Origin of the sequence: Corynebacterium sp. UMB4614 (genome assembly GCF_030217065.1) — a bacterium.
Taxonomy (GTDB): domain Bacteria; phylum Actinomycetota; class Actinomycetes; order Mycobacteriales; family Mycobacteriaceae; genus Corynebacterium.
Genome location: NZ_JASONC010000008.1, coordinates 1 through 57,671, shown reverse-complemented (window position 1 = coordinate 57,671; position 57,671 = coordinate 1). Strand labels below are relative to the sequence as shown.

41 protein-coding genes, 1 tRNA gene and 1 pseudogene (1 of these 43 running past the window's edge) are annotated in these 57,671 nt (G+C 65.6%); 24 read left to right on the top strand and 19 right to left on the bottom strand.

Annotation, left to right across the window (positions count from 1 at the left end; genetic code table 11):
- Window positions 1-734: the 5' portion of an endonuclease III gene (gene nth / locus QP413_RS05145; RefSeq protein ID WP_284780937.1), read on the bottom strand. Its footprint begins 136 nt before the window's first position; only the first 734 of its 870 coding nucleotides appear in the window; it begins with the start codon at window positions 732-734; its stop codon lies off the left edge, out of view.
- Between nth and glxR the strand changes: the two genes are divergently transcribed.
- A complete protein-coding gene (gene glxR / locus QP413_RS05140; RefSeq protein WP_070760459.1) occupies window positions 721-1,404 on the top strand; it encodes a CRP-like cAMP-activated global transcriptional regulator GlxR in 684 nt (227 codons plus the stop codon). The genes nth and glxR overlap by 14 nt on opposite strands.
- Before the next feature lie 85 nt (window positions 1,405-1,489).
- Here glxR and QP413_RS05135 read toward each other — a convergent pair whose 3' ends face one another.
- From QP413_RS05135 to QP413_RS05120, 4 genes are all read right to left on the bottom strand, one after another.
- Window positions 1,490-2,353 (bottom strand): MBL fold metallo-hydrolase, encoded by an 864-nt coding sequence (locus QP413_RS05135; protein WP_284780936.1) that lies wholly within the window; start codon window positions 2,351-2,353, stop codon window positions 1,490-1,492.
- A gap of 34 nt (window positions 2,354-2,387) precedes the next feature.
- The gene (locus tag QP413_RS05130; RefSeq protein ID WP_284758969.1) at window positions 2,388-2,879 is read right to left on the bottom strand and encodes a RidA family protein; all 492 of its coding nucleotides are present in this window, start codon (window positions 2,877-2,879) and stop codon (window positions 2,388-2,390) included.
- A 2-nt stretch (window positions 2,880-2,881) separates the two neighbouring features.
- Window positions 2,882-3,037, bottom strand: coding sequence for a DUF4177 domain-containing protein (locus tag QP413_RS05125; protein ID WP_095075344.1), 156 nt, complete (start codon window positions 3,035-3,037; stop codon window positions 2,882-2,884).
- Window positions 3,038-3,218: 181 nt separating this feature from the next.
- On the bottom strand, window positions 3,219-3,602 hold the full coding sequence (locus tag QP413_RS05120) for a WhiB family transcriptional regulator (RefSeq protein ID WP_015382026.1): 384 nt from the start codon (window positions 3,600-3,602) through the stop codon (window positions 3,219-3,221).
- Window positions 3,603-4,124: 522 nt separating this feature from the next.
- Here QP413_RS05120 and QP413_RS05115 point away from each other — a divergent pair.
- From QP413_RS05115 to QP413_RS05075, 9 genes are all read left to right on the top strand, one after another.
- Entirely contained in the window at window positions 4,125-6,305 is a 2,181-nt protein-coding gene (locus QP413_RS05115; protein ID WP_284780935.1) for a transglycosylase domain-containing protein, read from the top strand.
- 294 nt (window positions 6,306-6,599) lie between these two features.
- On the top strand, window positions 6,600-7,514 hold the full coding sequence (locus QP413_RS05110) for a metallophosphoesterase (RefSeq protein WP_284780970.1): 915 nt from the start codon (window positions 6,600-6,602) through the stop codon (window positions 7,512-7,514).
- Between the two features lie 135 nt (window positions 7,515-7,649).
- A tRNA-Pro gene (locus QP413_RS05105) sits at window positions 7,650-7,726 on the top strand.
- Window positions 7,727-8,256: 530 nt separating this feature from the next.
- Window positions 8,257-11,628, top strand: coding sequence for a DUF4040 family protein (locus QP413_RS05100; protein ID WP_284780933.1), 3,372 nt, complete (start codon window positions 8,257-8,259; stop codon window positions 11,626-11,628).
- Window positions 11,625-12,143: a cation:proton antiporter subunit C gene (locus tag QP413_RS05095; RefSeq protein ID WP_284758918.1), complete on the top strand. Its 519-nt coding sequence runs from the start codon at window positions 11,625-11,627 to the stop codon at window positions 12,141-12,143. The genes QP413_RS05100 and QP413_RS05095 overlap by 4 nt, the downstream gene beginning before the upstream one ends.
- Entirely contained in the window at window positions 12,143-13,909 is a 1,767-nt protein-coding gene (locus tag QP413_RS05090; protein ID WP_284780932.1) for a monovalent cation/H+ antiporter subunit D family protein, read from the top strand. The genes QP413_RS05095 and QP413_RS05090 overlap by 1 nt, the downstream gene beginning before the upstream one ends.
- On the top strand, window positions 13,909-14,619 hold the full coding sequence (locus tag QP413_RS05085) for a Na+/H+ antiporter subunit E (RefSeq protein WP_284780930.1): 711 nt from the start codon (window positions 13,909-13,911) through the stop codon (window positions 14,617-14,619). The genes QP413_RS05090 and QP413_RS05085 overlap by 1 nt, the downstream gene beginning before the upstream one ends.
- Window positions 14,620-14,898, top strand: coding sequence for a cation:proton antiporter (locus QP413_RS05080; RefSeq protein ID WP_070759227.1), 279 nt, complete (start codon window positions 14,620-14,622; stop codon window positions 14,896-14,898).
- Between the two features lie 3 nt (window positions 14,899-14,901).
- Complete coding sequence (locus QP413_RS05075) at window positions 14,902-15,333, top strand: Na+/H+ antiporter subunit G (protein WP_070759225.1); 432 nt, start codon at window positions 14,902-14,904, stop codon at window positions 15,331-15,333.
- Between the two features lie 90 nt (window positions 15,334-15,423).
- On the opposite strand, the gene QP413_RS05070 is transcribed toward QP413_RS05075, so the two are convergent.
- Window positions 15,424-15,849, bottom strand: a complete 426-nt coding sequence (locus tag QP413_RS05070; protein WP_012361116.1) for an organic hydroperoxide resistance protein — start codon at window positions 15,847-15,849, stop codon at window positions 15,424-15,426.
- A gap of 52 nt (window positions 15,850-15,901) precedes the next feature.
- The gene (locus QP413_RS05065; protein WP_284780969.1) at window positions 15,902-17,461 is read right to left on the bottom strand and encodes a catalase; all 1,560 of its coding nucleotides are present in this window, start codon (window positions 17,459-17,461) and stop codon (window positions 15,902-15,904) included.
- 283 nt (window positions 17,462-17,744) lie between these two features.
- Here QP413_RS05065 and QP413_RS05060 point away from each other — a divergent pair, with 283 nt between their 5' ends.
- The 4 genes from QP413_RS05060 to QP413_RS05045 all read left to right on the top strand — a co-directional run bounded on the left by QP413_RS05060 (window position 17,745) and on the right by QP413_RS05045 (window position 22,776).
- On the top strand, window positions 17,745-18,407 hold the full coding sequence (locus tag QP413_RS05060) for an RNA polymerase sigma factor (RefSeq protein ID WP_284780929.1): 663 nt from the start codon (window positions 17,745-17,747) through the stop codon (window positions 18,405-18,407).
- A gap of 48 nt (window positions 18,408-18,455) precedes the next feature.
- Window positions 18,456-19,940, top strand: coding sequence for a TIGR01777 family oxidoreductase (locus tag QP413_RS05055; RefSeq protein WP_284780927.1), 1,485 nt, complete (start codon window positions 18,456-18,458; stop codon window positions 19,938-19,940).
- Window positions 19,941-19,943: 3 nt separating this feature from the next.
- Window positions 19,944-21,209 (top strand): ferrochelatase, encoded by a 1,266-nt coding sequence (locus QP413_RS05050; RefSeq protein ID WP_284780926.1) that lies wholly within the window; start codon window positions 19,944-19,946, stop codon window positions 21,207-21,209.
- A 133-nt stretch (window positions 21,210-21,342) separates the two neighbouring features.
- Entirely contained in the window at window positions 21,343-22,776 is a 1,434-nt protein-coding gene (locus QP413_RS05045; protein ID WP_284780924.1) for an ABC transporter permease, read from the top strand.
- Window positions 22,777-22,902: 126 nt separating this feature from the next.
- Here the strand turns inward: QP413_RS05045 and QP413_RS05040 are convergent, their stop codons facing one another.
- Window positions 22,903-23,940, bottom strand: a complete 1,038-nt coding sequence (locus QP413_RS05040) for an aspartate-semialdehyde dehydrogenase (RefSeq protein WP_284780922.1) — start codon at window positions 23,938-23,940, stop codon at window positions 22,903-22,905.
- 53 nt (window positions 23,941-23,993) lie between these two features.
- Window positions 23,994-25,259, bottom strand: a complete 1,266-nt coding sequence (locus QP413_RS05035) for an aspartate kinase (RefSeq protein WP_284780921.1) — start codon at window positions 25,257-25,259, stop codon at window positions 23,994-23,996.
- A 169-nt stretch (window positions 25,260-25,428) separates the two neighbouring features.
- Between QP413_RS05035 and QP413_RS05030 the strand changes: the two genes are divergently transcribed.
- The 4 genes from QP413_RS05030 to QP413_RS05015 all read left to right on the top strand — a co-directional run bounded on the left by QP413_RS05030 (window position 25,429) and on the right by QP413_RS05015 (window position 33,192).
- A complete protein-coding gene (locus tag QP413_RS05030) occupies window positions 25,429-26,274 on the top strand; it encodes a DMT family transporter (RefSeq protein ID WP_284780968.1) in 846 nt (281 codons plus the stop codon).
- Window positions 26,275-26,377: 103 nt separating this feature from the next.
- A complete protein-coding gene (locus tag QP413_RS05025; protein ID WP_284780919.1) occupies window positions 26,378-28,153 on the top strand; it encodes a long-chain-fatty-acid--CoA ligase in 1,776 nt (591 codons plus the stop codon).
- Between the two features lie 530 nt (window positions 28,154-28,683).
- Complete coding sequence (locus QP413_RS05020) at window positions 28,684-30,831, top strand: Ig-like domain-containing protein (protein WP_284780918.1); 2,148 nt, start codon at window positions 28,684-28,686, stop codon at window positions 30,829-30,831.
- 36 nt (window positions 30,832-30,867) lie between these two features.
- Complete coding sequence (locus QP413_RS05015) at window positions 30,868-33,192, top strand: Ig-like domain-containing protein (protein ID WP_284780917.1); 2,325 nt, start codon at window positions 30,868-30,870, stop codon at window positions 33,190-33,192.
- A 375-nt stretch (window positions 33,193-33,567) separates the two neighbouring features.
- On the opposite strand, the gene QP413_RS05010 is transcribed toward QP413_RS05015, so the two are convergent.
- The 4 genes from QP413_RS05010 to QP413_RS04995 form a co-directional block, all read right to left on the bottom strand.
- Window positions 33,568-36,417 (bottom strand): SpaA isopeptide-forming pilin-related protein, encoded by a 2,850-nt coding sequence (locus tag QP413_RS05010; RefSeq protein WP_284780916.1) that lies wholly within the window; start codon window positions 36,415-36,417, stop codon window positions 33,568-33,570.
- A 5-nt stretch (window positions 36,418-36,422) separates the two neighbouring features.
- Window positions 36,423-37,268, bottom strand: a complete 846-nt coding sequence (locus QP413_RS05005) for an adhesin (protein ID WP_148820671.1) — start codon at window positions 37,266-37,268, stop codon at window positions 36,423-36,425.
- Window positions 37,261-38,199, bottom strand: coding sequence for a class C sortase (locus QP413_RS05000; protein WP_284780915.1), 939 nt, complete (start codon window positions 38,197-38,199; stop codon window positions 37,261-37,263). The genes QP413_RS05005 and QP413_RS05000 overlap by 8 nt, the downstream gene beginning before the upstream one ends.
- Window positions 38,200-38,297: 98 nt before the next feature.
- Window positions 38,298-39,767, bottom strand: coding sequence for a SpaH/EbpB family LPXTG-anchored major pilin (locus QP413_RS04995; RefSeq protein WP_284780914.1), 1,470 nt, complete (start codon window positions 39,765-39,767; stop codon window positions 38,298-38,300).
- A gap of 533 nt (window positions 39,768-40,300) precedes the next feature.
- Here QP413_RS04995 and QP413_RS04990 point away from each other — a divergent pair.
- The 6 genes and pseudogenes from QP413_RS04990 (at window position 40,301) to QP413_RS04965 (ending at window position 49,645) form a co-directional block, all read left to right on the top strand.
- On the top strand, window positions 40,301-41,290 hold the full coding sequence (locus QP413_RS04990) for a class C sortase (RefSeq protein WP_284780913.1): 990 nt from the start codon (window positions 40,301-40,303) through the stop codon (window positions 41,288-41,290).
- Window positions 41,291-41,686: 396 nt separating this feature from the next.
- Window positions 41,687-43,528, top strand: a complete 1,842-nt coding sequence (gene leuA, locus QP413_RS04985) for a 2-isopropylmalate synthase (RefSeq protein ID WP_284780912.1) — start codon at window positions 41,687-41,689, stop codon at window positions 43,526-43,528.
- A gap of 224 nt (window positions 43,529-43,752) precedes the next feature.
- Entirely contained in the window at window positions 43,753-45,585 is a 1,833-nt protein-coding gene (locus QP413_RS04980; RefSeq protein WP_284780911.1) for a DNA polymerase III subunit epsilon, read from the top strand.
- Between the two features lie 31 nt (window positions 45,586-45,616).
- Window positions 45,617-47,173 (top strand): MurT ligase domain-containing protein, encoded by a 1,557-nt coding sequence (locus tag QP413_RS04975; protein WP_284780967.1) that lies wholly within the window; start codon window positions 45,617-45,619, stop codon window positions 47,171-47,173.
- Window positions 47,173-47,967, top strand: a pseudogene (locus tag QP413_RS04970) (type 1 glutamine amidotransferase); the annotation flags it as partial. The gene QP413_RS04975 and the pseudogene QP413_RS04970, both read left to right, overlap by 1 nt.
- Before the next feature lie 652 nt (window positions 47,968-48,619).
- Window positions 48,620-49,645 (top strand): NAD(P)-binding domain-containing protein, encoded by a 1,026-nt coding sequence (locus QP413_RS04965; RefSeq protein ID WP_284780910.1) that lies wholly within the window; start codon window positions 48,620-48,622, stop codon window positions 49,643-49,645.
- 259 nt (window positions 49,646-49,904) lie between these two features.
- Here QP413_RS04965 and QP413_RS04960 read toward each other — a convergent pair whose 3' ends face one another.
- From QP413_RS04960 to QP413_RS04935, 6 genes are all read right to left on the bottom strand, one after another.
- The gene (locus QP413_RS04960; protein ID WP_284780909.1) at window positions 49,905-50,708 is read right to left on the bottom strand and encodes a recombination mediator RecR; all 804 of its coding nucleotides are present in this window, start codon (window positions 50,706-50,708) and stop codon (window positions 49,905-49,907) included.
- A gap of 87 nt (window positions 50,709-50,795) precedes the next feature.
- Complete coding sequence (locus tag QP413_RS04955) at window positions 50,796-51,113, bottom strand: YbaB/EbfC family nucleoid-associated protein (RefSeq protein WP_015382056.1); 318 nt, start codon at window positions 51,111-51,113, stop codon at window positions 50,796-50,798.
- A 118-nt stretch (window positions 51,114-51,231) separates the two neighbouring features.
- The gene (locus QP413_RS04950; RefSeq protein ID WP_284780908.1) at window positions 51,232-54,510 is read right to left on the bottom strand and encodes a DNA polymerase III subunit gamma and tau; all 3,279 of its coding nucleotides are present in this window, start codon (window positions 54,508-54,510) and stop codon (window positions 51,232-51,234) included.
- Window positions 54,511-54,717: 207 nt separating this feature from the next.
- Window positions 54,718-55,335 (bottom strand): TM2 domain-containing protein, encoded by a 618-nt coding sequence (locus QP413_RS04945; protein WP_284780906.1) that lies wholly within the window; start codon window positions 55,333-55,335, stop codon window positions 54,718-54,720.
- Window positions 55,336-55,444: 109 nt separating this feature from the next.
- Window positions 55,445-56,125 (bottom strand): hypothetical protein, encoded by a 681-nt coding sequence (locus tag QP413_RS04940; RefSeq protein ID WP_070759770.1) that lies wholly within the window; start codon window positions 56,123-56,125, stop codon window positions 55,445-55,447.
- A gap of 32 nt (window positions 56,126-56,157) precedes the next feature.
- Window positions 56,158-57,456, bottom strand: coding sequence for an aminotransferase class I/II-fold pyridoxal phosphate-dependent enzyme (locus QP413_RS04935; RefSeq protein WP_284780904.1), 1,299 nt, complete (start codon window positions 57,454-57,456; stop codon window positions 56,158-56,160).
- Window positions 57,457-57,671: the final 215 nt, after the last annotated feature.

Here is a 57,671-nt window from a genome sequence, read left to right as displayed (position 1 = left end):
CAGGCCGGTTTGCGGGAGTGGCAGACGCGGCGCCCGTGGAAGATGACCCGGTGGCTGAACATGGTCCACTCCTTGGGCTCGATCAGCTCCATGAGTTCCAGCTCGACTTTGACCGGGTCCTCCTGCTCAGTGAGCTTCCAGCGGCGCACGAGGCGGCCCAAATGGGTGTCCACGGTGATGCCTGGCACGCCGAAAGCATTGCCGAGCACAACGTTCGCGGTCTTGCGCCCCACCCCCGGCAGGGCGACGAGCTCCTCGAGGGTGCGGGGAACCTCACCGCCGTGCTTCTCAGCGATGGCGGTGCCGAGACCGATGAGGGAACGGGTCTTGGCCTGGTAAAAACCGGTCGGTCGGATGACCTCGGCGAGCTCCTCGGGATCCGCGGCGGCGTAGTCAGCCGCGGTGGGATATAGCGAAAATAGGATCGGCGTCACACTGTTGACCCGCACATCGGTACACTGTGCAGATAGGACTGTTGCTACGAGAAGCTCCAGTGGCGTCGAAAAGTCGAGTTCCGCATGAGCATCGGGATAGCCGACCGCAAGGGTGCGGTTGAGTTTCCTCGCTCGGCGCTTGAGCGCAAGCGGGGTTTCCACATGCGAAGGATCTGCGGCGCGATGGCTGCCAGGTTTTGGCAAGCGAGGCGCTGAGGTTTTCGGCATGGCTACTACTGTAGTGTGAGTCCGGTTAAACGTCGTCAAGTGGGAGTGTAAGGAACAGATGGCAGAGAACACCGAGATTCTGTCCCGCGCTGGAATCTTTCAAGGGGTAGACCCCGAAGCCGTGCAGGCTCTGGTTGAGCAGCTGGAGACCGTCGACTTCCCGCGCGGAACCACGATCTTCGAGGAGGGCGAGCAGGGCGACACCCTGTACATCATCACCTCCGGCAAGGTGAAGCTGGCGCGCCACTCCGCGGACGGCCGTGAGAACCTGCTGACCGTCATGGGGCCTTCGGACATGTTCGGTGAACTCTCGATCTTCGACCCGGGCCCGCGCACCTCCTCGGCAGTGTGCGTCACCAAGGTCTCCGCTGGCGTGATGACCTCCCAGATGCTGCACGATTGGATCGCCGAGCACCCAGGCATCACGGAGCAGCTGCTGCGCGTGCTGGCTCGCCGCCTGCGCCGGACGAATAACAGCCTGGCCGACATGATCTTCACGGACGTTCCGGGTCGCGTGGCCAAGTCGCTGCTGCAGCTGGCCAACCGCTTCGGCATCCAAGAAAACGGCATGCTGCGCGTGCACCACGACCTGACCCAGGAAGAGATCGCCCAGCTGGTGGGCGCTTCTCGCGAGACTGTGAACAAGGCGCTGGCGGAGTTCGCGCAGCGTGGCTGGATCCGCCTGGAGGGCAAGTCGGTGCTCATCGCGGACACCGAGCGCCTCGCACGTCGCGCGCGCTAACCGGAATATAAAAAAGACCAGCCTCTCGGCTGGTCACCCCGCATGAATGCCTAGCGAGTTTTCCACTCGCTAGGCATTGTCGCTTTTACTGCTGTTTCTTCAGGTAGTCGATCGTCACGCGGGTGGACTGTGCGGCGGCATCGCGCAGCACCGGATCCACATCCGTGTAGATCTCGTCGACAATATCCATGACATCGGCGTCCTCGCCGAGCTTGGCCAGCGCCTCGCGGACCTGCTCCAGGCGGTGCTCACGGCGCTCGATGTAGCGCTCGGCGAGCTCGCTGGTGTCCTCGCGGTCCGGACCGTGGCCCGGCAGCAGCGGCACGCCAGCGCCGCGGCGCTTCAGCTCCTTGAGGGACTCGATGTAGAGGCCGAGGTCGCCGTCGGTCTCGGAAATCATGGTGGTGTGGCGGCCGGCGATCGTATCGCCGGTGATAATCGCCTCCACGTCCGAATCATCGGATCCACCCTTGGAGTGGATGAGGAAGCACACGGAGTCGGAGGTGTGCCCCGGGGTGTGCATGACCTCGATCGTCGGGGTGAGCCCCTCGATGCGGATGATCTCGCCATCCTTCAGCGGCTCAGCGGCGATGCAGTTGTGCTCGTCGAAGGCGCGCACCGGGGCGCCGGAGAGCTGACGGAAGCGCTGGGCACCGTTGGAGTGGTCGTTATGACGGTGCGTGAGGAGCACGAGGCCGATGGTGGCCTGCGGGCCGTCCTCGTCGCTGGTGCCGGCGCCGATGCTCTCCCCCACGGCCTTGCTGTGCAGGACGTTGAGGTGTCCCTCGTCCTGCGGGCCCGGATCGATGACGACCGAGACCAGGTCGCCCGGACCGCGAACTACCCAAGAGTTCGTGCCTTCGAGCGCTGCATAGCTGGGGTTTGGCGCCAACACCACACCGACATTCTCGGTGACCGGGCGAAGCTGACTGTACGCGGGATGTTGCATAACTCTAATTCTACGAAAACTCGCGGCTAAAGGCCTATTGACGTACCTGAACGATAATGTCGACCTCCACTGGGGAGCCCAGTGGCAGCTCTGCGACACCGACGGCGGCGCGGGCGTGCTGGCCAGCGTCGCCGAAAATCTCACCGAGGATGTCGCTCGCTCCGTTAACGACGCCAGGCTGGCCGCCGAAGCCGGTGGCGGAGGCGACGTAGCCCGTGACCTTCACGATGCGTTCGATGTTCTCCAGGCCGACCTCTGCGGCGGCGGCCGCCACGGCGTTGAGCACGGCGATACGAGCCAGCTCGTAGGCCTCTTCCGGGCTGACCTGGGCTCCCTTGTGGGTGCCGATCTCACCGACGAGGCCGAGCTTCGGCAACTCACCGTTGACGAAAGGCAGCTGGCCGGAGGTGTAAACGACGTCGCCGCAACGAACGGCGGGGACATAAGACGCGACGGCGGCCGCGACGGGCGGCAGCTCGATGCCGAGCTCGTCGAGCCGGGCTGGAACCTGAGACTTCTCGGCCATTTTTAGTCCAGCTCCCGCTTCATGTAGGCGACGTGCTGCTCGCCGGTCGGACCTGGCAGGACGGAGACGAGCTCCCAACCATCCTGGCCCCAGTTATCGAGGATCTGCTTGGTCGCGTGGGTGAGCAGTGGCACGGTGACATATTCCCATTTCTTCATGCCCTCGAGCATAGCGATCGCGCGCGAGTTATGGAGTAGATGAGCTGGGGGTTATAGACAGAAAAATCCCCGGCCGGGGAGGTTTGAAAACCTCTCCCGCCGGGGGAGCTGCAGGCACATCGGTTAGCGTCCAGCTACTGCGAAATTATGGACGGGCCGGGTGTGGCCCTATGAGAGGGGCTTAGGCCTGCCCCTCGGCCTCACGCTGCGCGGCAGCAGCCTCGAGCTGGCCAGCGAAGAAGTCGGCCCAGTCGGTGACATCCGGGCGGCGACGCAGCAGGGCGCGACGCTGACGCTCCGTCATGCCACCCCAGACACCGAACTCCACCTTGTTATCGAGGGCATCGGCACGGCACTGCAGAACGACGGGGCAGTGACGGCAGATAGCGACAGCCTTGCGCTGCGCGGCACCCTTCACAAAGAGCTCTTCTGGGTCCACGCTGCGGCAGTGAGCGTGGGTAATCCATTCACCGCGGTTCTTGAAAGACTCGCGGGACGTCAGCTGCTTCACGGTCTGACGCACGGGCTTTGCTGCTGGTCGGGATTGGGAGCGGGATTCAGCCATTCTTCGCCTCCAAGCTGGATCTAACGTTCTTCGTTGCGATGTTCTTTGGGGAACTGATGTGCTTGCTCTTTCCTCAGCGATCAACAGGATGTGTTGCATAGCCTGCTGAAGCATTGCCCAGAATGTTACGGGGGTCACATTTTGGATGTCTAATGCGTCACAACGCCGGGGGTGCTTAAGTGAGGAAAAACTTTTCATAGGCCGCGCACCGTTAGCACAACTCACGCAAACAGCCTCGCCAGGACGTGGAAGCACACTCTGCACATGACATGAAATTAGGTCGCAGCCGGTTTATGCACGTCAGGACAGAGTTTTCTTTAAATACCTTTAAAATGTGATGCGTCCCACATTTTCTGCCGGGCTTGCCCGCACGTGATAAATGTCCCCCGAAAACCTGGCAAATATCGGCGAATATTTGTTTGCTCAAAACTAGTCCTAGCGGGGGTAGTAAGCTCCCCCCGCCACACGAACCCCAGCCGCACCTTGCCATCCCACAGCTCAGCCACGGTCGCTTTAGGCGCAATGAGGGTGTCCGGTACGTCGACTAATGTGTGTCGCGTGGAGAAGAACAACGAGCAAAACACGGCAGCCCCCGACCGCGCCCGGCCCAGGCCGGCCCTTCAGCTGATCGGCGCGACACTGGGTATCGCCATGCTCCTTGCCCTGGGAATGCTCCCCTTCGTCGGCCTCGGCGGAGCGGTAGTGAACTCCTCCGCGAACACGATGAACGCCAACTTCGCGGATATCGAGACCAACAAGTCCCTCCCGCAGGCCAGCACCGTCCTGGACCGCGAGGGCAACACCATCGCCTGGATCTACGACCAACGGCGCTTCGACGTCCCGGCGGACAAGATCTCCACCGCGATGAAGGAATCCATCGTCGCCATCGAGGACCGGCGCTTCTATGAACACAACGGGGTGGACCTGCGTGGCTCGGCCCGCGCGCTAGCCGCCAACCTCTCCAGCGGCGGGGTGGCTGAAGGAGCTTCCACCCTCAATCAGCAGTACATCAAGAACTACCTGTGGTTGATCAGCGCCAAGAACGACAACGAGCGCGCCGCCGCCACCGAGACCAGCCTGGCCCGCAAGCTGCGGGAAATGAAGCTCGCGGGCGATCTCGATGAGCGCTTCTCCAAGGACGAGATCCTCACCCGCTACCTCAACCTCATCTCCTTCGGCCGCGGCGCCTACGGAGTCGAGGCCGCCGCACGCACCTACTTCGACCACTCCGCCGAGAAGCTGACGGACGCCGAGGCCGCGCTCCTGGCTGGGGTCGTCCAGTCCACCTCCGCGTTGGACCCGTGGGATAACCCGGACGCCGCGCTAACCCGCCGCAACCAGGTGCTCCAGGCGCGCGCCGATAACGGTTCCCTCACCCAAGCACAGGCCGATAGCGCGGCCGCCGAGCCGCTGGGAATCGCGGAGAAGCCAGCTGGTGAACCCAATGGCTGCCTCGCGGCCGGGAATGATGGTTTCTTCTGCGACTACGCCCTGAAGTGGCTTGCAGAGAAGGGCTTCGACCACGAAAAGATTGCCCGCGGCGGCTACACCATCACCACCACCCTGGATCCGGCCGCACAGCAGCACGCCGTGCAATCCGCCCAGAGCAATGTGGCCCCCGGCCAGCCCGGGGTGTCTGAAGCCTTGAGCTTCATCGCACCGACTGAGGACTCCCACGAGGTCATCGCCATGGCGTCCTCCCGGAAATACGGGCTGGACCAGGAGAAGCACGAGACTGTCCTGCCGCTGCCGCACTCCCTGCAGGGGCACGGCGCGGGCTCCGTATTCAAGATCTTCGCCGCCGCTGCCGCCATCGAGAAGGGCATGGGGCTGGAGACCAAGCTGGACGTCCCACCGCGGGTGGAGGTCGATGGCCTCGGCAACGGTGGTGCCTCCGGCTGCCCGCCGGGCAAGTACTGCGTCGAAAATGTGGGCCCCTATAAGCCTTCGATGACGTTGAAGGAGGCGCTGGCAACCTCCCCGAACACGCCCTTCATCTCGATGCTGCAGGATGTGGGCCTGGAGCGCACGGTCGACTTGGCCGTGAAACTGGGTCTGCGCAGCTACGCGAAGGAGGGCACCTCCGGGGATAAGTCCATCGCGCAGCGTATTAAGGAGGAGCAGACCGGCTCCTTCGTGCTCGGCCCCACCCCGGTGGACCCACTGGAGCTGACGAATGTCGGCGCCACGCTCGCGGACCAGGGCCGCTGGTGCGAGCCCTCCCCCATCTCCTCGGTGACGGATGCCTCGGGGAAGAAGGTGGACATCCCCCGCAAGGATTGCGAGAAGGTACTCAACCCGGCCGTCGCCAATGCGCTGGCCAATGGCATGGCGGGCGACGTATCGAATGGCACCGCCGCGGATGCCGCCCGCGCCACCGGCTGGAGCGGTCCGATCTCCGCGAAGACCGGCACCACCGAGACCAGCAACTCCGCAGCCTTCTTGGGATTCACCCAGAACGTCGCCGGCAGCAGCTATATCTTCAACGACTCCGGCACCGCCTCGAGCCTGTGCACCTCGCCGGTTCGCCAGTGTGGCTCCGGCAACCTCTACGGCGGCAACGAGCCCGCCCGAAGCTTCTTCACCGCCGCCGGCCCCATTGCGAACTCCTACGGTGGCAAGAAGCTGCCGCCCGTGCGGCAGAAGCAAAAGAAGGGCACCGGCGAGCTCGCCGACGGTGGGGCGGCAGCCGCCCGGCGCTAGCCGAGGCTAAACCAGGCTAGTCCGGGGCTGGCCCCGGGGTCTGACGCTCACCCGGGAACCGAGCGATGACGGGAGACGGTCGGCTAGAGCGGGCGGGCGGGTCACGCCCGATGCACGGTGGATAGACTTAAACCCGTGTTGAAGCGCAAGACCTCGAAGTTCCGTGCCCGCCTGCCCCGACTGCCGTGGGTAGCGGGGAAGCCGAACGCTCCGCTGGGGGTTGACGTCCTGAAGAAAAAGGCAGGGAACGGCAACCGCACCGCACCCCGCCTGGTCGGGGCAATCGGCGCTGGGGTGGCGGGGCTCGCCGCGGCGGGGGCCGGCGTGCTGCTCGCGGCGAACCGTGAGATTCGGCAGTTCGAGCTGAAGGAAGTCACCGTCCCACTGCTGGAGCCGGGCACGCTGCCCTCGCACTGGGATTCACTGCGCATCCTGCACGTGTCTGACCTGCACATGCTTGCGGATCAACGGCTAAAGCAGTCGTGGGTCGCAGGTCTCATCGAGCTTGACCCGGACCTGGTAGTGAATACGGGCGATAACCTCGGCGAGGACGAGGCCGTGCCGGGTGTACTGAGCGCGCTGGGTCCGCTGTTCGAGCGCCCGGGCGTGTTCGTATTCGGCAGCAATGACTACTTCGCACCGAAGCCGGTCAACCCGTTCATCTACCTGCTGGGCAAGAAGCGCAAGCCATCGCGCGTGCAGTTACCATGGCGCGGTATGCGCGCGGCGTTCCTCGAGCACGGTTGGCAGGACGCCACCCACGCCCGCCTGGAGTTCCCGCTGGGGACCGATGCGCCGGTAGGAAGTGGGGAGCCGAAGATGATCCGGCTCGCAGTCACGGGCGTGGATGACCCACACCACGACCTGGCGGATTACTCGCAGGTGGCGGGCGCGCCGAATGCGGATGCGGACTTGAGCATCGGCCTGTCACACTCCCCTGAGCCGGCGGTGCTGGATCAGTTCGCGGCCGATGGTTATCAGCTGGTGCTTTCCGGGCATACTCACGGCGGGCAGTTGTGCCTGCCGGGGAGCCGGGCGATCGTGACGAATTGCGGCATCGACCGGTCCCGCGCGCAGGGGCTGTCCCGGTGGACGGAGCGGACGTGGCTACACGTGACGAACGGCCTGGGGAACTCGAAGTACGTGCCCTTCCGGATTTTCTGCCGCCCATCCGCGACGCTGATCCACGTGGTGGAGCGGGAGGGCTAGTGGGCACGACCTGCGTTCTTAGCCCTTAACCCCACCCCAGTTTTTCTCTTCCGGGGATCACGCGTTATAGTAAGGAACCGTTGCGGAGATCTTCCGACCGGATCAACCGGCAGGAACACTCTCGCAGCCTATGACCGGGATATGGCGCAGTTTGGTAGCGCACCTCGTTCGGGACGAGGGGGTCGCAGGTTCAAATCCTGTTATCCCGACCACGTGATTGAAGCCCTGGCCTTTCGGCCGGGGCTTCCTTCGTATCTGCTGCTCAAGCACCTATTGCTCAGCAAACTATGCCAGACAGCGATTGTCACGAAACTGGATCAACCACGAATCTGGCTTGGCTCTAACCCCACGGAGAAGAGGGTGACACAGGCCACCGCAACGCCGACTGAATTCGTCCGCCCCAACATCACCCTGTTGCCCATGTGGCGAGTGTGACAAAAGTGCCAAAAGGGGCCTCGTGTTGGATCTCACAACCTGACTGATAGACTGAGAAAGTCGCATAACTGCTATCCGCATCACATTGTGACGCTCGAGCCCCCGGGTTTATCCGCACAGAGCGCCGTCACCACGAGCCGCACCGCGGAAAGCACCCGGCGCCCGCGCGCCACAACCGCCACCGGACAACGCAGGTCTGTGCGTTAGACCTTTGCACGCCGCGCCTCCAGGGTCCGCGACCAGCAGCCGCTGGCTGCGGGTCCCCCGGGGCCGCACACCGAGTCCTTAGTTGGGGTGTTTTTAGCACGTGGCTCTGCTTGCGATCCCAGCCACCGTTGCGGTGGCCCTCGTTTTAGTTCCACTGCTGGTCAAAGTTCTCGACCGAAACGCGGGCTGGCCACTAGCAATCACCTTCGTCGCGCTGGCGGGGTACGTCCTCAAGCACGCGCGCGTCCCGATGGAGGGCGGTGCACACCGCTGGTCAGCAACCTGGATTGAAGGTGCGCTACCCGCCACCTCCGCGCACCCCGTTGGCGGGGATATCACCTTCGGGCTGACAATGGACGCGCTCAGCCTCTTCTTCACGCTGCTCGCGCTGCTCATCGGCGCAGTGGTGTTCATCTACTCCACCCGCTACCTGCACCCGGGCGAGAAGATCCTCAGCTTCTACCTGTTGATGACGGCCTTCATGCTCGCGGTGCTGCTGCTGGTGCTGGCTAGCGACGTCGCCCTGCTGTTCATCGGCTGGGAGCTCGTCTCGCTGGCGTCCTTCTTCCTCATCGCCCGCTCCGGCAGCTCGGGCCAGGCCGGTTCCACCCGAACCCTGATCCTGACCTTCGTGGGAGGCCTGTTCCTCATCGCCGCGCTGGGCATCATGGTCGGCGTGACCGGCTCCACCCAGTTGGCCGATATCCTCGCGAACCCGAGCTGGGGCAATAACGCGGTGCTCACTGGCGTGACCGCCGTGCTGATCGCGATGGCGGGCTTCTCCAAGGCCGCGCAGATCCCCTTCCACTTCTGGCTGCCCGAGGCCATGGCCGCGGACACCCCGGTCTCCGCGTTCCTGCACGCCGCAGCGGTCGTCAAGGCTGGTGTCTACCTGCTGCTGCGCTTCTCGGGAATCTTCCAGGGAACAATGATCTGGCACTACACGCTGATCATCATCGGCATGGTCACGGCACTGATGGCCGCCTTGTTCGCCATGCAGAAGACGGACCTGAAGAAGCTCACCGCGTACTCCACGGTCTCCCAGCTGGGCTGGATCGTGGCCACCATCGGCGTGGGCACCCCCTTCGCCATCACCGCGGCGATCGTGCACACCGCGGCGCACGCGCTCTTCAAGTCCTCCCTGTTCATGCTGGTCGGCGTGGTCGACCACCAGGCGGGTTCCCGTGATACCCGACGCCTGGGCTCGCTGTGGCGCCGCATGCCCTTCACCTTCTGGTCCGCGGTCGTCGCCGCCGGCTCCATGGCTGCGATCCCGCCGACCCTGGGATTCGTCTCCAAGGAGGGCATGCTCACCGCCTTCCAGGAAGCACCGTTCTCCCAGGCTGGCGTCTGGGTGCTGCTGGCGGTCGCCGGCATCGGCGCCCTGGCGACGTTTATGTACTCCGCCCGCTATGTCTTCGGCGCCTTCGTGGACGGCAAGACGGATGAGTCCGAAACCCGCGAGGCCCCGGTCAGCCTCTGGCTCCCCGCCGCCCTGCCGGGCCTGCTCTCCCTGCCCGCCGTCTTCTTCCTGGCCTGGCCGGAAAGCTGGCTGGATAACATCGCCCTGGCCACCGGCGTGGGCGAGGCCCATACCCACCTGGCTATGTGGCACGGCATCAACGCGCCACTCGTGATCTCCGTGCTCGTGATGGTGCTGGGTGTGATCGGTATCTTCCAGCGCAAGGCCATCTTCCGCTGGTTCCAGCACCAGCCGCTCGGTCCCTACACCGGCGCGGAAATTATTCACCTGGTTACGGAGTGGATGATCCGCTTCGGCCGCGTGGTCGCCGCCCCGGCGAACTCCATGGCCGCTAACCGCCACGTCTTCTGGATCCTGGCGATGTTCATCACCCTGGGTCTGTTCAGCCTGATCGGGCCGGGTCGCCTGCACGGCCTCGGTGATCTTCCGGCCCGCCTGGAGGGCACGGACCGCGTCACCGACCTGATCGGCCTGCTCATCATCGGCGCAGCACTCATCGCCCTGCTCGGTACCCGCTCGCGCCTGGCCTCCGTCGTGCTCGTCGGCATGGTCGGTGTGGGTGTCTCCTTCATGATGCTCACCCTCGGTGCTCCGGATGTCGCCCAGACGAACCTGCTGGTCGAGCTGTGCGTCACCGTCATCATGATGCTGGTGGTTCGCCACCAGCCGCGCCTGTACCTGCGCGAGGGAGAGAATCGCGCCCGCTTTGCCACCATGATCGCCACGGTCGTGGGTCTGGTGACCTTCTTCGGCGTCTGGCTGCTGCAGAGCCGCCATCCACGCCCGGAGCTGGCGGAGTGGTACTTGGAGAACACCCCGGACGCCACCGGCGCGGACAACGTCGTCGCCGCGATCCTCGTGGAATTCCGTGGCTACGATACGTTGGGCGAGCTGATCGTCCTCGGCATGGCGGGCATCGTCATCGCCGCGATCATCTCCTCCATGCCGCGCTCCCCGAAGCCGGGCTACGGCCCGGGCTCGACCTCCGAGGCATTCCGCGCACCGGGGCAGACCCGCTTCCCGGATGTCCACAAGGTCCCGGAGCTCGCACCGTTCTACTCCAAGAACCTGCGCTCCACCCACCTGAACTCGATCCTCCCGCGCATGGCGCTGTACCCGCTGATCCCGATCGTGGTCATCCTCTCGCTGATCACCTTCTGGCGCGGCCACAACGCCCCGGGCGGTGGCTTCCTCGCGGCCCTCGTCGCGGCCTGTGGCCTGTTCTTCTGGTACCTCGCACAGTCCCGCGCCCGGAAGCTGGGCTCCGACAACCTGGGCTACACGCTCATCGGTATCGGCATGCTGCTGGCACTGGGCACCGGCCTGCTGGGTTTCCTGCAAGGCTCCTACCTGGCGCCACTGCACGGCACGTTCCTGGGACAGCATCTGACGACCTCGCTGCTCTTCGACGGCGGCATCTACTTCGCCGTCTTTGGGCTCATCGTCGTGGTCATCAACCAGCTTGGTGGCCGCGACCGCCCCGGTAACCAGAACGCGCGCGCGAACCTGGACCGTTACATCCCGGCCAAGACGCACCCGGCCTCCGCACAGCAGGCCAGCGAGTCGGCGAAGCGCACGGTGGCCGAGGCCTTCAGCCAGTCCCCCGTCGCGGTGCGCATCGGTGGGTCCAATATCGTGCTCAACCCCTCCGAGGTCAGCCGCGCCGCCCGCGAAGCGGAAGCCCGGCACCGTTCGGAGCGTGAGTCCGCAAAGCGGCCCGCCGGCTCCGTGAGCCCGATCCCGGAGGCACGCCCGGCAGACTCCGCGGAACACGCTACCGAGGCGGAACGCGGCGGCGTCGTGAAGGCAAAGGACGCAGCCCCCGCCCACCGGGAGGAAACCGAAGAAGAGTTCAAGGCACGTAAACGCCGAGAACGGCGGCTCACCGGGCATGACGCATTCGACCGAGAACTCGACGAACTGCGCAGCAAACGAGGCCAAGTAAACCCAGCACCCCAGGAAAAGAAGCGGAGAGGAGACGACCAGTGATTCTTGCAGCAATCATCGCAATCCTCGTCGGTGGCGGTGTCTACCTCATCCTCCAGCGAGGCATGCTCCGCCAGATTCTGGGGCTGTCCCTGATCAGCCACGGCGTGAACCTCATGATCCTCGGCGCCGGCGTGCCGGTGTGGCGCAGTGAACCGCTGATGAACCGCACGAGCGCCGCCGAGGCCGGCGACCCGCTCCCCCAGGCCTTCGTGCTGACGGCCATCGTGATCTCCATGGCGGCGACGGCCGTCATGCTCGCGCTGGCTGCCGTGGGGCGGGACGACGACACCGCCTCTGCGGAGGATCCGGAGCGCGCCGCACGCACGTTCCGCGGGCTGTCGACCCTCTCGCGGCACACGGACACCGAGCAGGTGGCCAAGGAGGCCGAACAGGCGGCGGCTGCGAAGCACACGCCACAGGCAGACACGCTGGGCGCACCCTACGGTAAGGGCGGCCCCCACGGTGCCGGTAGCGGCGCCGGGAACAGCACTAATAACGGCAAGGAGGAGCGATAATGACGTCCCTGCTCCTTGCGGCTAACAACCCACAGTCCCCGGACGCTTTCGCCGACGGGGCGGTTCTCGCCCTGTTCGTCGTGGTGCCACTCATCGCCGCCGGCCTGTGCACCTTCCTGCCCTGGGCGAAGGCCCGGAACCTGCTGGCACTGCTGGTACCAGCCTTCGGGCTAGCGACCTCCGGCTGGCTGCTGGTCCGCTTCGGCGGCGACGAGTCGGTGATCGCCGATAACGTCGGTAACTTCGTGGGCGGCGTGGCGATCCCACTGGCCGCGGACACGCTGAGCGCCCTGATGATCTTCACCACCGCGCTGGTGGCGCTGGTGGCCAACTGGTTCGCCCTCGTCGTGGGCGAGATGCGCGCCCGCTTCTACCCCGCCCTTGTGCTGATGCTCCTGGGCGGCGCGTGGGGCGCGATCCTCACCGCGGACCTGTTCAACCTCTTCGTGTTCATCGAGGTCATGCTGATGCCGTCCTTCGGGCTGGTAGCGATGACCGGAACCTGGGGTCGCCTGGCCGCAGCCCGCACGTTCATCGTGGTGAACCTGGTGACCTCCCTGCTGCTGGTCTCCGGCGTGGTGATGACCTACGCCGTGGTCGGCACGACGAACCTGGCTGCTCTGGCTGGTGCCGCTGGCCCGCGCGGCGAGGCAGGCTTCGCCGATGGCATCTACGGCACGCAGTGGCAGCTGGTGGTCGCCCTCGGCATGGTGCTGCTGGCCCTGTCCGTTAAGGCCGGTGTCACCCCGACGCACACCTGGCTGCCGCGGGCGTACCCGTTCACCTCCCCGGCCGTGATGGCACTGTTCTCCGGCCTGCACACGAAGGTCGCGGTCTACGGCCTGCTGCGCATCTACATGACCGTGTTCGAGGGTGATGCCCGCTACGCGTGGGCGATCCTCGTCATCATGGTGCTGGGCATGGTGATCGGTGGTTTCGCGGGCCTGTCGGAGAACACGATTCGCGGGGTGCTGGCCTACCAGATGGTCAACGGCATCCCGTACATGCTGATCCCGCTGGCCTTCCTCTCTGCCCGCCCGACGCTGGTGCTCTCCGCTGGACTGTTCTACATGCTGCACCACATGGTGATCGCGGCCAGCCTCATCATGGCCGGCGGCGCGATCGAGGAAACCTACGGCCACGGCAGGCTGCGCCCGCTGCACGGCCTGATGCGACGCGACCCCTTCGTGGCGGCGGTGTTCGCCGCCGGTGCGCTGGCGATCGTGGGCTTCCCACCGTTTTCCGGCCTGTGGGGCAAGCTGGCGCTGGTCTTCGGCATCGCCGAGGACGGCAGCTGGAAGGCCTGGCTGGCGATCAGCACGGTCATCCTGACCTCCATCGGGGCGCTGCTGAGCATGATTTACGTGTGGCGTGAGATCTTCTGGGGTCGCCCGATGAACCGCAACGAGGCGGACCCGGATCTGCGCATCAAGCCGAAGTACGTACTCCCTTCGGCAGCGCTGGCCGTGGTCTCCGTGGCGATCTTCTTCGCTGCGGGCCCGATCTTCTCTGTCACCAACCGGGCGGCGGAGGATCTCATCGACACCACCGAGTACGTCAGCACTGTTTTCGACGCCAACCAGTCCGACGAGCTGGTGGGCGGGCCTGGCCCGATCGGGCAGGTGCTGGATCCGGGTCCGTCCGGACTGGCGCATGTGCCGGGTGCAGATGAGCCGCAGGGTGTGTCTGAGGTAGCCGACGGCGATGCGGACGCTGCCGATAATGCCACCACCGGGAACGCCGGTGACCAGGAAGGAGCACGCTAATGAAGCCCTGGAAAGTCCCCTTCCACTGCCTGTTCTACGCGGGCTGGCTGGTCGGCCAGGTGATCAAGGAGTCGATCGTGATGATGATCGATACCTTCGGCACCGGCCGCCGCATCGCACCGGTGGTGATCTACTACCCGCTGCGGGTCCGCAAGGAACGCAATATCGCCGCCCTCGCGGCCTCCATCACCATCACCCCGGGCACGCTGGCCCTGGGTATCACGGGCCCGAAGGAGGTTGACTACGACGCGGAGCGGGGCGAGCGTTCCCTCAGCGATGCCTTCGAGGTTAAGTCCAGCGAGTACGGGGTGCAGCACCGCGATACCGCGCAGCGTTACCTCGCGATCCACGCCATGTACGGCCAGGATCCGCTGGAGCTGATGGAGGGCTTCGCCGAGATGGAGGAGACGCTGGTGCCGTCGGTGAAGGGCATCAAGCAGAACTTCGACGTCGACTCCCTCGTGGAGCGGGGCCGTCCGGGACCTCGCGGTTTCCGTGGTTCCCGCGGTGGCCGTGCCTCCGACGAGACGGTCTTCGACGTGGAGAAGGTGGACTCCACCCCGCACGCCGCGGCCTACGTCGCCGCCGTCCTGAGCGAGGACTCCGAGGACGGTGCGAAGGAGGACGCCCCGAAGCACGAGGACTACGGCTTCCGCGACCCCCTGTACCCGAACAAGTACCGCGACCAGAAGAAGAAAAAGGGGAAGTAGATGGAACCCACAACGCTGCTCTACATCCTGGTCGGCATCGCCGCGGCGATCATCGTCCTTGGCTTGCTGACGGTGCTGTACCGTGCGGTGACCACCAAGAACGACGGGCGCCGCGCGGTGCTGTCCGACATGCTTTTCGCCTGCATGATCGCGCTCTTCCTGTGCTTGAGCATCTTTAACCACACGGCGATTACCTATGAGGTCGCGATGTTCGCCGGGCTGTTTTCCGCCCTGTCGACTGGTGCCGCGGCCCGCATTATCACCCGAGGGAGGCGCTAAACCATGGCTGTTTCTACCGCTGCTACCGCTGCGTCTACGAACGAGCTGCTGTTGGCTGCATCCGAGCAGGTTGAGTACCAGGAGCCGAGCTGGTTCGCGGTCGTGCTGATCGGCATCCTGGCGATCACCGGATCGGTGTTCGTGCTGGTATCCGCCCGCGCGATGTACCTGGCTCCAGATGCGCTGAGCCAGCTGAACATGACCGGCCCCGCAATGGGCGTGGGTATTCCGCTGCTGATCTGCGCGAACCTGGTCTTCCACTTCGCCACCGAGGGATTCGTGTTGGGCTATCTGATCCGTGCCTGCGTCGCGATCACGGCCTTCCTGGTGATCAGCTCGGTGGGTTCCTTCTTCATGGGGCGCGCGCTGCACGCCACCCACTGGGATCACACGGTGCCGCTGTCCGGTGGTACCCGCCAGCCAGACGCGAAGTAGCGCCGCTGCTCCCCTCCCCCAGATAGCGCGAAGGCCGCCCAGAGGATGTCCTCCGGGCGGCCTTTCGCTGTGCGCTAGTTAGTCAGCGGCTTAGGCGACCTTGGCGACGACCTCCACGTCGGTGTCGCCGCGCATTGCCTTGGAGTACGGGCAGAAGGCGTGGGCCGCCTGCACGAGCTCATCGGCCTGCGCCTGCTCCACACCGAAGAGGGTGGCCTCGATGCGGGAGGTGATGCGGAAACCCTCATCGACGGAGTTCAGGGTGCACTCCACCAGAACCTCGGGAGCCTTGGAAAGATCCACGCCGTTGTCCTTCATCTGCTTCTGCAGCGCACCGTTGAAGCAGGCCGCCCAGCCAGCAGCGACGAGCTGCTCCGGGTTGGTGCCCTCACCGGAGCCACCGAGCTCCTTCGGCGGGCGGACGTCCAGGTCGATCTGGCGGTCCGAGGTAGCGACGTGGCCGTCGCGGCCGCCGCCGGTGGACAGTGCCTTCGCGTTGTACAGCGCCTTGCTCATCGAAAACTCCTTCGCTGGTTGCTTAAAACCTTGCTCTGCTGCCCGAGTGTACTTACTTGCTGGCGGTGAAGAGTTCCTTCACGCGAGCAGCCAGCTCCTCGTCCACGTGGCCCCAGTAGGTGTAGCACTGCTGTTCCACCTGCTCGGAGACACCAGCCATCGCGCCCGCGATGTTCTTGGCCAGGCGCTCGCGCTGCTCGTCGTCCATGACCTCGCGGACGAGCTGGCCGGCCTGTGCGAAGTCGTCGTCCTCTTCGTGGCGGTGGTATGCGCCGAAGGTCAGGTCGCCGCCGTAGTTCTCGTCGAACAGGCCGAGCTCATCAGCCAGGCCGGTGCCGGACTCGGCGCCGCGGCCGAAGCCGTACTGGGACTCGCCGGCGGCAATACCCTTCTGGACCACGCCCGAGCCGTCGGAGGTGTCCTGGGTTCCCTCGCCGCGCTCGAAGCGGTTCGGGGAGTACACCGGGGTGTCGCGTGGCGGGAACTCATAGGCCATCGCGCCGTCCTTGGTGTTGTACCGGTTCAGGTCCTTGCGGATCGGGCGGTTGACCGGCAGCTGGGCGTTGTTCGCGCCGAGGCGGTAGCGCTGGACGTCCTGGTAGGCGAAGACGCGGGCGAGCAGCATCTTGTCCGGGGAGAAGCCCACGCCCGGCACGATGTTCGACGGCGCGAAAGCGGCCTGCTCGATCTGTGCGAAGTGGTTCTCCGGGTTCTGGTTCAGCGTGAAGTGGCCGACGTCGATCAGCGGGTAGTCCTTCTGCGACCAGGTCTTGGTCAGGTCGAAGGGGTTCCAGCGGTAGTCCTTGGCCTCCTCGAAGGGCATGATCTGCACCTTGACGTCCCAGGTCGGGTAGTCGCCGCGCTCGATGGCGTCGAAGAGGTCCTGGCGGTTGTGGTCGAAGTCGCCGGAACCGACGATCTGGTTGGCTTCTTCGTCGGTGAGGGTCTTCCAGCCCTGGCGGGTCTTGAAGTGGTACTTCACCCAGAATCGCTCACCGGAGGCGTTGATCCACTGGTAGGTGTGGGAGCCGAAGCCGTCCATGTGGCGGAAGGTGGCCGGGATGCCGCGGTCGCCCATGAGGTAGGTGACCTGGTGGGCGGATTCTGGGGAGCGGGTCCAGAAGTCCCACTGCATGTCCGCAGAACGCAGGCCGTTGTTCAGGCGCTTCTGGGAGCGGATGAAGTCCGGGAATTTCACGCCGTCGCGGAGGAAGAACACCGGGGTGTTGTTGCCCACGATGTCGTAGTTGCCCTCCTGGGTGTAGAACTTCAGGCTGAAGCCACGCACGTCGCGCACGGTGTCCGGGAAGCCGAGCTCGCCGGCGACCGTGGAGAAGCGGGCGAGCATCGGGGTGACGCGCCCCTTCTGGAAGAGGTCTGCCTTCGTGTACTGGGAGACGTCCTCGGTGATGGTCAGTTCACCGAACGCGCCGGAGCCCTTGGCGTGGACGTTGCGCTCCGGGATGCGCTCGCGGTTGAAGGACTGGTGCTTCTCCACCAGCGAGACGTCGTGCAGCGCGATCGGCCCCTGGTCCCCGACGGTGGCGGAGTGCTCCTGGGTGGTGATGGGGGCACCGTTGTTTCGGGTGGCATGACCGGTGACGGGGCACATGCCCCGGGATGCGATGTCCTTGGCGGTCAGGTTGCCGGTGTTCTTCTGATCAGTCACGGTGATCCTCCTTAGGGAATGTGGCTTCCTTCTTCCAGGCTGCCACAGTGGCGAACACGCCGCCACAGCCTTTGCCTATCAATCAATGTCTACTAAATAGGCTACACAATTAAATTGAGGCGCAACCATCGCCCCTACCTATCGATGCGCCAACGAGCGCCACGTCCACATCCCGGCTCGCAGGGGAGAGTGAAAACCGCAGGCCACTGCTAAGCTGGTCTTTAACATGAGCAACTTCCCTCCCTCCCCCGCTGGCTGTCACGGCCACACCGCCGAGGTCGACGCACACGTCACCGACCTCGCGCTGCGTGCCGCCCGGGGAGATAAGGCAGCGCTCAACGAGTTCATCGCCGCCACCCACGACGACGTCTGGCGACTGCTCGCACACCTGGCGAACCCGGACCAGGCGGATGACCTCACCCAGGAGACCTACCTGCGGGTCCTCTCCGCACTCCCCCGCTTCGCTGCCCGCTCCACGGCCCGCACCTGGATCCTTTCCCTGGCCCGGCGCGTGTGGGTGGACAGCATCCGCCACGACATGGCCCGCCCCCGCAAGTCCGCCGCCGAGTGGGAGGACGCCGCCGGCGACACCCCCGCGGCCGAGACCACGGGTGGCTCCAGCTGGGCGGAGTGGCTGGACACCCAGGACATGCTCAACTCCCTGGAACCGGACCGCAGGGAGGCGCTGATCCTCACCCAGATGCTGGGCTACACCTACGCGGAGGCCGCGAAGATCGCGAACGTGCGCACGGGCACCATTCGCTCCCGTGTCGCTCGGGCGCGGGCCGACCTGGTCGATATGCAGCAGGCGCAGCAGGCCCGCCAGGAGCGCCAGCAGGCCGAGGCCACCGGGACCACCCGCCTGGGGCGGCGGTTGTGGCAGGCGTAGCGCCCGAGCCTGACGTCCTAAAAATTTAGCGCGCGTACCCTGGGGGGCATGAGCGAGACAGTCTTCGAGCAGACCCTAGATCACCCCATTGACCAGGTGTGGGGCGTGCACGCGACGCCGGGGATCGTCACCCGCCTGACGCCTGGTTTCACGCGTGTGCGGCTGCTGCAGGAGGCCGGGAATCTGAAAAGCGGGCTGACTCGCATGCGTTTCCCCGGCGGCGTGGTGTGGGAGGGCAAGCACGACCCGGGGTTCTACCGCCCGCTCGTCGCGGCCAGCGGTGGGCGACCGGCGCACGTGGACTCCCCGGCGCAGTTTTCGGACGTCTGCGCGACTCCTGGGGTCGGTTCGGCGTTCGGTTGGAGGCATGTCCATTCTTTTCAGGACGCCCCTGCCGGCGGCGGAACAATCTTGCGTGATCGGATCACCACGAACGCGCCGAGTTTTCTGGCAGATCAGCTGCTCAAGGGGGTTTTCGGCTACCGGCAAGCGCAGCTGGCGGGGGATCTGAAGCACCTGCAGCAGGCCCGGGGCTGGGCCGGGGAGTCCACCGGCGAGATGACGATCGCGGTGACCGGAGCGACGGGCGCGGTGGGCACGCAGCTGTGCGCGTTGCTGCAGTTGGCGGGGCACCGGGTGATCCGGCTGAGCCGGAACCCGCGGCCGCTGATCGATGAGGCGAATGCGCGCCCCGGTGGGGCGGCGGTGCATTACCGGCGCTGGAATCCGGAGCACCCGGCCGAGGACCTGCTGGCCGATGTGGATGCGGTAGTGCATCTGGCTGGCAGCTCGATCGCGGGCAGGTTTACGGAAGAGCACCTGGCGACGGTCGCGGGTTCGCGGATCGAGCCGACACGGAAGCTCGCGGAGCTGGCGGCCCGCACGGATCGGGTGCATACCTTCGTGTCCGCGTCGGCGGTGGGTTTCTACGGGGCCGATGCCCCGGAGCCGGTCGATGAAACCGCCCCGGCGGATGAGTCCTCGACGCTGGGGCGGATCGTCCGGGACTGGGAGGCCGCGACGGAACCCGCGGTGGCCGCCGGGCTGCGTGTCGTGCAGGTGCGTACCGGGCTGGTGATGGCCGCGGGCACCGCGCTGCTGGATCTGCTGACCGCGCAGGCCAAGCTGGGCGGCGGGGCACTCGGCAGCGGGCGGCAGTTCTTCCCGTGGATCGCGATGAATGACCTCGTGGATATCTACCACCGGGCGCTGACCGACCCGATGCTGCACGGCCCGGTCAATGCGGTGGCGCCGGGGATCGTGCGCAACCGGGAGTTCATGGCCACGCTGGCGGAGGTGGGCGGAAACCCGCTGCTCCCGCGGGGCCTGCGAGGCAAGTTGCAGGTGCCGGTCCCGGCGGCCGGGCCCCGGCTGCTGCTGGGCGAGGATGGTGCCGCGGAGCTGGCACTGGCGGACCAGAACGTCCGCCCCGCCGTGCTGACCGATATGGGGCACGACTTCCGCGCCCCGGAGCTCGCCGACGCGCTGCGCCACGAGTTGGGGAAGAACCCGGCGCGCGCACTACAGTCATAGGTTATGAGCGCTACGGATTCTGCTTTCGCTGCCGCACCGGCTGGCCGGTCGGCTCTGCTGTTCCTTTCCTTCGGCGGGCCCGAGAAGTCGGAGGATGTGATCCCGTTCCTGGAGAACGTGACCCGCGGCCGGGGCATCCCCCGCGAACGGCTGGAGAAGGTCGGGGAGCACTATTACGCCCTGGGCGGGCGCTCCCCCATCAATGACCAGAATAAGCAGATCATCGCGAATATTGAGGCCGAGCTGGCCACCCGTGGCGTGGACCTGCCCGTGTACTTCAGCAACCGCAACTGGGAACCGTATGTCGAGGACACGATGGTTCAGCTGGCCCGCGAGGGCTTCGACACGGTGTACGTATTCGTCACCAGCGCCTGGGGCGGCTACTCGGGTTGTGGGCAGTACAACGAGGACATCCGCCGCGCCCTGGACGCGGTGCGCGAGGCCGGGCTGGAAGCGCCTAAGGTGCAGCGCCTGCCGCACTTCCACGATCACCCGGCGTTCGTTTCTGCCTTCGCCGCTGCGGTTGACGCGGCGCGCGCGGAGCTTCCCGCTTCCGTCCAGGACGACGCCGACCTGGTGTTTACCGCGCACTCCGTGCCCAATAAGGCGGACGATACCGGCGGCCCACACAGCTTCGGGGGCAACCTGTACTCGGAGCAGGTGCTCAATGCATCCCGCCTGATCCAGGAGACCTCGAGCTTCGCGGGCCAGCCTGGTTCGGGCGCGTCCCTGGGGTGGACGGGCCAGCTGGCGGCGGGCAAGCCGGTGGGCGGCCGCGGCGACGGCCCGGCCCACACGGGCGAGACCGCGGGCGTCGACCTGGGCGTGGGCACCCCCTATGACGTGGAGCTGGTGTGGCAGTCCCGCTCCGGCTCACCACACGTCCCGTGGCTGGAGCCGGATGTGTGCGATCACCTCGAGGCGCGCGTAGCGGCGGGTAATAAGCGCCCGATCGTGCTCTGCCCGGTGGGCTTCATCACCGACCACGTGGAAGTCCTGTGGGACCTGGACACGGAGGTCCGGGAGGTCGCGGAGGAGCACGGGGTGCCCTTCGTGCGGGCGGCGACGCCGGGCCTGGATTCCAGCTTCGCCAGCATGATCGTGGACCTGGTCGCGGAGGTCGCTGACGACGAGCTGCCGGTCGCTGAGTTCACCGAGTCGCAGCGTGCTGCTGCAGAGCTGGTGAAGAAGCTGGGGACGGTGCCGAACTTCGGCGGCACCTGCGACGGCGCGCCCTGCGCACCGGGTTGCTGCGGGGCCCAACGCTAAGCCGACCGCGCCACATGGCGCCGAGGCCGCGGAGACCTCGCAGCAAGCACGGTTCGCCTACTCCCTGTTCGCCGGGTGGCGGGAGACGCTAGCATCGGGAAGGTCAACCTTCCCCAACCGTCATGAAAGGGTCGTGACGCACGAGATGGCGAATCCCTATAACCAAGACCCCACCGACCCGGCTGAGGGCCCGGACGCGACCGGGCCCGCGAACGCTGACCGCGCCGCGACAACCGACAGCGCCACTCCAGCCGAGGGCAGCGCAGCGACCGACGGTAACGCTGCGGCTCGCGGGGACGTCCCGACCGGCGACGTCGCCGCGCAGGGCACCGCTGCTGACGACACTGTCGCCAACGGCACCGTCACCGACGGCGCTGCCCCGGTGAACGGTGCGGTTCCTGCGGACGGCACCGCGGATGACGTCGTCCCGGGTGAGGAACAGGAACAGAAGAAGCCCGCGGGACCGATGGCGCTGTCCATCGGCACGGCGATCATGTCGATCGCAGCCATCGCGGTGATCTTCCTGAGCTTCCTGTGGCCCGCCCAGAATGCCGAACCGCAGAACATCCCGGTGGGCATCGCGGCCTCGGAGAAGACCTTCAATGAGCTCGACAGCCAGATGAAGGAGGTCGCGGAGCAGAACCAGCTCGTCATCCCCTTCAAGATGGAGCGCTACGAGGACGCCTCCGCCGCGCGCACCGCGGTGAAGAACAACGAGGTACAGGGCGCGCTGGTGGTCTCGGATAAGCCGGGTCAGGTGCGTGCGCTGCTGGCGTCCGCGAATGGCCTGGAGCCCTCCCGAGCGATCGCGGAGTTCGCCCAGGAGGTCAACCAGCTGCCGGCGCAGCGCGCGCAGCTCGAGGGCAAGCAGCCTTCCCCGGAGGTCATGCAGGCCGCGATGGCTGGCCCGGATATCCAGGACCTGGTGCCGATGTCCGAGCAGGAGCAGCAGGGCAAGACGCTGGGGAAGATGACGCTCCCGCTGGTCTTCGCTGGTCTGCTGCTGGGGCTTGCTTCGGTGGGGCTGCTGCGCGGCACTCAGCAGCGGGTGCTGACTCTGCTGGCGGGATCGGTGCTCGGTGGCCTGATCGCGGCTGTCGTGACGGTGCTGACGGTGGGTTATGTGGATGGCAACCTGGTCTCCCTGTGGCTCTCCTTCACGCTGGGGATCCTGGCTATCGCCGCTCCGGTGGCGGGCCTCGGCGCCCTGCTGGGCAGCTACGGGGCGTGGATCGGCGTGGCGATCCCGGTGCTGGCTTACCCGCTCTCTGGGGCGAACGAGCCGCGCGAGTTCCTGGGCGCGCTGGGCAACCTCGGCGAGGCGCTGGCCCCAGGTGCGGCGACGCGGCTGAACAAGCTGCTGGTGTACTTCCCGGATGCCGCGCTGTGGCAGCCGCTGCTGGTGCTGCTGGCCTGGTCGGTGCTGGGCATCGCGCTGATCGCTGTGGGTCAGCTGCGCGATGAGCAGGAGGCCAATGAGGCTCAGCAGGTTTTCGGCGAGAACGCTGGTGAGCCCGTTGGCGCGGAGACCGGTGCGCAGGTCAGCGGGGACGCCCCTAATCGCTAACCCCGGGCACGGTATCCCTGAAGACAAGACAAAGGGGGCGGCCTAGCGTGATGCTAGGCCGCCCCCTTTCGCTATGCGCCGGGTAATGCCGGGCAGTGCTCCGCAATATTGGAGGCCGGCAGCGGACTACTTATCGAGCAGCAGCTCCGCGATCTGGATGGTGTTGAGCGCTGCACCCTTGCGCAGGTTATCGCCAGCCACGACGAACACCAGGCCGCGGTTGCCGTCGACCGCCTGGTCCTGGCGGATACGGCCGACGAGGGTGTCGTCGATGCCGGTTGCCTGCAGCGGGGTCGGGACGTCCACGACCTTCACACCCGGGGTGGCTTCCAGGACCTCGCGGGCGCGCTCGGCGGTGAGCTCGTTGGCGAACTCGGCCTGCACGGTCATCATGTGGCCGGTGAACACCGGCACGCGCACGCAGGTGCCGGAGACCTTCAGCTCCGGGATGCCCAGGATGCGGCGGGACTCGTTGCGCAGCTTCTGCTCCTCGTCGGTCTCCCCAGTGCCGTCATCCACGAGGTTGCCGGCCATCGGCAGGGAGTTGAAGGCGATCGGCGCCACGTAGGGGCCGAGGTCCTCTGCGCTGAAGACGGAGCCGTCCTCAACGAGCTCCTCCATCTTGTCCAGGTTCTCGCGCAGCTGGTTCATCAGGGTCTGCACGCCAGCCAGCCCGGAGCCGGAGACCGCCTGGTAGGAGGAGACGTGCAGGTGGGTCAGCTCGGCTTCCTTGTGCAGCGCGCCCAGTGCCGGCATGCAGGCCATGGTGGTGCAGTTCGGGTTCGCGATGATGCCCTTGCCGGCACCGGTCTTATCGCCGGGGTTAACCTCGGAGACGATGAGCGGGACCTCGGTGTCCTTGCGCCAGGCGGAGGAGTTATCCACCACGGTCGCACCGGCCTCCGCGAAGCGCGGGGCGTGCTCCCGGGAGGTCGCGCCACCCGCGGAGAACAGAGCGATATCGATGCCCTTGAGCTCCTCGGTCGGCGTGGCGGCGACGTCCTCAACAACAATCTTCTTGCCACCGAACTCCAGCTCCTTGCCTGCGGAGCGGGAGGAGGCGAAGAAGCGCACCTGATCGGCAGGGAAGTTGCGCTCCTGGAGCAGGTCGCGCATCACCTGGCCGACCTGGCCGGTGGCGCCGACGACAGCAAGCGTGGTCACGGGGAATCAGTCCTTAAAAGATTGTTTGAGAGAAATTCTTCTGGGCGTAGTGTTTAGCGGCCGGTTCCAGCGTAGACGGTGGCCTCTTCATCGCCGCCCAGCTGGAAGCGGTCGTGCAGTGCGGTGACGGCCTTATCGACGTCGTGCTCGCGGATCAGCACGGAGATGCGGATCTCGGAGGTAGAGATGAGCTCGATGTTGACGTTCGCGTCGCGCAGCGCCTCGGTGAAGTCGGCGGTCACGCCCGGGTGGGACTTCATGCCGGCACCGACGAGGGAGACCTTGCCGACCTGGTCGTCGTAAAGGACATTCTGCCAGTCGCCGGACTCCTGCATGCCCTTGAGCAACTTCACGGCGCGGGCGCCGTCCTCGCGCGGGCAGGTGAAGGTGATGTCGGTGCGGTTGTCGGCCAGCTTGGAGACGTTCTGCAGCACCATGTCGATGTTGATCTCGGCGTCCGCGACGGCGCGGAAGATGCGAGCGGCCTCGCCCGGCGCGTCTGGGATGCCGACGACGGTGATCTTCGCCTCGGAGCGGTCGTGGGCAACGCCCGTGAGTACTGCTTCTTCCACTGGAATATCCTCCATCGATCCGGAAACTAGGGTGCCATTGTCGTTGCTGTATGAGGAGCGCACACGCAGGGGGACGTCGAAGGCCCGGGCGTACTCCACGGAGCGGAGCATGAGGACCTTGGCGCCGACGGCGGCCATCTCCAGCATCTCCTCGAAGCTGATGTTATCTAGCTTCTTTGCATCGCTGACGATGCGTGGGTCGGCGGTGTACACTCCGTCGACGTCGGAGTAGATCTCGCAGACGTCTGCGTTCAGGGCTGCCGCGAGGGCGACGGCGGTGGCGTCCGAACCACCGCGGCCGAGGGTGGTGATGTCCTTCGTCTCGCGGTTCACGCCCTGGAAGCCTGCGACGATGCAGATCTTGCCCTCGTCGAGCGCCTCGCGGACGCGGCCTGGGGTGACCTCGACGATGCGTGCGTTGCCGTGGCGCTCGGTGGTGATCACGCCGGCCTGGGAGCCGGTGAAGCTCTGCGCGTCGGCGCCGAGGGATGCGATTGCCATGGCCACGAGGGCGTTGGAGACGCGCTCACCGGCGGTGAGGAGCATGTCCATCTCGCGGGCCGGTGGCACGGGGTTGACCTGCTCGGCGAGGTCCAGGAGTTCATCGGTGGTGTCACCCATGGCGGAGCAGACGACGACCACGTCGTTGCCCTGCTTTTTAGTGTCCACGATCCGTTCCGCCACGCTGCGGATGCGCTCTGCTGATTCCAGCGAGGAGCCGCCGTATTTTTGCACGATGAGTGCCATGTAGTTTTGGCCCGCCTTCCCGGATGCTCGGAGTTGATTGGGGTGGTTTTTCTTATTGCCGTTGTGGGGTGTTTTCCGTGTTACACAGATTACAGGAGGGGCTAGTGCTCCCCTATAGGAGGGCGTTGGCCGGGGGCAACCGCTTGTTGGTTTAGGGTGGAGGCCGATGATGCATAGCAACGCACTGGCGATCCTCTTCGGCCTCGCCTCCGCGCTCACGATCGCGTGGGGCACGGTGGTTCGGCACCGGGTCGCCGAGGATTCCGGTGGGACGGATACCTCTTCTGTGGTCGCGGCGATCACCCGTGTGCGGTGGTGGGCCGGGCTTGGGCTGTCCTTTTTGGGCTATGCCTTCCAGATCGTGGCGTTGGGATTCGGCACCTTGTTGGTTGTGCAGCCGATTCTGGTGCTCTCCTTGATGTTCACCTTGCCGCTTTCGGCGAAGCTCTCTGGTCGCCGGATTTCAAAGTCGGAGACGGCGTGGGCGGCGTTGCTCACGGTCGCGGTGGCGGTGATCGTGGTCTTGGGCCGCCCGCAGGCTGGGGTGGCGCAGCCTTCCCTACCGCGGTGGTTGACGGCGCTGGGCATCGGCGTGGTGATTTTCGTGGTGATGTATCTGGCTTCGCTGCGGTTGCGGAGCTCGAATCGGGCGCTGATTTTGGGCTCGATCACCGGCGGGATCATGGGTTATGTCGCGGTGCTGTCCAAGGCTGTGACGGATATTTTCGCCCGCTCCGGGATGCTGGATCTGCTGATCAGTTGGGAGCTGTGGGGGCTGATTGGCTTGGCTGTGATCGGCACGGCCGTGCAGCAGGCCTCCTTCAACGCGGGCCCGTTGAAGAATTCCCTGCCGGCGATGACGGTGGTGGAGCCGATCTTCGCTTTCGCTCTGGGGTACACGATCCTGGGCGAGAAGTTCGACGTCTCCGGCTACGAGTGGACCTACATGGCCGCCGCGCTGGTGATCATGATCGTCTCCACGGTGGTGCTCTCCCGGAAGACGATCACTGACTAGCCGGAACTAGCCACGCGGGCCGGGGTGGCTGACATATCATCGTGAGTCGGGCTTGATTCACAACCCCCAACTACTGCTCTCAATTGTCCGGAGGAACCCCACCGTGAGCACTGCACCGTCCCAGAACAGCTCTTCTGACCAGGCCAAGCCGTGGCTGAAGTTCTATACGGAAGGGACCGCCCCGACCCTGGACTACGGGGAGACCACCCTGGTCAGCATCTTCCGCGACGCGGTGCGTAAGTATGGCAAGCGGGATGCGATGTGGTTCCTGGGCACGCAGATCACCTACAGCGAGTTCGGTGAGCTGGTGGATAAGGCCGCGGCCGTCCTGAAGGAAAACGGCGTGAAGCGGGGCGACCGGGTGGCCGTCGTCCTCCCGAACTGCCCGGCGAACCTGGTTGCGTTCTACGCCATCGTCTCCCTGGGGGCCACGGCGGTGTATCACAACCCGCTGTACACGGCGCACGAGCTGGAGGGTCCGTTCGCAGATCACGGCGCGAAGGTTGCGGTGTTCTGGGATAACACGGCCGATATTGCGCAGCACCTGGTGGATACCACCCCGCTGGAGAAGGTGTTCACCGTGAACATCACGAAGTCGATGCCGCTGCTGCAGCGGGTCGCGCTCTCCCTGCCGGTGCCGGCGCTGCGCAAGGCGAAGGCGAAGCTGACGGGTGGGCCGACTCAGTTTGAGGACTGGGACGCCGCCGTCGACGCGATGGCACCGGGGTTGGGGCGCCGCGCGATTCAGGACGCCCTGCCGACAGTGCGGCCGAAGTGCCCGGCGCTGATTCTGTACACCTCGGGCACGACCGGTTCGCCGAAGGGTGCGGTGCTGAGCCACCGGAATATCTGCGCGAACCTGATCCAGGGCAAGGCGTGGGTGCCGGGCCTGGGCGAGCAGGCTGATCCGGAGCGGATGCTGGCTGCGCTGCCGATGTTCCACGCTTATGGCATGACGATGAACGGTGCGCTGGCGCCGCTGATCGGCGGGGAGTTGCTGCTGCTCCCGGCCCCGGAACCGGCCCTTTTGCAGCAGGTGATTAAGAAGAAGAAGCCGACCTGGGTGCCGGGAGTGCCGGCCCTGTACCAGGCGATCGTGAAGCTGGCGGAGGAGAAGGACCTCGACCTGTCCACGATGCGGAACTCTTTCTCGGGCGCCTCGGCGCTGCCGGTGGCCACGGTGGAGAACTGGGAGAAGCTCACCAATGGCCGCCTCGTGGAGGGCTATGGGCTGACCGAGACCTCGCCGATCGTGCTGGGTAATCCGATGAGCGCGGACCGCCGCCCGGGCTACGTCGGTGTTCCGTTCCCGGATACGGAGGCCCGCGTGGTGGATCAGGACGACCCCACGAAGGTGCTGGACTACGGCGAGGAGGGCGAGCTGGTGGTGCGTGGCCCGCAGGTTTTCGGCGGCTACCTGCACCAGGAGCAGCTCAACGAGAAGATCTTTGCCGATGGTTGGTTCCGCACGGGCGATATGGCCGTAATGGAGGCCGATGGCTTCGTGAAGATCGTCTCCCGCCTGAAGGAGATGATCGTGACCGGCGGCTTCAATGTGTACCCCGCCGAGGTGGAGGAAGCGCTGCTGGAGCACCCGGAGGTCAAGGAGGCCGCCGTGGTGGGACTGGCGAAGGAGGACGGCTCCGAACGCGTGGTCGCTGCGGTGACGCTGGCGGAGGCAACGGAGGGCGAGGAGCACGAGCCGCGCCGCGTGGGCGAGAAGCTGCACGATTCGCTGCGCCAGCACTGCAAGAAGGTGCTGACGGGTTATAAAGTGCCGCGGGAATTCTTCCACGTGGCAACGCTGCCGGCAGACCAGATGGGTAAGGTTCGCCGCACGGAGATGCGCGCGATCCTGGAGGAGCTGGAGCGCCGCTAGTTCGGACGCGGCCGGTCAAGCGGGGGGGTAGGCCGGGCGCGGCGCTGGTGTGCCGTGCATCCTGAAAACGGGGTGGACGCTGGGCGATTCTCCCCGGCGCAGCGGAATGGGCGCGCGAACAGCGCGCCTGACCTCCATCTTTGGGTTTCAAGTGCAATTGACAGAACTTACTTAGCCCTGCTTAACTACCTCCTAATCTTTCGGCGCCCGCCGGAGGTCTACTCACTTTCACTAACTTAAAAAGGAGTGGGATGAAGAAGGTCATCTCCACCACCGCGACGCTGGCACTGCTGGGCGGCGGTATGTTGTTCATTCCCCAGGCTTCCCTCGCGGAGACTACGTCCGCGTCCATGTCCCTGAGCTGTTAAGCGACCCCCAACAAATTCGCAGGGCCACAGGAATTCAGCACGGATAACGTCACCGTCAATATCGATGCACCGAAGAGCGTTCGTATTGGCGAGGAGTTCCGCGCTGGCTTCTCCATTGACCCCGTGGAGGTCGAACTGCCTTCGCTGCCATTGAGGGCAAAAATGGAAAGCGCTAGCCGCCTGAAGCTGGACATGGCTCTGCCGGCAGGCGTGGAGTTCCTCGGTGCAGAGATTGACGAATCGAAGTCCAACCTGAAGGGCATGAAGGTCCTCCAGGTGGATGCGGCCGGCAACCCTAGCTCTACTGGCGAGTTCCTCCGGGTAACCAGCTCCAATAACGCCACCATCGGTAATGGCCCGAATTCTTCCCGCGACCGCGAGGGCGGGATCAAGTACACGCTGAGTGGTTCCAAGATTGACCTGCGCTTCCCGGAGATCACGCTGCGCCTCAAGGCGAAGACCGCCGGGGAGAAGGCGCTGGGCGTGCGCACCCAGGGAGAGGCGGGCGCCTTCGCCCGGGACGAGAACTTCCTCACGATGCTGGGCAAGGTCTCGGCTTCCATTCCCTTTGTTGGCAATACCAATATCTGGGCCCCGGTGCAGTGCTCGCCCCGCACCAGCGCCAACGCTCCACTGGACACCCGGGCCGCCAAGCTGGCGAGTGTCACCGTTGAGGACGCTTCCGAGGTGGCCCTAAACCTCGAGGCGACCGGCACTCCGGTCGCCGGTCAGCCCGCAACCCTGAGCGCTCGCCTCGAGCCTGCGGCCGAAGGCACCGTGGAGTTCGCCTCCGGTTCCCTGAAGGCCAGCGCCCCAGTGGTTGATGGCGTAGCCACCGCCGATCTGACGTTCCCCATCACGGGCGAGCACGAGGTCACGGCCAGCTTCCAGCCGAAGAATTCCGGCGAGTTCAAGCCAGCCACCGCCACTACCACGGTGACGGTCGCAGGCCAGGATGCTGCCCTGAACGTCGACGTTCCCGAGAATGCCCCGGCGCGTTCGCGCGTGGCGGTCAAGGCCACCGTGGCGCAGGGCGCTGAGGGCACCGTCCGATTCCGCCTTGGTGATTCGACGGTGACGGCGAGGGTCAACGATGGTGTCGCCACCGCTGAGCTGCCCACCGGCCCGAACCCAGGCCAGCAGGAGATCACCGCGGAGTTCACCCCAGCGCCACGCAGCGCATTCGCAGCGGGCACGGCCAGCGCTCCGATCACGATCGATGCGGTCACCGGCACGACGATCGAGCTGAACGCGGATCAGACCGGCCCAGTTCGCCCCGGTCAGCCGGTCAACATTAGCGCCACCGTCACCCCTGCCGAGAACACTGAGCGGGCAGAGGGCATCGTGGAGTTCTTGATCGACGGCGAGCGGATCACCCGCACGCTGGAAGGCCACGCCACGAGCGTGGAGTTCACCCCAGACCGTGAAGGCGATTTCCCGGTGGAGGCCAAGTTCATCCCGGCGGATGACACCCAAACCCCCGCCGAGGATGTGCTGACCGTGCAGGTGAAGGGCGCTTCTGCGACCGAGATCAAGGTGGACGCTCCGCAGAGCGTCGAGCCTCTGGTCGAGGCCCCGACCACCGTGACCGTGACCCCGGCGGCTGCAGGCACCGTCACCGCCGTGATCGACGGGCGCCGCATTTCCGCGGAGGTCCAGGAGGACACGGGCGCCGCCACCCTGCCGCTGGTGTTCCCACGTGAAGGGGAATTCGAGGTCCCTATCACCTTCACCCCTGCTAATCCGGCAGACGCGAAGCGCGCGGCGACCACCACGACCATCACCGTGGCTGCCCCGGCAGCGAGCGACGTCGAGATCGCCCTCAATGGGCCGGCTGCCGCAGAGAAGGGCCAGAGCACGAGCTACACCGCGACCCTCACCCCAGAGGTCGGTAGCCAGCGCAGCGTGACGGGTTTCCTGGAAATCCTCATCGACGGCAAGCCGGTCACCAAGGACGGCGAGACTGCCCGCATCCCGGTTGTCGAGGGAATCGCGGAGTTCGACGTGCTGTGGAACCGCGCCGGCGCGCAAGAGCTCACTGCGGTCTTCCACAATGCCTCCGGCGAGGAGGTCTCCCGCACGGCAAAAACCGTGACCGTGGCAGGCGATACCGGCACGCCGGGCGACGGGAACAACCAGAACCCCGGCGATGGCAATGACAACCAGGTGACACCGGGTGGCTCCAGCTCCTCGGCTACCAACCCCTTCGCCCCGCTGATCGACTTCTTCCGCATGCTGTGGGAGTGGCTGACCTCGCTGTTCTCCGGTGGGGGTTCCTCCTCCGGCAGCTCTAGCGCATCCCGTGACTAAGCCCTCCCCCACTCCTACTCCTGCAAGGACTTTTCTATGACTCTGTTGCCTTCTCGTCGCTCGGGCCGCCTCGCCCTGGGCGCCATCACCTCCCTATCCCTGAGTTTCACGCTGCTTTCCGCTGCCCCCATGAGTGCTGCCGCGCCGGTCAAAAAGTCGGTGCGGGTCAACCACCAGTGCGTTGAGGACAAGGGGATTAGGTCCAATGGATCCCTGCTGACGCTTTCACCGGATAATGTCGCCGTCGAGTACCCGGAGACCGTGCTCCCGGGCCAGACCTTCACCGTCAAGGTCCAGCCGGGCGGGATGAGCACCGGTGACAAGGACACGGGGCGGATGAAATACGACATCGCGCTGCCGCAGGGGGTGAAGATCAGCAACCTGCGCCTCGATGGGGGCGCATCTGGGCTGAACGCGAACCCGGCGGCCGTGGTGCAGCGCGTTGATGCCTCGGGCAAGCCGAATGCCAATGGCGCTTTCGCCCGCATCTGGGACGGCGCTCACTCGGTGAATAATGGCGGAGACGAGAACGACCAATGGTACAACGCCATCTTCTGGAGTGTTCCTCGCGCGGGCCTGGCGGTGGACAGGAACAAGTCCTTCCGCCTGCCACGCATCGCCTTTGATGTCACCGCCCCCACCACGGTCGGCTCAAAAATCGTGACGGGCCTGCGTGCAGCCGGGACCGGCGCGGGCCCCGCCGGCAAGGAGAACCGGGACAACACCCTCTCCATGCTCGCCAAGGCAAACGTTGCCGATGCGGTCTACTGCACCGCGGATGCCGCCGGTAAGACCCTCACCAGCACCACGGTGGCCCTGCGCGATACCCAGACCGAGTTCGACGAGACCTCCACCGACCTTGAGGTCACCAGCGGCGAAGGGGAGGTCACCCTGAAGGCCCTCGTCAAGGGCACGGATGGTCAGCCCATCACCGAGGGCAAGGTCGAATTCGACCTGGGCGACGGTCAGCGCCGCACCGTGGACGTTCGCGATGGTGTCGCGGAGCTGCGCTACACCTACGCCGAGCTGGCGGACCGCGAGTCCGTCAAGCACAAGGTTGTGGCTCGTTACCTGGGCGTTGAGGGGCGCACCGGAGCCTCGGAGGCGGCCACGACAGTGACGGTCAACCCGAAGCCCCGCACCGCGCTGAAGGCCACCGTTGACCTCCAGGGCGAGGTCGACGCTACTGCCCCTGCAGACGGCAAGCTGCCGCTGAGCCTGCGCGCGGCAGTCGGCGCCGAGCTGGCTGATCCGGAAGCGGACCCGGACGCTGACACCACCCTCGAGGACGGCGTGGAAGTGGTGTTCTTCAACGGCGATGAAGAAATCGGCCGCGCGAAGACCGTCAACGGTGTGGCGGAACTGCAGACCACCGTGCCGGATGAGGCGGCCACGCTGCAGCTGCGCGCCGTCGTCGAGAACTTCGAGAACGACACCCAGGAGGTCTCCGGCGCCGAGGACACGCTTGAGCTGAAGGTCGCGCCGGTGTCGAAGACGACCCTGCAGCTGGGCGCGGTCAAACCGGCCCTGGTCGGCGAGAAGCGGACGCTGAGCGCTCGCTACGAGGTGTCCGCGGGTTCCCCGGAGGGCGCCGAGGTGATCTTCCGCGCCAATGGGATTCGCGTGGGCACCGCGCAGACCGACGCTGAGGGCAACGCGAGCGTGGAGCACGTCTTCGATCAGGCTGGTCTGCAGAAGATCACCGCGGAGGTTCGGGAGCGCGAAGTGGAGGGCCGGATCTTCAGCAAGGCTGTGGCAGAGGCCGTCACGTTCCAGGTTCTGGATGCCAAGGATGTGGAGACCGGGACTACGCTGACCCGCGAGGGTGTCTCGGTGGACCTGGATGCAACCCCGCTGACCGGCGATGCGGTGGCTTTCATCGCGAAGGTGACGGTCCAGGGTGAGGAAAAGATCACGGAGGGAGCCACGGTCTCCTTCTTCGACGGCGAGAAGTTCCTGGGCACCGCGCCGATTGACCCGGCTACCGGGGAGGCTCGCTTCGAGTACCGCTTCCCGACCCGCGGTGAGCACCAGGTGCGCGCGGTCTTCGGCGGCCAGGAGGTCGTCAATGACGAGGGCGTGGTCACGGCTGTTTTGAAGCCTTCCGCCTCCGAGGAGCTCACCGTGGAGGTCAAGGCCCACGAGATCGAGGTTGAGGACACCCCCGGCGCCGGTGACGGCAACGGTGGTGACAACGGCGGTAACGGTGGCGACGGCGATCAGAATCAGGGCGGTTCGGACGGCTCCGATATGGGCTCGGCGGACGGTTCTATCCTGCGCAAGCTGTTGATTGCGCTCGGTGCGATCGGCGTGATCAGTGCGGTGATCGCTGCGGTGATGCACGTTCTGAACCAGCGCTAAGCGGCCTAGTGTGAACCCAGGGTGCGGACCCCGCGCCCTGGGTTTTGCTTTGCTTGCCGCAACCGGTGCCTATCCCCTCTGAACGCTTGCCTCTGCTTCTGGTGTGAGGCGGCGATTCGCGCCCACCGGGGATAGCGGTTCTTGGCATCGAGATCGTGGCACGCCAGACATTGCGCGTTTTGCAGAGTTTGATGCCGGAAATCCAGAAAAAAGTGGCATCAAACTCTGCAAAACACCCCCCCTTCTTCCCAGGCCTCAGCCCCAGACACCCGGGGCGGGCTCAGCGTGGTTCGCTGGGCCCGCCCCTTCATGTGTGCCTACCCCCTGAGCTGGGTGGCGCGATGCACGCGCCACTCCCCTGCCTAGGTTTGACCTTTAGGCGGTCTTGCGGCGGCCGAGCAGGAGGCCCGCGCCTGCGAGTGCGGCGCCGACGAGAGCCACGAGGCCCACGCCGTACCCGCCGGTCTTCGGCAGCTTGCCGGACGCGGTATCCGCGACCTGCAGGATCATCGCATCGCCTTGGCCGCTCACTTGGATTTGTCCACTGCTGGTACTGACGACAGAGATCTTATACTTCTTGGTCTGTTCATCAATGGAGATCTGGAACTCAACCGGCTGGGCCAGCAGGTTGAGCCCCTCGGGAGCCTTAGTCTCGACAAGGAAGAAAGTGCCAGTCTTTTCCACCTTGATGGATTCCTGCCCGGGCTTGATGGTGTAGAGCGGCTTGCCAGCGCTGAAATCGGGCTTGCCGTCCTTCGAGGGGTAAATCTCGAAGGTCGCGCCACCCAGCCCTGGCATTACCACGATCTCATCATCGACGTACTGAGCCTTCTTGAAGGTCAGCTTGCCCGGCGGAGTTTCCGGCTGCTTGTAGTTATCAACTACGCAGGAAACCGAAGACAGCTTCTTATCCTTCTCGCTCATCGTGACCTTGAAACCGAACTCACCGTCATTTGTGACTTCAATAGTTTTCGTTACCCCGTCACGGGTTTCGGTACACACAGCATTCTTGCCATTCCTCTTATAGAGGTTGTAGCCCGGCTGCTGCGTCTCTACCAGAGTCAGTTGCTGCTCTTGTTCGCTCATGATGTTCCAGGAAGCGGTGCCACGGTCCTTATCCGCCCGCGACGTCGCCTTCAGCGACTTCCGAACGAGCTCGCCGTTACCTGGGTCGATGATGTCCTGGCCACCGGCAGAGAGGGTGAACTCCCAGCCTGGGGCACCGTCTTCAAGAACCTTGCCGTTTTCATCGACAATCCTCTTCTTGACCTTCACCACACCGTTGCATCGTGTGGTTACGTCTTGGGCGATTTTCTTCATCTGTTCGGCAAGATTGCTGTAGTTAGACACCCTCACCGTGTCACCGGTGCCCGAGATATCCTCACCCATGGTCTTGACACCACGTGTACCGTAGGTCCACCTCGATTGATTGAGAGTGACCGTCTCCTGCCTCCCATTGGGCAGGCGCTCAAACACCTGCAGGGCCTGGCTGCCTGCCGCGTCGTACGCCATTTTCAGATTCGCCAAGGTGTCGGTGTTGATGTAATTGGCGTGCGAAGCCTTCGGGCGATCACTTCGAATTTTGTAGTACAAACCTGGATCTCGTCCCGGATCTTCTTCCCAGCCAATCCGCTTGGCGTCTTTGAGCACCAGATCATTCGTTACAACAGGGCGTTGGCCGCTTCGTCCGCCAAGCGTCAGGTCGACCATAATCGGAACAACACGCGTACCGGCAGCTTTGAGTTCGTTGGCTGCCTTGATCGCGTCGTTGAGAGCACTAGCCTGAACGAACTCGCCACCGATGCCCTTGCTCTTGATCGTCGAGGAGGTCGTGGGCATACCATCAGTGATGAAGTACACCACGTCGTAGTCGTGATCCTTGACCTGCTTCAGGCCCGCTTCCCAGTTCGTAGCACTGTTATCTGCGTTATAGCTCCAGTTCTTAACTACGTCCTTTGCTCGCTGGACGCCCTGCTCCGACTGCATTGAAATATAGGGTGGCTTCTGACCGTGTGTCGTTCCAGCCCGATTAGCTGGACCACTACTTGCGAAGTTATAGATTCCAAGTTCAGCTGGAGTGCCCTGCAGGGAATCGATAAATGCATTCGCGGCCTGTTTAGATGCTTCGAAACCATCAGTATCTGCGTAACGAAGCGATGTCGAAAGGTCTGCTACTACGGCAATGCGCAGGCCACAACGCTGTGGCATCGGCGGGTTGGGAACTCGTCCGTTCACCCACTGAGCTCCATCTGGCGGAGAGATAATCGGCGGCGGTTTTGGCTCACTCTTTTTCTCGCCATACACATCAAGAGTGACCTTCAGATTCTTGTTCTCCGAGAGATTATTAGTGAAGGTGAAAACCGCGTCCTTCGGCACGACGGCAGAGTCAACCGGCTTGCCATCCTTTACCGGAACAACGTCCATAGTGATGAAGCCATTTCCAATATTGACGTTGCGCTTCTGCAAGGTGACACCTGGCTCGATCTGATCCAGGGTGAGATTGTACTTCTGCGGGTCCAAGAAGGTCGCGTCAGTCTCGATACGCACGGTTGCGTACTTCATGTGAGATTCCTCAGTCACCTTAGCCGTAAAAGCATTGGGCTTCGTCGGATCTACTGGGTCAGCTTTAACTGCAAATTCGTGGCCGATGGCATCAAAGTGACGCCCTTCGACAGCCGGTGGCTTGGGGTTTTCCGGCTCCGGTTCCGGGGATGGCTCCGGTTCCGGCTCCGGCTCCGTGGGAGGGGGAGTCGTATCGCCACCCAGAGTGCCCTTCGGGGTGACGGACACCGTTCCCGATACTTTAGGCGCAGTAAATTTCGGCGAAATTCTAATGATTTCGCCCTTTTTCACTGCAATATTCAGACCATCATGGGTAACCGTCAACGGTGCTCGCTGTGTACCGCTCGATGGTGAAATTTTCGGGGGAAGTGTATTGTTCCCGATCTTCAGTTCGTATCCCTGCAGCCAGCCAGATCCACCAATTTGAAAATCAAGGCTCGTGATCGTGGCGTCTTCCTCAACCGTGAACTCGAACGGGGGGTAGTACTTTCTGGTATCCAGGTCTTTGAAGTCTCGCTTCTGCGGACTCACCGGGATCGCCGTGGCCTGCGCCTGCGCGGTCGGGGCCGGCAGGCTAGGCAGCGCGCCCGGGACAGCGACGCCGAAAATCAGCGCAAGCGCGGCGGTCAGCGCGGCCGCTACACCCATGAACTTTGTTTTCATTGTCGCTACCCTTCTTGCTTTCGCTTCTTCGTTATCAACAGCATCAACAGTCCGGCGCCCATCAGCGCCACTGCGGCGAGGACGAGCCCGATGATCTGCACACCAGTCATCGCCAGGTCGCCCTGTCCGCGTTCTTGCTCATCGCCCGGCCCGGGGGTTTCCCCTGGTGGCGGGGTCTCGCCCGGTGGGGTGTCCCCTGGGGGTGGGGTGGTCGGAGGCGTCGACGGTGGCGTCCCCGGTGGGGTCGACGGCGGCGTCTCCGGAGGTTCGGTCGGTGGGGTGGTCGGCGGAACCGTGCTGCTCGTCTTCGCCACGATCACGCCTTCCACCGGCCGGGGGTTATCAGCGACGGTGTGGAAAGGCACCGCCACAAGGAAAGGGCTGATCTCTCGGTACTCCCCCGCCGCGGCACCAGCCGGTGCCTGGGAGGTGACCAGGTAGATGCCCTTCTCGAGGCCTTGGAAGCGGACCTGGCCGACGTCGTTGGTGACGGCCGTGATCGTGCGGTCGGTCGGCCAGTCAGCAATCTTGTCCGCGCCGGTGTTGCGGACCTTCGCCATGTCTGCGGCGTTCTCCGGGTCGATGCCCTGCAGCCGCTCCAGCTTGATGGTCACGCCTGCAACCTTGCCCGTGGCAGGGCTGAGTGGGTCGCCATTGCCGGAAGAGAGCGTGATGCTCAGCGTGTCGGTCCCGTAATCGCGGGACACCCCGGGCTGATCCCTGAGCCCGGCAACCTTGGCTGCCTCTGCGATACCGACGGCACCGTGTGCGCCGCCGAGCAGGCCAGCGCTGAGAGCGATGGCCGCCACGAGGCTGCGGCTGGTCCGCGCCGCGCGTGCTTGGCTAGTCATCTGCGCCAGCCCCTTCGTCATTCATCGTTTCTGTCGTTTCCTGGGATTCGTTATCCCGCTTTTGCTTTAGCAGCCACCGCAGCAGCAGGAGCAGAACAACAGCTGCTGCCGCGAGCAGCGCGTACATCCACCACTGCCACCCAGCACCGTGGTTCTTGTCGAAGATTTCGTGGTCCGATTCGTCCAGCGGGACCTGGTGGCCGCGCACCAGCAGGCGGTGCGTGTTGATCCCGTAGGGGGTGCAGGTGATCAGGGTGATGTAGTCCTTGCCCTGCTCCGGGCGGAGATCCTCGGTTTCGGTGGGCAGCACGACCTTGATCTGGTCGACCACGTACTTCAGCTTCTCGCCGGAGACCTGGACGTAGAAGGCATCACCCTTCTCCGCCTTGTTGAGGTGATCGAACATGGTGGAGTTCGCCAGGCCCGTGTGGCCAGTGATCACCGAGTGCGTGCCCTTGCCGCCGACTGGCAGGTCGGAGCCGAACAGGTGCCCCAATCCCTTTTGCAAAGTGTCGTTATCTGTCCCGTGGAAGATCGGCAGGTCTGCCTTGATCTTGGGGAAGATGAGGCGCGCCATCGCGTCGTTCGCGTCGAGTTGGTCCAGGTATTCCTGGTAGTCCGGGTTGTTCTCGTCGAAGCGGGCGAGCCAGGGGTCGAGGATGGGGCCGGTGGTTCGGTCCGTGTTGTATTCGTGGGCACGCTCCCACTGGGTGTTCTTCACCTCTTGTGGGGTGTTCTTTTCGAGTTTCGCGTATTCCTGCGCGGCCTTCGTGGCGAGGTGGTTATTCCACAGGGTGGACGTCACCGGGTACAGCATCACGAGCACCCCGAGGATCACGAGCACCGCGGCCAGCATGGGGCTGGTCTTGGTGCTGTTGGCACGGCGGGGTTCCTTCTTCGGTTCCACGCTGGTGCTGAGGGTGTGATCCACGGGGTACTCCTGAGGCTGGTTCTGCTTGGCTTGATGTGGGTGAAACCTGGCCCGGGCGATTGCCTTTTCGGGCCAGGTTTTACCTATTCAGCGGGCTATTAGTTCTTAGCGCCGCGGCGTGCGAACCATGCACCGGCTGCCACGATGGCGGCACCGATTGCGGCCAGGATGCCAACACCCATGCCACCGGTCATCGGCAGGTTCGGGGTGTCCTGCTTGACGTTCTCGATGTCCTTCTTGAGGGTGACGGTGTCGCTGCCGTCGGCAGTGCTCGCAATGTTCTCGCGAGTGAAGTCGATCTCAATCGGGTCCTCCAGCTTGGCGTAACCAGCCGGGGCCTTGGTCTCCTTCAGACAGAACTTCTTGGTTGCCGGAGCTTCCTTGTTGTCCTCGAAGTCGGTGACGTGCAGGCCATCGATGATGAAGGTGCCGTCAGCACCGGTGGTCCACTTGTTTGCACCGTTTACGGTAAGCGGATTCTCGCCGAGGTCGTTGGCGGAGGTGCACTGGTAGAGCTCGAACTCTGCGCCCTCGAGGACCTTGCCGGTCTCCTTGCCATCCTTCTTCACGACCTTCAGCTTGCCGTGGTAAGTGACAACCTCGTTGGTCTTGTTCTTGACCTCGTTGCCGGTGTTCGGGTTGTTGAAGATGACGTCAGCCTGGTTCTTCAGCTCCGTGGTGCCGCCAACCTCCTTGCGCTTGACGTCGAAGGTCAGAGACATCTTGTCACCGGACTTCACCTTCGCCAGGCCCTGCTCGGTCAGCTTAACGACGAGCTTGTTGCCATTTTCGGCAGGGTTGTTAACGGTGTAGTCGCCTGCCTGCAGGACGGTGTCACCAGCCTTAACCTCGGTAACCTCCTGGAAGTCCAGGCGCTGGTCCAGCTGATCCTCGAAGCGGAAGGCGGTCAGTTCCTTGCCCTCGCCCCAGGTCGGAGCGTCCGCGTTGATGGTGTAGGTGTACGCGTCCTGGATATTCTGGTCGGCATCCTTGACGGTCTTCTCGGTCTTGGTCTCGGTGTTCTTCGGGTATGCGACGACGTCGTAGTTCCACGCGTCGGATGCCTCGTTGACCATCGGGATAGAGACGATGAACGGTGCGCCGGTCACGATGCCGTCCGGAGCATTGGTCTCCTCGACCAGGTAGATGCCCAAGTCCAGGTTCTCGAAGGAAACCTTGCCGTCTGCACCGGTGGTCTGCTCGAAAGTCGGCCCTGACTTATCAGCGTCCTTGACGTCAGCCGCGGTCTCCGGGAACTTCGTCCAATCGCCGTTCTGCAGGTCGAAGTTCAGCTTCGTGATCTTGAAGGTCACGCCCGCCAGTGCTTCGCCCGGCACATTCTGCATTTCCTTACCGGTGGCCGCTTCGCTTGACTCAGCACCCTTCTTCTTGAAGAGAGTCAAGGAGCCCTTCTTGCTGAAGTCGATGTTGCCCTTCTGAGCTTCCTGCGTCTGCTCGATGGAATCATTCTGCGCAACAGCGATCGAACCCGGGGCAGCGATACCCAAGGAGAGACCAGCGATGGCGGCGAAAGTGACCGAACGAATGGTCAGAGAGTTCTTCTTCACTGGAGTGAATTCCTTTACATCAGTAGTGACTGGAGCGCCCAGCGCCCCTCGACGTTCAGCGACCCACTCCGGTTAGCTGCTTTTAAGCTTGCCGCCCTTTCGGCCACGACACCTTAAAATTCGCTGGTGGTCACACGGACCCAAAACCCCTTTGTTGACAGATCACTTTTGTTATGGTGTCACCAATTTTCGAGTTTCAGTCCCGCGATCCCCACCTAGTGAATCGCACACCCACAACGTATAACGAGCGACACATTTACTCCATCTCCGCATGTAGAAACGATTGAGACATGCGTTACTAACCCCTAAAACAAATCTCCCAGGCGCAACCCCAAAACCCTCCCTGCGCTGGATCGTTGCACAATTCCCCTTTAGGTGAGAAAACAATAAGTTCACCCCCACATTAGGGTGCAGAGCGATCGACGCCCCACAGGGAAAATTGAAGCTTTGAGGGGCTAACAGCGAAGAATAGACACCACATCTCCTCGTTCCCCGAAGCAAACCCCAACACCTCTCAACAGAAATTAAGGCCCATGACAGAACAGCCCTCAGCGCCGGACACAACGGCAGCGACCCTGCCCCGCCGAGGCAAGAGACTGAATGCCAACGCGATCATCGCCGTCGTCCTCATCCTCGCCGGCCTGGGCGTGCTGCTGTACCCGGTGCTCGCCACCCAGTGGAATAACTACCAACAATCTCGCGCAGCCGAGGCCTACTCCGAGCTCGAAAAAGGCGTGCCCCCAGAAGTCCTCAATAAGGCCTGGGAGGAGGCACAGCACTACAACGCCAACCTCGGGGACATCGACCCCGGCGATGCGTGGACCAGCTCCGATGACGAGAGCTCCCCGGCGTACCAGCGTTACCTGAAGTACCTCTCCGTCCTGAACGAGACCGAGGCCATGGGTCGCATCGTGCTGCCCTCCATCAAGTCCGACCTGCCGATCTTCCACGGCACTTCGGACCGCGTGCTGGCCCGCGGGGTGGGCCATCTCTACGGCACGGACCTGCCCGTCGGCGCACCCGGCGAGCCCGGCGAGGATGGCTCCATCCCGCCCGCCCCACCAGAGGGCCGACTCTCCGCACTTTCTGCCCACACCGGCCTGCAGAACGCCACCCTGTGGGACAACCTCGACCAGATCGAGAAGGGCGACCCGGTCTACATCGCCGCGGCGGGCGAGAAGCTGAAGTACGAGGTCCGGGATATCGAGGTCGTCACCCCGGATAAGACCAGCCTGTTGCGCCGCACGCCGAATAAGGACCTGGTCACGCTCATCACGTGCACCCCCTATGGCATCAATACCCACCGGCTGATCATCACCGCCGAGCGCGTGCCGATGGACCCGCAAGAGCAATCGGTCTTCGACGGGCAGGGCACCACCTGGCAGTGGTGGATGTGGGCCATCCTCGCCGCCGCGGCAATCATTCTGTTGCTGCTGATCCGCTGGTGGTGGAAGAACTTCCGCAAGCAGAAGGGCGAAGAGGAACCCGCAACCTCCGGCGCTGGGGACACCACGGAGAGTTAACGGGCTTTTGCCTGGTGCCTTGATTAGCATCATGAGCTCATCTTCCTCTCAGGCTTCTACTACCCGCCGCCTCACCACCACCGGTGCAGTCGCCCTGGCGGTGGCCACCGCCACAACCCTGGCCACCGCACCGGCCTCCGCCACCAGAGGCCACTTCCCACTAGGTGAACACCCCCGCCCGGGCAATGGAACTGACATGTGTTCCATTTCACGCTAAACTGAACCACATGATTTCCCCTCACCCGCGCAGCGGCGGCGCCATTCTCCTTATTAGCCGCGGCGGGGCCTAGTAGGTAGACACACCAAACCGACCGGCTCCCCGTCGCGGGGTTTTTGCATGCCGGTCGGTTTTTTCATTGCCACAGCACGACACCGACAAAACTTAGGGAAGACACCATGAGCAACACCGACTCCTTCATCTCCGCACCAGCCCAGATCCAGACCCCCAACGGGGAAATCCCGGCAGACCAGCCAGCCTGGAACAAGCAGCGCAACTCCCAGATGCCCAACCGCCGCTACCTGCCCTTCTTCGAGGAAGTCGACCACATCACCCTGCCGGACCGCACCTGGCCGGATAAGGTCATCGACCGCGCCCCGCAGTGGTGTGCGGTCGACCTGCGCGACGGCAACCAGGCCCTGATCGACCCCATGAGCCCAGAGCGCAAGCGCCGCATGTTCGACATGCTGGTGGAGATGGGTTACAAGGAGATCGAGGTCGGCTTCCCATCCGCATCCCAGACGGACTACGACTTCGTCCGCGAGATCATCGAAGAGAACAAGATCCCAGACGACGTCACCATCCAGGTCCTGGTCCAGGCGCGCGAGCACCTGATCCGCCGCACCTTCGAGGCCTGCGCAGGTGCCAAGAATGTCATCGTCCACTTCTACAACTCCACCTCCGAGCTGCAGCGCCGTGTCGTCTTCCGTAAGGACAAGGAAGGCATCAAGAAGCTGGCCACCGACGCAGCCCACCTGATCAAGGAAATCGCCCAGGACTACCCGGACATCAACTGGCGCTGGGAGTACTCCCCGGAGTCCTTCACGGGCACCGAGATCGAGTACGCCAAGGAAGTCTGCGACGCCGTCGTCGAGGTCATCGACCCGACCCCGGAGAACCCGATCATCATCAACCTGCCCTCCACGGTGGAGATGATCACCCCGAATGTCTACGCGGACTCTATCGAGTGGATGCACCGCAACCTGAACCGCCGCGACTCCATCATCCTCTCCCTGCACCCGCACAACGACCGCGGCGAGGGCGTGGCCGCCGCCGAGCTGGGCTACATGGCCGGCGCCGACCGCATCGAGGGCTGCCTGTTCGGCAACGGTGAGCGCACCGGCAACGTCTGCCTGGTCACCCTGGGCCTGAACATGCTGACCCAGGGCGTGGACCCGCAGATCGACTTCTCCGACATCGACCAGATCCGCCGCACCGTGGAGTACTGCAACCAGCTGCGCGTCCCGGAGCGCCACCCGTACGGCGGCGAGCTGGTGTTCACCGCGTTCTCCGGCTCCCACCAGGACGCCATCAACAAGGGCCTGGCAGCCATGGCGGAGCGCGACGCCGCCGAGGACACCCCGGAGGACCCAGCCAGCGCGGACTCCGAGACCCTGGCCGAGGCCGTCCGCAACGTCACCTGGGAGGTGCCGTACCTGCCGATCGACCCGAAGGATATCGGGCGCTCCTACGAGGCCGTCATCCGCGTGAACTCCCAGTCCGGTAAGGGCGGGGTCGCCTACATCATGAAGACCGACCACAACCTGGATCTGCCGCGCCCGATGCAGGTGGAGTTCTCCGGCATCGTCCAGGCAGTCACCGACGCCGAGGGCGGCGAGGTGAACCCGAAGGCCATGTGGGACATCTTCGCCACCGAGTACCTGGACCGCACCGCCCCGGTGGACGTGATCTCCACGACCGTCGACGACGGTCAGAACGAGGGCGAGGAGTCCGCCGTGACCTCCCAGATCGAGTTCAACGGGGAGCCGAAGACCCTCAAGGGCCGCGGTAACGGACCGATCGCCGCGTACTGCGATGCGCTGGAGTCCCTGGGCGTGGACGTGGAGGTGCAGGAGTACAACCAGCACGCCCGCACCAGCGGTGACGAAGCCGAAGCCGCCGCCTACGTTCTGGCCGAGGTCAACGGGCAGCGTGTCTGGGGTGTCGGTATTGCGGGCTCAATTACCTACGCCTCCCTGAAGGCGGTGACCTCCGCGGTCAACCGCGCGCTGAATAGCTAACAGGGAGGCTCCCGGGGGGGGGACGGGGCGGGGCACGGGCGCGAGAGGTTCGCGCTGGCGGCCCCGCCCTTTGTGCGTGCGTGGGGTTCGCGGGGGGTGAAGAGCTCACGGGGCCGCACACCCGCGGGGTGAGCTGTGCACGCGGGTGCACCGCCGTGCGCACGGGCGGCAAAGCTGCGCGCCCGCGGGGTGGGTGCGGGGCGCGTGGACTAACATGGTTCCCAATGAATAACCAGCAGTTTTCGGATTCGGGCGACCGTCCCGCACCCCGTCGCCGCGCCCGCCGCAGGGTCAGCCGCCGCGCCGGCTCCCCGTCGGCGGCAGCCGTCGCCTCCGCATCCGCCGTCGAGGCCGCCGAAGCGCTCCGCCCAAGCAGCCGACGCTCGAACACAGACGCCACCAGCTACCCCACGACCGGCCGCGACGGCTCCGAGCAGTCCGGCCCGGATCGCGCGGGCTCGGGCAACTCAGTCACCGGCAGCTCAGGCGCGAGCGCCGCGACCACTGGGAATGCCGTCGAACCCTCCGAGCACCCCAGCCCGGCCCACACCATCCCCACCCCGCCCAGCGTTGAGGACGCCCCCAGCGTCGCGGTGGCCGTCACCACCAGCGGGATTCACCCGACCACGGCCCGGCTCATCGCCCTGGCCGCGGTCTACTACGACGCCGACGGCGCCGAGGCCGGCCACTTCGTCCAGGCCCTCAACCCCAGCGAGGACCCCGGCCCGTGGCACACGCACGGCTTCGACGCCGGCGAGCTCGCCCAGCAGATCGGCTTCGCCACCGCCGCCGCGGAGATCAAGGCAGCCCTCGACGGCCGCGAGGTTATCCTCCACGACGCCCCCCTCGCCTGGGGATTCATCACCCACGAGTTCCGCCGGGCCCAGCGGGCCGCTAACCGGGGCCGCGGGCGTGGCCGCTCCGGCAGGGGTCGTGGGCGCGGCCGCAGCAAGGCCATCCCCACCCCGGAACCAGCGACGCTGATCGACACCCTGGCCACCACACGCCGCCAAGAGATGCCCGCCGTCGACCCGCGTCCCCGTGCGGTCGCGCAGCTCTACCCGCACAACGCCCCGGCCGATGCTCTCCCGGAGCTCGGCGCGGCAGCCTCCGACCAGCGGGCCGCGACGCCTCCCGAGGAGCTCCTGGTCGCCGACGCCCGCCTGCTCGGGGCGCTGCACGCAGCGCAGCAGGAACGGGCAGACCGTGACGGCGGCGACGTCGTCCGCCTCGACCCCGAGGACCTGACCGCGGACCAATTCGGTTTGCAGCGCAGCGCCATCCGCGTGGACGCCATCAACGCCCCGCGCCCGCTCGAGAACCCCGGCACCCCGGAGGGCGACGGCGGCAGCTGGCAGCTCGTCGCGGGCATGGAATTCGTGGTCAGCCCGGACGTCGCCCGCGATCCGGACGAGCTCATCGAGCAGGGCGTGGCGGCCGGACTGGTGTACTCCGAGAAGCTGAACCGCACCTCCAGCCTGGTGGTCTGCAATCAAAACTTCGAGCTGCGCGGCAAGGCTATGCACGCCGATCGGAAGGACATCCCGCTGCTCAGCGACGAGGAGTTCCTCGACGCGCTCGAGGACGTCGCCGAGGGCACGCGGAACACCGATGCGGGCCGCGGTGGTGGCCAGCGGAGTGGTCAACGTAGCAGTGGTCAACGCAGTGGGGGCGGTGGCAGCCGTGGCGGTAGTGGTCAGCGCTCCGGTGGTCGCGGTGGCCAGCGTGGCAGCGGCCGGTCCGGCTCCGGTGATTCGGGATCAGGCTCCGGTAACCGGCGCAAGCGCTCGCGCGGGGGACGTCGCCGTGGCGGCGGCTCGCAGGGCGGCGCTAAGAACGATGGCGCTCAGAACGGTTCCGGCAGCGGCAACCAGGCCGGAAAGAACAACGGCTCCACTACCCAGAAAACCGACAGCAAGAACCCGAAGAACACCGGAAAAAACAGTTCCGAGCAGCCGAAACGCAAACGCAAGCGCGATGGACGTCGTCGTGGCCGCGGCGGACGCGGGTCGAACGGACAAGGCAGCAAGACTAACGTAGGCAAACGTGAAAACTAAGAATCCGAACGGCAACGGCGGCACCCGCCGCATGAGCCTGCGCAGCCGCATCGCCTGCCAGGCCGCAGACCTCGCGACGTGGGCGTCCCAGAAAACGGGCCGCGGTGCGGGCGGAATGATCGGCGGGCTCATCGCCAACGCCATCGACCCGAACCTCCTCGCGCAGCTTAGCCAGGGCCGCCCGACGGTGCTGGTCACCGGCACGAACGGCAAGTCCACGACCACCCGGATGCTCGCGCACGCGCTTGCGTCCCGCTACAGCGTCGCCACCAACGAGGGCGGCGACAACATGGACGCCGGCGTCATCTCCGCGCTGCTCGCGGGGAGAGGCAAGGACGTTGTCGCGCTCGAGGTCGACGAGCTCCACGTCCCGAATATCGCGGAGAAGCTGGACGCGGACGTGCTCGTCCTGCTCAACCTCACCCGCGACCAACTGGACCGCGTGGGCGAGATCAACAAGATCGAACGCGCGCTGCGGGCCTGCGTGGAGGCGCGGCCGGACATGACGGTGATCGCGAACTGCGACGATGTCCAGGTCACCTCCGTGGCGTGGGACGCGCCGAACGTCGTGTGGGTCTCCGCTGGTGCTGGCTTCGTGGGGGATTCCACCAGCTGCCCGCGCACCGGCGGGCACATCGTGCGCAGCGAGGACGACTGGTACGCGGTCAAGAAGCTCCCGGATGGGCGCGAGTTCCGCCGGCCCGAGCCGACCTGGTGGGTCGATAAGGACGGCCTCAGCTATGGCGGGGACGGTGCTGGTGCGGGCAGTGGTGCTGGCAGCGCTGGAACTGGGAACACCGGCGTGGGGAGCGCTGGTGCGGGCAGTGGTGCTGGCAGCGCTGGCACTGGGAACACCGGCGTGGGGAGCGCTGGTGCGGGCAGTGGTGCTGGCAGCGCTGGCACTGGGAACACCGGCGTGGGGAGCGCTGGTGCGGGCAGTGGTGCTGGCAGCGCTGGCACTGGGAACACCGGCGCGGGCAGCCGCACCCTTCCCATGAACCTGCAGCTCCCCGGCCGCGCCAACCGTGGCAATGCGGCCCAGGCGATCGCGGCAGCCGTCGTCATGGACGTGCCGGTCACAGACGCACTGCGCGCCGCCGAGGAAGTCACGGACGTCGCCGGGCGCTACTCCCTCGTCGAGTTCGAGGGCCGCACGCTGCGCCTCATGCTCGCGAAGAACCCTGCGGGCTGGCAGGAAGCGCTCTCGATGATTGACCGGGACGTGGACTCCGTCGTGATTGCCGTGAACGGGCAGGTCGCGGACGGTCAGGACCTCTCCTGGATTTGGGACGTCCGCTTCGAAGACTTCGAGGGCCAGCAGGTCCTCGCCGCGGGTGAGCGCGGCACCGACCTGGCCGTGCGGCTGGGCTACGCCGGGGTGCGGCACACGCTGATCAAGGACACCGTCGACGCCGTGCTCGCGTGCCCGCCCGGGCGCGTCGAGGTGCTCGCGAACTACACCGCCTTCCGCGACCTGAAGCGCGAACTGGAGCGGCGCGGCGCAACAACCGTTGAGGCTGACGGCACGGACGCCCCCAGCACCACCGGCGAGGCGGCAACCACCGCGACCGAGGAGGACGCACGATAATGGCAGAGCTCAACATTGGCCTGGTGCTGCCCGACGTGCTCGGCACCTACGGCGACGACGGCAACGCGCTCGTGCTGCGGCAGCGCGCCCGCCTGCGCGGCATCACCGCGGAAATCCACACCATCCGCTACGGGGAAGCCGTCCCGGAGACGCTGGACGTCTACACCCTGGGCGGCGGCGAGGACGTCGCCCAGCTGCTGGCCGCCGAACACCTGCGCGCCGACGGTGGCCTGGTGCGCGCCGTTGGGGCGGGTCGGCCGGTGCTCGCGATTTGTGCGGGCCTGCAGGTGCTCGGCGAGTCTTTCCACGCTGGTGGGAAGCTTGCGGAGGGGCTTGGGCTGCTGGATGCGACGACGTCGCAGCTGGGCGAGCGCATGATCGGCGAGCTGCACTCGGAGCCTTACCGCCTGGGTGGTGCGGGTGGTGCTGGTGCCGGTGCCGACGGCGTGGGTGCTGATGGTGCGGGTGCTGGCGGTGCCGACGGCGTGGACGCGGGTTCCGGCGCTGGTGGCGCGGGCTCCAACGCCCAGCCGCTGGCCGCTGACCTGAGCGAACTCACCGAGCCGCTCACTGGCTTCGCCAACCACATGGGTGCAACCATTCTTGGTCCCGATGCCCACCCGCTGGGCATCCTGCGCCCCCGCGGCGGGATGGTCGGAAACACGGACGCGCACGGTGTTGAGGCTGCTGACGTCGTCGTAAAAAACGGCGAGAAACAGCAACGCTACGAGGGCGCGGTGCAGGGTTCCGTGATCGCGACGTATATGCACGGGCCGGCGCTGGCGCGGAATCCGCAGCTCGCGGACGTGCTGCTCGCGCGTGCGCTCGGGACGACCGTGGCTGAGCTGCCGGAGCTGGGTGCGGGCAGCATCGCGGAGTTCGAGGGCGTTCCGGCTGGTGATGCTGGGGCTGGCGGCGCTGGCGCTGGGAACGGTGCTGGAGCGGGCCACGGCGCGGGCGCTGGCGGCGCTGGCGCTGGGAACGGTGCTGATGCTGGCAGCAGCGCGGGTGCTGGTGCGGGCCACGGCGCGGGCGCTGGTGATGGCGCTGGCGCTGGGAACGGTGCTGGAGCGGGCCACGGCGCGGGTGCTGGTGCGGGCCACGGCGCGGGCGCTGGTGATGGCGCTGGCGCTGGTACGGGCGCGGGTGCTGGGAGCCCCGACGGCCGTGAATTCGCAGCACAGCTCGCCGCTGAGGTGGAGCAGCTGCGCAAGGAGCGCCTGGGCTAGCCCCCACCCAGCAGGGAGCACCTAAGCTCCGCGCGCCAACCTTCATGCGTTTTGCAGAGTTTGATGTCGCTTTTTGAGCAGTTTCCGGCATCAAACTCTGCAAAACGCACATGGGGGGGAGCACAACGCATCAGGCTCGCAGCCAGCGGGCGTGCGCCCGCCCAGAGTCGATCCCCGGCGGCCAGCGGGTGAGCGCCCGCTCCCCTCGGTATATTCGATGCACATGGTCGCCCATATCCACGATTGCATCATTGTCGGCTCCGGCCAGGCCGGGCTCTCCACCGCGTTCTACCTGCAAAGACGCGGGATCACCCCCGTGATCCTCGACAATCAGCCCGGCCCCGGCGCAGCGTGGCGGCACGTGTGGCCCTCCATGACACTGTTCTCCACCCCGGGTTTCTCCAACATGTCGGGCATGCCCATGCCGAGCTACCACGGGCCCGGGGACTTCCCCGACGCCCAGCACGTCATCGACTATTTCACCGCATACGAGCAACGTTATGGCTTCGACATTCGGCGCCCTGTTGACGTCCTAAAAGTGAACGCTGACACCGCGGACGGCTTCGTCCTCGAGACCAGCGAGGGCGAGTTCCGGGCGCGCACCGTCGTCGCGGCGACGGGGACGTGGGCGGCGCCGTTCGTCCCCTTCCTGCCCGGCACCTTCCGCGGGCGGCAAACGCATTCCGCGACCTACGCGGGGCCGGAAGAGTTCCGTGGCAAGAAGGTCGCGGTGGTTGGCGCGGCGAACTCGGGGGCGCAGATCGCGGCGGAGCTTACGGACGTCGCGGAGGTCACCTGGTTCACCCGCCACGAGCCGCGGTGGATGCCCGACGACGTCGACGGGCGCGTCCTGTTCCAGCGCAATCGTGCCCGCGCGCAGGCTGTTCTCGCTGGTGAGGACGATCCCGGTGGCGATCGCAATCTCGGGGAGATCGTGATGCTGCCGAAGGTGCTGGAGGCTCGGGACTCGGGTGCGCTGCGGGCGACACCGATGTTCGAATCCCTGGATGAGCTGACGGAGGCGCGCTTCGACGAGCTCGTGTGGTGCACGGGTTTCCGCCCGGCGGTGCGGCCGTTCCGCGAGCTGGTTCGGACGACGGAGGCGGGGCGGTTGAGCTCTGCCGTGGCCGGGTTCCACCTGGTAGGCCTCGGGGAGGCGACGGGGCCCGGGGCCGGCACGATCATGGGTGTGCAGCCGTTCGCACGCGAGGTAGCCGGGAAGGTTGCCGACGAGCTGAGTTAGGGAGCCTCCTTGTTCGCGTGCCCTAATCGCGCCACTCCCTTTTCGTGTGTCCACACTGAGCCCCGCCCCTATTCGTGTGCTCACACTGCGCCCCGCCCCTATTCGTGAATTTTGCAGAGTTTGATGCCGGAAATCGGCCCAAAAGGGGCATCAAACTCTGCAAAACGTAATGGGGGTGGGTTGGGGCCGGACGGGGCGGAATGGGGCGGGCTAGGGGCCGGGCGGGGACTAGGGCCGGGTGCGCTGGGGCGCGAGTGGGCTAGAGCTTCAGCTGGGTGCGGCCCGCGAACGCGCGGGAGAGCGTGAGCTCGTCCACAAACTCCAAGTCCCCGCCCATGGGAATCCCGCTGGCCAGGCGCGAAACTGTCAGCCCTGGGAACTCCTTCAGCAACCGCCCCAGGTAGGAGGCAGTGGCCTCGCCCTCAGTGTTCGGGTCGGTGGCGATGATGACCTCGGTGATCTCGGGGGCTTCGCGGTACTCGACGTCGTCGGCAGTGTTCTCGCCGCCGGCCCCGGCGTTACCGCCCGGGTCCGAGCCTTCGCTGCCCACGCCAGCGCCAACGCCCGACCCCGCCCCCGCATCGGCCCCAGCGCCCATCAGCGACCCCTGCACCGGCCCACCGGCCGACGCGTGCGGCGCGCTCACCGCCACATCCGGCAGCACCCCACCGATCCGCTGCACCAGCGCGGTCACGTTCAACTCCCCCGGCCCCACGCCATTCAGCGGGTCCAGCGCCCCACCGAGTACATGGTACCTGCCCCGGTACTCACCCGTGCGCTCGATGACCTGGATATCCTTCGGCTCCTCAACCACGCACACCAGGCTGGCGTCCCTGGAGGAATCCGCGCAGATGCGGCAGACGTCCTCCCGGGAAATGTTGTGGCAGATACGGCAAAACGCCACGCCGGAGTGCAGATTCCCCAGCGCGGCTTGGAAACGTTCGATGTCCTGGCCGGTCGCGGTTTCCAGCAGGTGGAGGGCGATGCGCTGCGCGCTTTTCGGCCCGATGCCTGGGAGGCTGGCGAACTCGTCGATGACGTCCTGAAGCGGACCTTCAAACAAAGTGAACTTTCCCCGTTTCGTCTGTGGCGCTTAGCCGTAGTGCGTGCCCCGCGCGCCCGCCACCAAGGGCCACGTGGGGTCAAAGTGTTAGAAAGGCAGTCCGCCGCCACCGAGGTCAGCCAGCGGGCCCATCTTCTCCTGGGCGAGGTCCTGCAGCTTCTGGTTGGCGTCCTGGAATGCGCCGATGATGAGGTCCTGCAGGGTTTCGACGTCCTCCGGGTCCACGACCTCCGGGTCGATCTTCAGGTCCTGGACCTCGCCACCGCCGGAGAGCACGAGGGTGACCTTGCCGTTGCCGGCCTCACCGACGATGGAGGACGCGACGATTTCCGCCTGCGCCTCCTGCAGCTGCTTCTGCATGCGCTGGGCCTGGGCCATGATGTCGTTCATGTTTGGCTGGGACATTGTGATTGTTCCTTCGCTTCTCGGTTTCTAGGGTTTTTGTTCTTCTTCGGCTGCCACTTTACCCATTCGGCCGGGGCTTGTCGGTGGCAGTTCACTGTGTATTTTCCTGTGTGTTTTCCTAGCGCGTGCGCTCGCCGCCGAGGATGTTCTCGATGAGCTCCCCCGCGATCTCCAGGGCGGGTCGCGTTTCGCGCTTCCCGGCCTCCCCGGTGGCGAGGTCGTCCATGATTTCGTCTTGCTGCCTGCGTAGGGCTTCCTCGGGGTCGGTGGGTTGGGTTCCTTGATTTGGGACGTCAACCCCTTGACCTCCGAAAGCCCCACCGTTATTGGCCTGCCCGGCGGGGTGTGGGCCGCCCGGCTGGCCGCCCTGCGGGGCGCCGCCGGCCGGCCCGGGGCCTGCGTTGCCTGCACCTGGTGCGGGGCCGTTGGGGTAGCCGCCGGGGCCGGAGTCCCAGGGGTCCTCCGGCGGTTCGTCCGGGAGGGGGACACCATTGAATCCGTTGGCGAGCTTGTATTCCCTGCTGGCGGCGTATTTCGCGGCGCGGGCGCGCCAGCCGCTCTGGGGCTTGGGCTCTTCGGTGTGGCTTGGCCCCGTGGGCGCCGGGGTTGGGGACGATGCCTGGGCGGCGCTGGCTTCGGCCATGCGGCGGGCGCGCTCGAGGGCGCTGGCCCCCGCGCTGGGTTGGGCAGGCTGGGCGGGCTGGGTGGCCTGCGTCGGGGCAGCCTGGTCGGCGCCGGTCACCTCGCGCGGCGCGTCCTGGCCAGCACTGGCCCCCACGCCAGGTGCGTGCCCGCCGGCAACGCTCGCGCTGCTTGGCTCCGTCGTGGCAGCCGGAACCTGGTTTGCCTCAGCGTGGTCGGGTCCCGCCTGATCGTATTCTGGTTGGCCGGGCTCTGCCTGGCTTACCGCAGGCTGGCTTACCGTCGAGTGGCTAGCCTCCGCGCCAGTGGCGTTATTCCCGCTGGTCGTGCTGGTTGGGGTTGCCGACTCCGCCGGGGCCTCCTCAGCTGAGCCGGCCTGGGCTTTTCCCGGGTTATTCCCGCCAACGGTGGCGAGCACTGTGTGCGCGGCGCCGAGGACTGCCTCGGCCGCCTTGCTATAGATCGGTGCGTTACGGTCGCTGTTGACGAACTTCGCGAGCGCACCCGTGGCGTGCTCCACCACGATCTGACCTGCGGTGGGCTGCTCTGCGGCCAGGGTGGCGTCGCGGCCGGCGATCCAAGCGCTTAGGTCGTGCTCGCGCACCTTTTCCAGGATCTGCTGCCAGGCCTGCTCGTCGACCTGAACGGCGTCACCAGCGGGGGCGGTCGCCGCAGCCGAGGTGTCCGCAGGGGCGTCGGTAAGTTGTGCAGCCCCCGCGGGAGCCGCGGCTGGTTCCCCGGACGGCTGCCCGGAGGGTTGCTCGGTGTTCTCGGCCTGGGCATTCCCCGACTGGGGCTGCTGGTCAGAGGGCTCTACACCGCTGACCTCTGGGCTGGCCTGCGACTGCGACAGCGACTGTGCCGCGGCGCCAGCGCGCTGGGACTGATCCGCAGCTGCCTGCTGCGGTGCCTGAGCTGCAGACGGCTGCGGTGCCTGGCCCGCGCCTGCCTGCTGCGATACCTGGCCCGCGTTCGCGCGGGCGGCGGCACGGCGACGGTCCATGATCTCCCGAGCCTCGCGGGCCTGGGCGATCGCCGGGTCCTCGTCCGGAGCACCGGCAGCGCTGCTCTCCTGCCCGGCAGCCTGCGCTGCAGTATCAACACCCTGAGCCGCTGGCTCTGCACCCTGCTGCTCCTGCGCGTCATTCGCAGGCTGCTGGGCGCGTGCTACTTCTGCGGTCTCCTGCACAGCTGGCTTCTCCGGCTGAGATGTTGCCTCCTGAGTGGCCGGAGCAGCTCCCTGCGCGGCGCCCTGCCCATCAGCCTGCTCACCACTCTGGTCCGCCGCCTGCTGGCCAGGCTGACCGGACTGTGCGGGCGCACCAGCTTGCGCGGACTGACCCGACTGCGCGTCAGCATTCCCCGGCTGCTCTGGCTGCTGCGGTGCCGCGCCCTGCGGCTGTGCGCCCTGCGACACCGCGTTTTGCGGCTCCGCAGCACCCGACTCCGCCGATGCAGCCTCCGCCGACGCCTTGCGGCGCCGCGGTCGCTCATAACGCTTACCGCTCGACAAGCCGGACGCGTCCCCCTGCGGGGTCGCCCCAGCACCCACGGCCGGGCTCGCCAGCCCACCGCTGGCGCCCATCGGCCCGGCAGCGCGCACCCCCGTGCCCTGCTCCAACGCCTCAACACGCTGCGCGAGCGCCTCCACCGTCATACCCGCAGCCGGAAGCGCCATCCGCGCGCACAAAATCTCCAACAGCAACCGCGGCGACGTCGCCCCACGCATCTGCGAGAGACCATCGTTGACCACCGCAGCACAGCGCGTCAGCGTCGCCGGCCCCAACGCCTCGGCCTGCTGCCGCAACGCGTCCTGCTCCTGGGCCGGCACATCCACCAGCCCGCGCTCGAAAGCATCCGGCACCGCCTGGACAATCAGCAGGTCGCGGAAGCGATCCAACAGGTCCATCGCAAAGCGGCGCGGGTCGTAACCGGCGTTGATGACGTCGTCGACAACCGCGAACAAGCCCGCCTGATCCTGGGCAGCCAACGCCTCCGCGGAACGGTCCAGCAGCGAAGAGTCCGTCACGCCCAGCAGCGCCACCGCCCGCTGATACGTCACACCCTCCGGGCCAGCACCGGCAAGCAGCTGATCCAAGATGGACAGCGAGTCACGCGGCGAACCCCCTCCCGCGCGCACGACCAGCGGATACACGGCGTCCTCAACCACCGCGCCCTCGTCAGCAACGATGCGCCCCAGCAGGCCGCGCATATCCGGCGGCGTGAGCAGCCGGAAGGGGTAGTTGTGCGTCCGCGAACGGATTGTCGCCAGCAGCTTCTCCGGCTCCGTGGTCGCGAAGATGAAGATGAGGTGCTCCGGCGGCTCCTCCACGATCTTCAGGAGGGTGTTGAAGCCCTCCGTGGTGATCATGTGCGCCTCATCGATGATGAACACGCGGTAGCGGGAATCAGCCGGCGCGTAGAACGCCCGGTCGCGCAGCTCCCGCATGTCGTCCACTCCGCGGTGGGAGGCGGCGTCCAGCTCGGTGACGTCCAAGCTTCCCGGGCCACCAGGGGCGAGCGCGATACAGGAATCGCACTTCCCGCACGGCGTGGACGTCGGCTCCTCCACGCAGTTCAGCGAGCGCGCGAGGATGCGTGCCGAGGAGGTCTTACCGCAACCGCGCGGGCCCGAGAACAAGTACGCATGGTTGATGCGCCCACTGTCCAGCGCGACGGACAGCGGCTCGGTTACATGCTCCTGCCCCACGACCTCGGCAAACGAGGCCGGGCGGTACTTCCGGTATAAAGCCACGCCCTTAGGTTACCCGGCGGGGCAGACACGCCAATTCGGTCCTTCTCTCCCAGTACCTTTGCGGTCCGGCTTACTTCTTTGGGGCCGCCCTCCCCTTTTTTTATGACGACGACGCCGCCACCGCCGTCACGGTGGGCTGTCACGGCACCGCCCGCGACGTCGTTACCCCTGCGACCGGCAGGATTACCTGCGGCGTGCCCCGCGGCGTCACAACAGCGGATAGCCGTCCCCGTCCTCGAAATATGGGCCGGCGCCTAAGAGGATCATAATGAACTCGACCATCGACCAGATGTAGACCGCGAGGAGGATCGGGATGCCGATGAGGAGGATGGAGGTGGCCCAGCCGAAAATCGTGAGCCCCAGCTGCCACTTCGCCCGGCGCTGGTAGCCCAGGTAGAAGTTGTGCACGCCCAGGGTCCCCAGGAATACCGCCAGTACCGCGGCGACGATCGAGTTGCGGGAGCTGGAGCGCGTGGCATCAAAATCTTGAGAACCGTGGCTCGGGTAACCGGGCACCGCGGAGGACGCGGCGAGCCCGTGGCTTCCGTGGCCGGTGTAGCCGCTATGGCCGCCTTCGGCACCATCCATGCCGGTGGGGAATCCAGGCAGCCCCTGATGCTCGTTCTGATACCCGGGCTTGTACTGGCGCCCAGGCTTGTTCGCGGCGTGGTCAGCCTGCAGATCGTCGTAGAGGTCGCGGTACTCGTCGGCGATGGGGTTATATGGGTTTTGGAAGTCCCCGAGCCCACCCATCGGGTCGCCGATGAACGGATCCTCCCCATGCGGATTGGAGTGCCCGTGAGAGTACGGGTTCTTCGCCATCATCGCCTCCAAGCACCTCCTATCCTCAATCCTTCGGCTTATATGTGCCACCTGCGGGAACGACCAGCGGGCTTGCGGGACCGTCGCCGCAGGACTCGCAGTCTGACGCAGCCTAGCGCATCAGGTCGTTGATATTAACCTGCTGCTCGACCAAGTAGTTCTGGAGCTCGTCCACGCCGTTGCGCCCCTCGTCGGCAGCACGGTCGAGGATGTCCAGCTCGGCGTCGGTGATCATCACCAGCTGGGCGGGCACCGTCAGCCGGCCCGGGTGCGTGTAGTCGAAGCCCTTGTCGCTGACCGGGCCATCCTCACCGATCTGGTCGGCCTTCTTGGCGCCGTCCCCGCCGTCGCCCGCGATCTCGTGGACCTGCGGAACACCCTTCTCCCAGAGGAAAGGCACGATCAGCAGCCCGTGACGAGCGGAAAGCCCCTCGCGCACGTGGTCACCCAGACCACGCATCACCGTGCCCGGCTGCGGGGTCCACACGCCAGGGTCCTGGGAAACCATCGTCGCGGCGGCAGCCACCAGGTTCGGCGCAAGGTCGTCGTGACCGGCAGCCACCGTGACGAACTCGACACGCACCTCGGTGCCCGGCTCCGCCTCCAGGCCGACCTCGATGCGCCCTGCGTCCAGGCTCATCGCGACGGTCTCCGGCGCGGCCGTACCGTCCCCACCGAGGGCGACGGATGCGGCAGCGAACTCCGGGAAGGACTCACCAACCCGGTAGGTGTCCACCTCAAGGGGTTCGGGCAGCAGCTGCTCGACCCAGGCGAAAGTTTCCTCTTGGTTCATGTGTCCTCCTTAAGCTCCGACGTGGCCAGGCCTTAGGCCCCGGCCTCCACGGCCTCGATCGCGGCGAGCAGCACGCAGGTCGCGAAGCCGTCCATCGCCAGGCGCACCTGCTCCAGCTCCGGCATCGACGGTGCCAGGCGCAGGTTCTGATCCTTCGGGTCCTGCTTCAGCGGGAACGTCGACCCCGCCCCGGTCAGCGCAACGCCGGCCTCCTTGGCCAGCTCAACGACGCGGCCGGCGGCCCCCTCGACCACGTTGACGCTGATGAAGTAGCCACCAGCCGGGTCGGTCCACTCCGCAACACCCAGGCCGCCGAGGCGCTCCTCCAGGATTTCGACGACCGCGCGGAACTTCGGGGCCAGGGATCCCGCGTGCTTCCGCATCAGCGCGCGCACGCCCTCGGCATCGCCGAAGAACTGGGCGTGAGCCAGCTGGTTGACCTTATTCGGCCCGATGCCGCGCACGATCGCGTGGCGCTTCCACCAGTCCAGGTTCTCCTCAGAAGAGGCGAAGAAAGCCACGCCGGAACCCGCCTGCGTGATCTTGGAGGTCGAAGACATACACCAGAAACGATTCGGGTTGCCCGCCTCGGCGGCGAAGCCGAGGACGTCGTACACCGGCGGGAACTCGTCCGTCAGGGTGTGGACGACGTAGGCGTTGTCCCACACGATGCGGAAGTCCGGCGCTGCCGTCTCCAGGGACGCCAGCTCGCGGCAGACGTCCTCAGAGTAGAGAGTGCCCGTCGGGTTGGAGAACATCGGGACAGCCCACATGCCCTTAACCAGCGGATCCTTCACCAGCTCGCGGACCTGATCCAGGTCCGGGCCATCCTCGAGGAGATCCACGGTGATCATCTCGAAACCGAAGTGCTCGGTGATCGTGTGGTGGCGGTCGTAGCCCGGCACCGGGCAGATCCACTTGAGCTTCTCGCCCTGCTCCGCTGCCTCCGCAGCCTCGGCTGCCCACGGCTTGGCGGAATCGTTGGTGCCGAAGGTGTAGGCCCAGGTCACCAGGTCGAAGGCCATGTTCAGGGAGGAGGCGTCGCCGCAGACGATGTTCTCCGGGGCCACGCCGATGATTTCCGACCAGATGTTGCGGATATCCGCGATGCCGGTCAGCCCGCCGTAGTTGCGGGTGTCCGTACCATCGGCGGCGGTGAAGTTCTTGCCCGGGAGGCTGAGCAGATCCACCGCGAAGTCCAGCTGTTCGGCGGACGGCTTACCGCGGGTGAGATCCAACTTCAGGCCCTGGGCCTTGAGATCTGCGTACTTCTTCTCAACCTCGGGCTTGAGGGAAAGAAGCTGGTCACGGTCGATGTTTGCGAGCTGCACGGTGCTGACGCCTCCTGCGTATGGGGCTCAAAGAATTCTGTGGCAAATACCATTTTTGATTCTAACAAGCGCCCCAGACACGGGCTTGGTCTGTGCACACAAGCTGAGCCCCCACCAGCAGCTCCGGGTTAAGTAGCAAAAAGTGTGTCTGATTTTCAGCCTATCTGCTGGTCAGGCCGCATAAAACGGGCTTAAATAAGGTTCCAAACCTTATT

What these genes read in the sequence shown, in the direction of transcription:
- QP413_RS05125 (WP_095075344.1), bottom strand. Translation starts at nt 3,037, where the DNA reads ATGAAGAAATGGGAATATGTCACCGTGCCACTGCTCACCCACGCGACC.
- QP413_RS05035 (WP_284780921.1), bottom strand. Translation starts at nt 25,259, where the DNA reads ATGGCACTCATCGTGCAAAAATACGGCGGCTCCTCGCTGGAATCAGCA.
- QP413_RS05020 (WP_284780918.1), top strand. Translation starts at nt 28,684, where the DNA reads ATGGAAAGCGCTAGCCGCCTGAAGCTGGACATGGCTCTGCCGGCAGGC.
- QP413_RS05010 (WP_284780916.1), bottom strand. Translation starts at nt 36,417, where the DNA reads ATGAAAACAAAGTTCATGGGTGTAGCGGCCGCGCTGACCGCCGCGCTT.
- QP413_RS04990 (WP_284780913.1), top strand. Translation starts at nt 40,301, where the DNA reads ATGACAGAACAGCCCTCAGCGCCGGACACAACGGCAGCGACCCTGCCC.
- QP413_RS04955 (WP_015382056.1), bottom strand. Translation starts at nt 51,113, where the DNA reads ATGTCCCAGCCAAACATGAACGACATCATGGCCCAGGCCCAGCGCATG.
- QP413_RS05050 (WP_284780926.1), top strand. Translation starts at nt 19,944, where the DNA reads ATGAGCGCTACGGATTCTGCTTTCGCTGCCGCACCGGCTGGCCGGTCG.
- QP413_RS04940 (WP_070759770.1), bottom strand. Translation starts at nt 56,125, where the DNA reads ATGAACCAAGAGGAAACTTTCGCCTGGGTCGAGCAGCTGCTGCCCGAA.
- QP413_RS05120 (WP_015382026.1), bottom strand. Translation starts at nt 3,602, where the DNA reads ATGGCTGAATCCCGCTCCCAATCCCGACCAGCAGCAAAGCCCGTGCGT.
- QP413_RS04975 (WP_284780967.1), top strand. Translation starts at nt 45,617, where the DNA reads ATGAGCCTGCGCAGCCGCATCGCCTGCCAGGCCGCAGACCTCGCGACG.
- QP413_RS05015 (WP_284780917.1), top strand. Translation starts at nt 30,868, where the DNA reads ATGACTCTGTTGCCTTCTCGTCGCTCGGGCCGCCTCGCCCTGGGCGCC.
- leuA (WP_284780912.1), top strand. Translation starts at nt 41,687, where the DNA reads ATGAGCAACACCGACTCCTTCATCTCCGCACCAGCCCAGATCCAGACC.
- QP413_RS05060 (WP_284780929.1), top strand. Translation starts at nt 17,745, where the DNA reads ATGAGCAACTTCCCTCCCTCCCCCGCTGGCTGTCACGGCCACACCGCC.
- glxR (WP_070760459.1), top strand. Translation starts at nt 721, where the DNA reads ATGGCAGAGAACACCGAGATTCTGTCCCGCGCTGGAATCTTTCAAGGG.
- QP413_RS05055 (WP_284780927.1), top strand. Translation starts at nt 18,456, where the DNA reads ATGAGCGAGACAGTCTTCGAGCAGACCCTAGATCACCCCATTGACCAG.
- QP413_RS05135 (WP_284780936.1), bottom strand. Translation starts at nt 2,353, where the DNA reads ATGCAACATCCCGCGTACAGTCAGCTTCGCCCGGTCACCGAGAATGTC.
- QP413_RS05130 (WP_284758969.1), bottom strand. Translation starts at nt 2,879, where the DNA reads ATGGCCGAGAAGTCTCAGGTTCCAGCCCGGCTCGACGAGCTCGGCATC.
- QP413_RS05115 (WP_284780935.1), top strand. Translation starts at nt 4,125, where the DNA reads ATGAGGGTGTCCGGTACGTCGACTAATGTGTGTCGCGTGGAGAAGAAC.
- QP413_RS05090 (WP_284780932.1), top strand. Translation starts at nt 12,143, where the DNA reads ATGACGTCCCTGCTCCTTGCGGCTAACAACCCACAGTCCCCGGACGCT.
- QP413_RS05080 (WP_070759227.1), top strand. Translation starts at nt 14,620, where the DNA reads ATGGAACCCACAACGCTGCTCTACATCCTGGTCGGCATCGCCGCGGCG.
- QP413_RS05030 (WP_284780968.1), top strand. Translation starts at nt 25,429, where the DNA reads ATGCATAGCAACGCACTGGCGATCCTCTTCGGCCTCGCCTCCGCGCTC.
- QP413_RS04980 (WP_284780911.1), top strand. Translation starts at nt 43,753, where the DNA reads ATGAATAACCAGCAGTTTTCGGATTCGGGCGACCGTCCCGCACCCCGT.
- QP413_RS05070 (WP_012361116.1), bottom strand. Translation starts at nt 15,849, where the DNA reads ATGAGCAAGGCGCTGTACAACGCGAAGGCACTGTCCACCGGCGGCGGC.
- QP413_RS05065 (WP_284780969.1), bottom strand. Translation starts at nt 17,461, where the DNA reads ATGTGCCCCGTCACCGGTCATGCCACCCGAAACAACGGTGCCCCCATC.
- QP413_RS04945 (WP_284780906.1), bottom strand. Translation starts at nt 55,335, where the DNA reads ATGATGGCGAAGAACCCGTACTCTCACGGGCACTCCAATCCGCATGGG.
- QP413_RS05005 (WP_148820671.1), bottom strand. Translation starts at nt 37,268, where the DNA reads ATGACTAGCCAAGCACGCGCGGCGCGGACCAGCCGCAGCCTCGTGGCG.
- QP413_RS05085 (WP_284780930.1), top strand. Translation starts at nt 13,909, where the DNA reads ATGAAGCCCTGGAAAGTCCCCTTCCACTGCCTGTTCTACGCGGGCTGG.
- QP413_RS05075 (WP_070759225.1), top strand. Translation starts at nt 14,902, where the DNA reads ATGGCTGTTTCTACCGCTGCTACCGCTGCGTCTACGAACGAGCTGCTG.
- QP413_RS04965 (WP_284780910.1), top strand. Translation starts at nt 48,620, where the DNA reads ATGCACATGGTCGCCCATATCCACGATTGCATCATTGTCGGCTCCGGC.